The organism is Nitrospirota bacterium (assembly GCA_016219645.1).
GTDB lineage: Bacteria > Nitrospirota > Nitrospiria > Nitrospirales > Nitrospiraceae > Palsa-1315.
The window spans coordinates 112,074-162,240 of sequence record JACRLR010000067.1; the positions used below are offsets into that span (position 1 = coordinate 112,074).

45 protein-coding genes, 1 tRNA gene and 1 other RNA gene (1 of these 47 running past the window's edge) are annotated in these 50,167 nt (G+C 57.6%); 41 read left to right on the plus strand and 6 right to left on the minus strand.

The window, feature by feature from the left end:
* The 33 genes from HZB34_17545 to HZB34_17705 form a co-directional block, all read left to right on the plus strand.
* Positions 1-497 carry the 3' portion of a DsbA family oxidoreductase gene (locus HZB34_17545; protein MBI5317768.1) on the plus strand. The gene continues 157 nt to the left of window position 1, outside the view, so 497 of the gene's 654 nt are visible here — the last part of the coding sequence; its start codon lies off the left edge, out of view; its stop codon occupies positions 495-497.
* 326 nt (positions 498-823) lie between these two features.
* Positions 824-1,258, plus strand: a complete 435-nt coding sequence (locus tag HZB34_17550; GenBank protein ID MBI5317769.1) for a VOC family protein — start codon at positions 824-826, stop codon at positions 1,256-1,258.
* On the plus strand, positions 1,255-1,626 hold the full coding sequence (locus HZB34_17555; GenBank protein ID MBI5317770.1) for an ester cyclase: 372 nt from the start codon (positions 1,255-1,257) through the stop codon (positions 1,624-1,626). Before HZB34_17550 ends, HZB34_17555 begins: the two co-directional genes overlap by 4 nt.
* 33 nt (positions 1,627-1,659) lie before the next feature.
* A complete protein-coding gene (locus HZB34_17560) occupies positions 1,660-2,766 on the plus strand; it encodes an NAD(P)H-dependent oxidoreductase (GenBank protein MBI5317771.1) in 1,107 nt (368 codons plus the stop codon).
* Between the two features lie 30 nt (positions 2,767-2,796).
* Entirely contained in the window at positions 2,797-3,210 is a 414-nt protein-coding gene (locus HZB34_17565) for a hypothetical protein (protein ID MBI5317772.1), read from the plus strand.
* 5 nt (positions 3,211-3,215) lie between these two features.
* Positions 3,216-3,704: a VOC family protein gene (locus HZB34_17570; GenBank protein ID MBI5317773.1), complete on the plus strand. Its 489-nt coding sequence runs from the start codon at positions 3,216-3,218 to the stop codon at positions 3,702-3,704.
* Positions 3,705-3,995: 291 nt separating this feature from the next.
* Positions 3,996-4,523 carry a hypothetical protein gene (locus HZB34_17575; GenBank protein MBI5317774.1) on the plus strand — a complete coding sequence of 176 codons (528 nt, stop codon included), beginning with the start codon at positions 3,996-3,998 and terminating at the stop codon, positions 4,521-4,523.
* Positions 4,524-4,751: 228 nt separating this feature from the next.
* The gene (locus tag HZB34_17580; GenBank protein MBI5317775.1) at positions 4,752-4,988 is read left to right on the plus strand and encodes a CDGSH iron-sulfur domain-containing protein; all 237 of its coding nucleotides are present in this window, start codon (positions 4,752-4,754) and stop codon (positions 4,986-4,988) included.
* A 348-nt stretch (positions 4,989-5,336) separates the two neighbouring features.
* Positions 5,337-7,931 carry a sigma 54-interacting transcriptional regulator gene (locus HZB34_17585; GenBank protein ID MBI5317776.1) on the plus strand — a complete coding sequence of 865 codons (2,595 nt, stop codon included), beginning with the start codon at positions 5,337-5,339 and terminating at the stop codon, positions 7,929-7,931.
* A 255-nt stretch (positions 7,932-8,186) separates the two neighbouring features.
* Positions 8,187-8,513 (plus strand): hypothetical protein, encoded by a 327-nt coding sequence (locus HZB34_17590; protein MBI5317777.1) that lies wholly within the window; start codon positions 8,187-8,189, stop codon positions 8,511-8,513.
* A gap of 297 nt (positions 8,514-8,810) precedes the next feature.
* Complete coding sequence (locus tag HZB34_17595) at positions 8,811-9,398, plus strand: hypothetical protein (GenBank protein ID MBI5317778.1); 588 nt, start codon at positions 8,811-8,813, stop codon at positions 9,396-9,398.
* 89 nt (positions 9,399-9,487) lie between these two features.
* On the plus strand, positions 9,488-10,015 hold the full coding sequence (locus HZB34_17600) for a hypothetical protein (GenBank protein ID MBI5317779.1): 528 nt from the start codon (positions 9,488-9,490) through the stop codon (positions 10,013-10,015).
* Positions 10,016-10,101: 86 nt separating this feature from the next.
* Positions 10,102-10,824: a class I SAM-dependent methyltransferase gene (locus tag HZB34_17605; protein ID MBI5317780.1), complete on the plus strand. Its 723-nt coding sequence runs from the start codon at positions 10,102-10,104 to the stop codon at positions 10,822-10,824.
* Between the two features lie 125 nt (positions 10,825-10,949).
* On the plus strand, positions 10,950-11,978 hold the full coding sequence (locus HZB34_17610) for a TerB family tellurite resistance protein (GenBank protein ID MBI5317781.1): 1,029 nt from the start codon (positions 10,950-10,952) through the stop codon (positions 11,976-11,978).
* A gap of 470 nt (positions 11,979-12,448) precedes the next feature.
* Complete coding sequence (locus HZB34_17615) at positions 12,449-13,072, plus strand: TetR/AcrR family transcriptional regulator (GenBank protein ID MBI5317782.1); 624 nt, start codon at positions 12,449-12,451, stop codon at positions 13,070-13,072.
* Entirely contained in the window at positions 13,069-14,199 is a 1,131-nt protein-coding gene (locus HZB34_17620) for an efflux RND transporter periplasmic adaptor subunit (GenBank protein MBI5317783.1), read from the plus strand. The genes HZB34_17615 and HZB34_17620 overlap by 4 nt, the downstream gene beginning before the upstream one ends.
* A 32-nt stretch (positions 14,200-14,231) precedes the next feature.
* Positions 14,232-17,342, plus strand: a complete 3,111-nt coding sequence (locus tag HZB34_17625) for an efflux RND transporter permease subunit (protein MBI5317784.1) — start codon at positions 14,232-14,234, stop codon at positions 17,340-17,342.
* A 260-nt stretch (positions 17,343-17,602) separates the two neighbouring features.
* Positions 17,603-17,899: an STAS domain-containing protein gene (locus tag HZB34_17630; protein MBI5317785.1), complete on the plus strand. Its 297-nt coding sequence runs from the start codon at positions 17,603-17,605 to the stop codon at positions 17,897-17,899.
* 25 nt (positions 17,900-17,924) lie between these two features.
* Positions 17,925-19,139 carry an efflux RND transporter periplasmic adaptor subunit gene (locus HZB34_17635; GenBank protein MBI5317786.1) on the plus strand — a complete coding sequence of 405 codons (1,215 nt, stop codon included), beginning with the start codon at positions 17,925-17,927 and terminating at the stop codon, positions 19,137-19,139.
* Positions 19,139-22,306, plus strand: coding sequence for a multidrug efflux RND transporter permease subunit (locus HZB34_17640; GenBank protein MBI5317787.1), 3,168 nt, complete (start codon positions 19,139-19,141; stop codon positions 22,304-22,306). Before HZB34_17635 ends, HZB34_17640 begins: the two co-directional genes overlap by 1 nt.
* A 1-nt stretch (position 22,307) precedes the next feature.
* Positions 22,308-23,741, plus strand: a complete 1,434-nt coding sequence (locus tag HZB34_17645) for an efflux transporter outer membrane subunit (GenBank protein ID MBI5317788.1) — start codon at positions 22,308-22,310, stop codon at positions 23,739-23,741.
* A gap of 55 nt (positions 23,742-23,796) precedes the next feature.
* Complete coding sequence (locus HZB34_17650; GenBank protein MBI5317789.1) at positions 23,797-24,897, plus strand: efflux RND transporter periplasmic adaptor subunit; 1,101 nt, start codon at positions 23,797-23,799, stop codon at positions 24,895-24,897.
* A 79-nt stretch (positions 24,898-24,976) separates the two neighbouring features.
* A complete protein-coding gene (locus HZB34_17655) occupies positions 24,977-26,953 on the plus strand; it encodes an ABC transporter ATP-binding protein (GenBank protein MBI5317790.1) in 1,977 nt (658 codons plus the stop codon).
* Positions 26,950-28,104, plus strand: a complete 1,155-nt coding sequence (locus tag HZB34_17660; GenBank protein MBI5317791.1) for an ABC transporter permease — start codon at positions 26,950-26,952, stop codon at positions 28,102-28,104. Before HZB34_17655 ends, HZB34_17660 begins: the two co-directional genes overlap by 4 nt.
* Positions 28,101-29,273 (plus strand): ABC transporter permease, encoded by a 1,173-nt coding sequence (locus HZB34_17665; GenBank protein MBI5317792.1) that lies wholly within the window; start codon positions 28,101-28,103, stop codon positions 29,271-29,273. The genes HZB34_17660 and HZB34_17665 overlap by 4 nt, the downstream gene beginning before the upstream one ends.
* A 55-nt stretch (positions 29,274-29,328) precedes the next feature.
* Positions 29,329-29,928, plus strand: a complete 600-nt coding sequence (locus HZB34_17670; protein MBI5317793.1) for a nitroreductase family protein — start codon at positions 29,329-29,331, stop codon at positions 29,926-29,928.
* 81 nt (positions 29,929-30,009) lie between these two features.
* Positions 30,010-30,741: a glucose 1-dehydrogenase gene (locus tag HZB34_17675; protein ID MBI5317794.1), complete on the plus strand. Its 732-nt coding sequence runs from the start codon at positions 30,010-30,012 to the stop codon at positions 30,739-30,741.
* Between the two features lie 11 nt (positions 30,742-30,752).
* Positions 30,753-31,148: a RidA family protein gene (locus HZB34_17680; GenBank protein ID MBI5317795.1), complete on the plus strand. Its 396-nt coding sequence runs from the start codon at positions 30,753-30,755 to the stop codon at positions 31,146-31,148.
* A gap of 14 nt (positions 31,149-31,162) precedes the next feature.
* A complete protein-coding gene (locus HZB34_17685; GenBank protein ID MBI5317796.1) occupies positions 31,163-31,795 on the plus strand; it encodes a DNA-3-methyladenine glycosylase 2 family protein in 633 nt (210 codons plus the stop codon).
* Positions 31,796-32,141: 346 nt separating this feature from the next.
* The gene (locus HZB34_17690; GenBank protein MBI5317797.1) at positions 32,142-33,023 is read left to right on the plus strand and encodes an MBL fold metallo-hydrolase; all 882 of its coding nucleotides are present in this window, start codon (positions 32,142-32,144) and stop codon (positions 33,021-33,023) included.
* Between the two features lie 2 nt (positions 33,024-33,025).
* Positions 33,026-34,660 carry a hypothetical protein gene (locus tag HZB34_17695; GenBank protein ID MBI5317798.1) on the plus strand — a complete coding sequence of 545 codons (1,635 nt, stop codon included), beginning with the start codon at positions 33,026-33,028 and terminating at the stop codon, positions 34,658-34,660.
* Between the two features lie 380 nt (positions 34,661-35,040).
* Positions 35,041-35,390, plus strand: a transfer-messenger RNA (tmRNA) gene (gene ssrA / locus HZB34_17700).
* A 308-nt stretch (positions 35,391-35,698) separates the two neighbouring features.
* A complete protein-coding gene (locus tag HZB34_17705) occupies positions 35,699-36,634 on the plus strand; it encodes an SUMF1/EgtB/PvdO family nonheme iron enzyme (GenBank protein ID MBI5317799.1) in 936 nt (311 codons plus the stop codon).
* A 207-nt stretch (positions 36,635-36,841) separates the two neighbouring features.
* On the opposite strand, the gene aqpZ is transcribed toward HZB34_17705, so the two are convergent.
* Complete coding sequence (gene aqpZ, locus HZB34_17710; GenBank protein ID MBI5317800.1) at positions 36,842-37,540, minus strand: aquaporin Z; 699 nt, start codon at positions 37,538-37,540, stop codon at positions 36,842-36,844.
* A gap of 184 nt (positions 37,541-37,724) precedes the next feature.
* Between aqpZ and HZB34_17715 the strand changes: the two genes are divergently transcribed.
* From HZB34_17715 to rplT, 8 genes are all read left to right on the plus strand, one after another.
* Positions 37,725-38,315 carry a hypothetical protein gene (locus HZB34_17715; protein MBI5317801.1) on the plus strand — a complete coding sequence of 197 codons (591 nt, stop codon included), beginning with the start codon at positions 37,725-37,727 and terminating at the stop codon, positions 38,313-38,315.
* A gap of 77 nt (positions 38,316-38,392) precedes the next feature.
* A complete protein-coding gene (locus tag HZB34_17720) occupies positions 38,393-38,665 on the plus strand; it encodes an HU family DNA-binding protein (protein MBI5317802.1) in 273 nt (90 codons plus the stop codon).
* A gap of 301 nt (positions 38,666-38,966) precedes the next feature.
* Positions 38,967-39,785: a polyphosphate kinase 2 family protein gene (locus HZB34_17725; GenBank protein ID MBI5317803.1), complete on the plus strand. Its 819-nt coding sequence runs from the start codon at positions 38,967-38,969 to the stop codon at positions 39,783-39,785.
* A 66-nt stretch (positions 39,786-39,851) separates the two neighbouring features.
* A tRNA-Val gene (locus tag HZB34_17730) sits at positions 39,852-39,926 on the plus strand.
* Between the two features lie 81 nt (positions 39,927-40,007).
* Positions 40,008-41,939 (plus strand): threonine--tRNA ligase, encoded by a 1,932-nt coding sequence (gene thrS, locus HZB34_17735; protein MBI5317804.1) that lies wholly within the window; start codon positions 40,008-40,010, stop codon positions 41,937-41,939.
* A gap of 13 nt (positions 41,940-41,952) precedes the next feature.
* Positions 41,953-42,459, plus strand: coding sequence for a translation initiation factor IF-3 (gene infC / locus HZB34_17740; GenBank protein MBI5317805.1), 507 nt, complete (start codon positions 41,953-41,955; stop codon positions 42,457-42,459).
* Positions 42,460-42,497: 38 nt separating this feature from the next.
* Positions 42,498-42,698: a 50S ribosomal protein L35 gene (rpmI, locus tag HZB34_17745; GenBank protein MBI5317806.1), complete on the plus strand. Its 201-nt coding sequence runs from the start codon at positions 42,498-42,500 to the stop codon at positions 42,696-42,698.
* Between the two features lie 43 nt (positions 42,699-42,741).
* The gene (rplT, locus tag HZB34_17750; protein ID MBI5317807.1) at positions 42,742-43,110 is read left to right on the plus strand and encodes a 50S ribosomal protein L20; all 369 of its coding nucleotides are present in this window, start codon (positions 42,742-42,744) and stop codon (positions 43,108-43,110) included.
* Between the two features lie 293 nt (positions 43,111-43,403).
* On the opposite strand, the gene pheT is transcribed toward rplT, so the two are convergent.
* From pheT to HZB34_17775, 5 genes are all read right to left on the minus strand, one after another.
* A complete protein-coding gene (gene pheT, locus HZB34_17755; protein MBI5317808.1) occupies positions 43,404-45,119 on the minus strand; it encodes a phenylalanine--tRNA ligase subunit beta in 1,716 nt (571 codons plus the stop codon).
* A gap of 110 nt (positions 45,120-45,229) precedes the next feature.
* Positions 45,230-46,792 (minus strand): phenylalanine--tRNA ligase subunit alpha, encoded by a 1,563-nt coding sequence (locus tag HZB34_17760; GenBank protein ID MBI5317809.1) that lies wholly within the window; start codon positions 46,790-46,792, stop codon positions 45,230-45,232.
* 12 nt (positions 46,793-46,804) lie between these two features.
* Positions 46,805-47,503, minus strand: a complete 699-nt coding sequence (locus HZB34_17765) for a ribulose-phosphate 3-epimerase (protein ID MBI5317810.1) — start codon at positions 47,501-47,503, stop codon at positions 46,805-46,807.
* 2 nt (positions 47,504-47,505) lie between these two features.
* The gene (gene rsmB, locus HZB34_17770; GenBank protein ID MBI5317811.1) at positions 47,506-48,918 is read right to left on the minus strand and encodes a 16S rRNA (cytosine(967)-C(5))-methyltransferase RsmB; all 1,413 of its coding nucleotides are present in this window, start codon (positions 48,916-48,918) and stop codon (positions 47,506-47,508) included.
* 104 nt (positions 48,919-49,022) lie between these two features.
* Positions 49,023-49,970: a methionyl-tRNA formyltransferase gene (locus HZB34_17775; protein MBI5317812.1), complete on the minus strand. Its 948-nt coding sequence runs from the start codon at positions 49,968-49,970 to the stop codon at positions 49,023-49,025.
* Positions 49,971-50,167: the final 197 nt, after the last annotated feature.

Below are 50,167 nucleotides of genomic sequence, written 5' to 3' on the forward strand. Positions count from 1 at the left end.
CGATGCCGCTCGATGGAATCGATCGGACCGCCTATCTGAAGGCCAAGTTCGGGAGCTTGGAGAATTTTGGGCGGATGAAAGAGCAGCTCCTCGCTGCCGGCGAAGAGGATGAGCTTCCCTTTGCCTTCGACAAGATTCAACGTACACCAAACACCTTTGCAGCCCATCGGCTGGTCTGGTATGCAGCGCAGCAGGGGAAACAGGACCAAGTGGTGGAGGCGCTCTTTTGTGCGTATTTTCTCGAAGGTAAGAACATCGGTGACGTGAAGACCCTTGTGCGCGTCGCTGGCGAAGCCGGATTGGATCGAACAGAAACAGAACATTTTCTGGCAAGCGACAACGGCACGGTTGAGGTCGAGGGTGAAGAAGCAGTGGGTCGTCGGCTGGGTATCCGAGGAGTACCCTACTTTGTCTTCAACGGCCGTATATCAATCTCTGGAGCTCAACCTCCGGATATCATTGTGTCTGCCATTCAGCAGGCGGAGAAAGAAATCTAGCAGGCCATGGAAGAACACAGCCTTAGACAGCACGCTATTTTCTATTGGTGCCGATCTCGACATAGCTGCAGGCTGTTCAAAAAGACCGTCCAGCAAGGCCGCAGGCGGAGCAAGAACCAGAGGCGTACCCTCAGGGGCGCACGGTGCGACGAATAAGGAGCACCATGTCTGTGCGCGCCGCCGAGTCGGTGAGGCGGCCGGGTCCCCGTTGAGGATTCTTGCGAGCTAAGAACGATGCATGGGGAAAAGCGCGTCTTGGCGCGCCGGGGTTGGGCGGGTGAGAAGAGCAGCTTTTTCAACAGCCTGTTAGAAAAGGAAGGAGCATGATGGGAGTCCAAGTCTACGGATGTAATCACATCGTGATCGAAGTGACCGACGCCAAGAAAGCCGTGAAGTTCTATCAGGACGTGTTCGGCCTGAAGATGCTTCGTGGCGGGGAAGGCGCGGCCTGGTGCAAGCTTGGGGAGCATCAATTCATGGCGATTTTTGAAGTCGACAAGCTGCAACCGGACCGCGTGAAACATTTCGGCTTGATGGTCCGTGATGCCGCTCAGATCAAAGAGGTGCGACAGAAACTCACGAAAAAGTACAAACTCACAATGCAGCCCAATTTCCGTTGCGATTTCCGCGACCCCTGGGGAAATCGCATTCAGGTCGGCGATCTCAGCGATGAATCGCTGGTCTGGCTCCTCCCTTATCAGGAAGTGCAGAAAGCCGGGATTACCTTTGCTAACACCGCTCGAAAGGAGAAGAAGTCATGAGCACACTTAATTTGCAACAGCGATTGAATGATTTGTTCGGCTACATTCGTCAAGGCAAAATCATTGAGGCCATGAGTGAGTTCTACGACAAGGATGTGAAGATGCAGGATAATGCCAATCCTCCAACCGTCGGTCAGGCCGCCAATATTGAACGCGAAAAGCAGTTCTTGAGCGGGGTCAAGGAATGGAAAGGGTTCAATGTGACGGCCTCGGCTGTGGGAGACGACGTGACGTTCTACGAATGCAGCCTGGACTTCATCGCCACCAGCGGACAGCCGGTGCATATGGAGCAGGTCGTCGTGGCTAGGTGGAAGAACGGCAAGATCGTGCAGGAGCGGTTTTATTACGACACCGGCGCGAGCAAGTAAGGCATCATGACTTCATCTTAGAAGGAGCCTCTCATGCCGGATACACAATGGACTGACGTCGGAAATGTCGAGGAGCTGAGGGAAAAGCCGGTGCAAGAAGTTCTACTCGGGAAGACGACGATCGCCCTGACGTACAAGGGAGGCTCCTTTGGCGCTATCTCCGGTGTCTGTAATCATGTCGGGGGCCCGTTGGGTGAAGGCACACTCGACGGCGACTATGTCGTCTGTCCCTGGCACTACTGGAAGTTCCATCACAAGACCGGTCGAGGGGAAGCAGGGTACGAACAGGATCAGGTTCCGAGCTATGCCACAAAGATCGAGAACGGACGACTCTATGTCGATCTATCATCAGCCACGAAGCGGAAGAAGCAGTCCCATAAACCCCATCCACTCGCACGTCCGGTGTTGCGTCAGGCAGGTCCGATCCGCGTCGTGGGGATCTCGACGACGGCGATGACCACGGAACATCCACGATATAGTACCTCTGACGCGATGCTGGAAGTTGCCCTTGACCATGCCCGAAGCGCGCTCAAACTAGAGACGCAATGCATCAAGCTCCGCGAGTTGAACTTTCGCACTTGTGAAGGTTTCTATTCGAAATCAGCGCAGGCCTGTACCTGGCCCTGCTCGATCACGCAAATGGGCCCGATCGATCAGCTCGATCGTGTGTACGAGGCCATCGTGCATTGGGCCGATGTGATTCTGATTTCAACCCCGATTCGCTGGGGCAACGCGAGCAGCCTCTATTACAAGATGGTCGAGCGGATGAACTGCATCCAGAATCAGGAGACCATCGCGAACAGACATTTGCTGAAGAATAAGGTCGCCGCGTTTATTGTCATGGGTGGGCAAGATAATGTCCAAGGTGTGGTCGGGCAGCTCATGACCTTTTTCGCGGAAGTCGGTTGCCAGTTCCCGCAGTTTCCATTCATCGCTCATTCGCGAGGCTGGAGCGCAGAGGACATGGAACGGAACGTCAGCGAGGTGCAGAACAGCCGGGAATTGCGTGAAGGGGCACAGGAACTCGTTGCACGAGCCGCAGACATGGCGAAACTCATGGTCGGCGGTCAGATTCCAGAGCATCCACTCGCCCGTGGTGGCCGCAAGGCGCATCAACTCGATAGTGAGCCGACCGGCTAATGGTCGTGTGACCTATGGGGAGATTGGATCATGCCGGAGCGAGGTCACAGGGACGCGCATCTCGATCATCTATTTCAGGCGCTGCTTCGTCTGCACAAAGCCTTGCTGGACGACGAACGGATATCCTATGAGCGTGTGCATGGGCGTATCCCATCCAATGGAGCGTTTTTGCAGCTGGTGCTGGGGGATGCGTGGTTTGCCTGGTTGCGCCCGCTGTCGCAATTGACGGTCAAGCTCGATGAACTGATGGAAGAAGGCGGGGCATCGTCACGTACGAACATCATTGCTCTGCTCACGTCGGCCCGGACGCTGCTGACACCCACTGAAGAGGGAGAGGGGTTTGGTAAGCAGTATTACGATGCGCTGCAACGAGAGCCCGACGTCGTGCTGGCACACGCGGCCGTCACGGCGCTACTCCGGCAGTCGTTGTCCAACAAGGAGTGATTCAGATGAAAGCCCATTACCTCGGACACGTTGTCTTCTATGTGAAGGACCTGGAGCAATCGCTGGCCTTTTATCGTGATCTACTCGGATTTCAGGAAGTCGGGCGGATTTTCAACGGTGCAGCCGCTGCGCTGACGGCCGGGCGCACGCATCATGAGTTGCTGCTGATCCAGGTCGGTGATGCGCCGGGACCTCCACCTGGACAGCGTCGCGGGTTGTACCACATCGGGATCAAGGTGGGAGACAGTCTGGATGAATTGCGCGCGGCGAAGAGAGATCTTGAACGGGCCGGTATCACAATCGCCGGCATGAGCGATCACACGGTGAGCCAAAGCCTCTATCTCCACGACCCTGACGGCAATGAAGTGGAACTGTACGTGGATGCGGATGAGTCAGTGTGGAAGACTAATCCGGCGGCGGTCGTGTCACCGATCAAGCCATTGCGCTTGTCGCAGAAACAGGGCCTGATATGTAACAATTCAAACCATACCTGAGTTCATGTGGAGCAGCGCGAAAGCAGCAGTCGTTCATCGATGAGAAGAGGGAGAAGGGCATCGTGCAGGTGTTAGTCGAATGGAGCAGGGATCTATTGCTGTATACGAATGATGCCCTCAATGAGCACGGTCATGATACTCCGGTCGATAGTTCTGCGCCGGTTGATCTTAGCGCCCTGTGGATGAGGTTGATTTGACTTGGCGGGCCCCACGGATCAACACCTGCATGCGCTTCACTTCACTTGACCCTACGCTGAGGACACACGGTACCATAAATAGAAGGGAGCAATCATGCAATTTAGACAAACCATTATCTCCACAGTTACCCTCCTCGTCATGAGCCTGGGGCTCTTCTGCGGAGCCGAGGCCACAACCATCGACGCAGGCCATGCGACCATGAGTTGGACGGGACAAGGCATTATCGATGATCTGGGCGATGGGGAGAGAGTCTTTAGCGGCAAGATCACCGGAAATATCCTCGTGAAGCATCTTCCCGTAGGCTCGGCACCGGCACAGATCCATAAAGGCAGAATGGATTGCCAGGCGATTCTCCATATCAGCGAGAATCAAGAGGGACCGAAGACGGGCGTCTGCATCATCAGAGCCCATGGCGACAAGGACATCGCATACGTAGAGATCCGATGTGCCGGAGTGAAAGGCGAATGCAAAGGCGAGATGACGTGGGCCTGGGGGAAGGGAGGATTCAAAGATATTACGGGGACGACGCCGTTCGTCTCCACTATCTATATTGAGCAAGGGAAAGCAGGACGGATCCACGGAAGTGCTCATTGGCCGGAGTTGACCTATACACTACCGTAGGGACTCATGCCGCACCACGACGAGACTGGCATCACAATCAAATCGATTGCCCCTGTAGGTCTTGGTGACGGAAACGGAGGAGAAGAAATATAGAGATGCCGTGACTCTCGAAAGAATCGAAGAGTGGCTTGGGGCTGTTATGGAGTAGAGACGAGAGGGTCGAAGAAGCCCATGGCCCGAGCAGTGAAGAGACATATTCGCCCCGAATAACCCACAGGAGGGCCGTTCATGGAGAAGCCACGCATTGCAGCCAAGCAGCCCGAAGTGCTTACGTTGGAAGCGGGAACGTACTATTGGTGTCTATGCGGACGATCGAGGGACCAACCATTCTGTGACGGGTCTCATCAGGGAACCGGGTTCGAGCCGGTCGAGTTTACCGTAGATGAAACGAAAGAAGTGGCCTTGTGCATGTGCAAGCAGACGAAGACACCGCCGTATTGCGACGGGACGCACGAGACTCTTTGAGGATTATCGTCGCTACGTGAGCGAGACACGACTCACGTAGTGATCGATCTCTGTGCATCTCAGGGTAGTGGCAGGATTGCACGAAAAGGCCAGACTTCTTACCCGCCCAACCCCGGCCGCGTTGGAGTGCGACCTTTTCCCAAGCAAGGCCGCAGCGAGTGACAAAAGATGCTCCTTCCAGGCTCGCTCGTTACTCCCTTTCAAGGGGTGGCCTGGCTTGGTCCCCAACTGCGCACGTCGAACGACCACTGCTTCATCGTGGGGGGTCCGTGAGCACGGGGGACCAATCAGGCCACCCCTCTCCCTCCTCTTGAGCCGTGACTGTTTGTTACGCCATACTGCCATCCCATGGATACGCATCCCGCATCCCCCTGTGAGACGCTAGCAGAGCGGTACCAAGCTCTGCTGGAAGTTGCCGAGGCGATTTCCGCACACCGCGATCTCCACGTACTCTTTCGAGACCTCGCACAGCGCCTGCCTCGGGTCGTCCATGTGAATTTTGTCGCCCTGTCTTTGCACGATCCTGTCCGAAACACGATGCGGTTGCACGCCATTCAGGCGAACGTGCCGGCCGATCTCGTGGGCGGCCATGAGGGGCCGGTCGAAGAGAGTCCCGCTGGATTGGTCTGGCAGACGCAGGAATCCGTCATCGTGCCGAATCTTGCCGGAGAACGTCGTTGGCCCAAGGTTGTCGGGCACATGAGCGAGGACGGTGTGAACTCGTTTTGCGTCGTTCCCTTGACGACCGCGGTGCGGCGCCTGGGCGCCATGGGGTTTTTGAGCTTGCAAAAAGAAGCCTATGGTGAAACGGATCTGGAATTTCTCCAACAAGTAGGCAAGCAGGTGGCGGTGGCGGTGGATAATGTCCTCCATCATCAAGACCTGATTCACGATCACGACCGGTTACGGCTTCTACTCGAGGTATCCGAAGCCATCGTGTCGCATCGTGACCTGTCCTCGCTCTTCCGGGATCTCGCGCAACGTCTCCCGACAGTCGCCCCATTCGATTTCATCGGCTTGATTCTTCACGATCCCTCAAAGAATCTGATGAAGGTCCACGTATTGGAAACCGCAGCCGCTCATCGCCTCACAACGAGACTGAATGGGCTGGAGCTTCCGATTGAGGAGTCCTCCAGCGGCTGGGTATGGGCTCACCAGCAACCTTTGGTTATTCCGTCTCTCGCCGAAGAATCTCGATTCTCGATGGGGATGGCGGCGCTCAAGGACATCGGCGTTCAGTCGGTCTGTCTATTCCCGTTGACGACGGCCATGCGGCGTCTCGGCGCGATCGGATTCGGGAGTCTCGAACCCAGGGCATTCGGAGACCAAAACCTGGGATTGCTCGGGCAGGTGGCCAAACAGGTTGCCGTGGCCGTGGACAACGTGCTCCATTTCTCCAGCACGGAAGCCGCGCAGCGGTCTCTGGCTCGAGAGCGAGATCGGCTCAGTTTGGTGCTGGAGATCAACAACGCCGTCGTGTCCCACCTTGAATTGAGAGAGCTCTTGAAAGCGATCTCTGCCTGTCTGGGCCGTGTGATCCCGCACGATTTCGCGTCGTTTTGTCTCTACGATCCCGAGATAAATCAATTGCGGGCTCACGCGCTGGACTTTCCCAGCAATCAAGACTTTGTCGGAGCGAGGGACCCCATTCCATTGGAAGGAACCCCGGAAGGGCTGGCCTTCTCTTCTCAGAAGACGGTTCATGTCAGAAGTCTCAACCTCACGGAGTTTCCTGCGGAGATCATGCAGCGGGCAGAGGCTGAAGGCCTGAAATCTGGATGTGCCGTTCCGCTGATCTTGCACGGACGAGCACTGGGCACGTTGAGCGTCGTCAGTAAGCAGGAGGACGCATTCACAGACGACAATGCCGCATTGCTCGGCAGGATCGGCGCGCAGATCGCGCTCGCCGCTGCCAATTCGATGGCCTATCAGGAAATCTCATCGCTGAAGGACAAGCTGGCAAAGGAAAAACTGTACCTGCAGGAGGAAATCCAGACTGCGTACAACTTCGAGGAAATTGTCGGGGACAGCCGGGCTCTCAAACTGGTTCTCAAAGAAGTCCAGACCGTGGCCGCGACCGATTCGACGGTGCTGATCTTGGGTGATACAGGGAGCGGGAAGGAACTGGTGGCGCGGGCGCTCCACAATCTCAGCAACCGTCGAGAGCGAACGTTCGTCAAGATCAATTGCGCCGCGATTCCAACAGGCCTGCTCGAGAGCGAACTCTTTGGGCATGAAAAGGGCGCATTCACCGGTGCGATTGCCACCAAGATCGGCCGGTTTGAATTAGCCGACCGTGGAACCTTGTTTCTCGACGAGGTGGGGGAAATCCCGCTTGAGTTACAAGTGAAGTTGCTCCGCGTGCTTCAGGAACAGGAGTTCGAACGATTGGGGAGCACCAGGACGATTCGCGTGAATGTTCGCATACTTGCCGCAACCAATCGCGATCTTGGCCACATGGTAGAGGAGCAGAAGTTTCGCAGCGATCTCTATTACAGGCTGAAGGTTTTTCCGATCACGGTGCCTCCCCTGCGTGAGCGCCCGGAAGATATTCCCTTGCTCGTCCGGCACTTTGCTCAGAAATTCGCCCTGCGGATGAAGAAACGCATCGAGACAATCCCGTCGGAAGCCATGAAAGCACTCCAAGCCTATCATTGGCCCGGTAACGTGCGAGAGCTGGAGAACTTCATCGAGCGAGCGGTAATCCTGACCCAAGGATCGGATCTGGTTGTGTCGCTCGCAGAATTGAAGCGGACGCCGGGTCACGCAACAAACTCCGGGGCTACGACACTTGAACAAGCCGAACGCGAACACATTCTCAAGGCCCTTCGCGAGTCGGATTGGATCATCGGTGGTCCTGTCGGGGCTGCTGCCAAGCTTGGGATGAAGCGAACGACTCTCCAATCAAAAATGCAGAAGCTCGGTATCTCTCGCCATCTGTAATTAGCCAAGCCCCTCACCCGGTCCCATGAATGTTCCAGCCTCGTGCCGACCTTTCGGCACCGTGCCGTCGAGTCGGCAGATTACCCTCGGCACTTCTTTTGTTCGCAAGAGATAATCTCGAACGAGATCACGCCATCTCCTCTATTTTTCATCGACATCGACGATTCAGGTCGGGCGGGAGCCTGCTGGAACGCGAGTTGCCATTCAATTTCGCTATGAATGGTGTGAAACCGGCGGATCACCGAGGAGGGATCTATGGGTACGGCGTTGGCGGTGACACAACAGCAATCGATTGAGTTGACCGATCCACGTTGGGCAAGCATCCATAACACCGATCGTTGTCCGCGCTGCAGCGGACTTATGGTCGCCGAATGGTGTCAGGATCTATCGGACCACCGCGCTCAGCGCTGTGTGCAATGTGGCGAGGTCATCGATCCGGTCATTCTGCAGAATCGTCTGCAGTATGGAATGACAATCGGTCCAGCTAAGGGATCAGGGCAGACGCCGCAACTCCCTACGGCGTTTCCCGCTGAGGTAGACAGGCCCTTTTCTACACCCCGGAGGGGTCTGTCTGCTCGGTGAGCCACAGAGGCGGGCGACGGGAAGGGATCAGAAGCACTGTCGGTCGTGATGAGGAGGTTAATATGGGACAGATAATTGCAGGTGTCATCGCCGTACTGGCGCTGGGCTGGTGGGCGCGTGCCTTACGACAGCGCACGGTGCCCGTACCCGTACGCATCGCTCAAAACCGCTCGCGGCAGCGCTCGCGAGAGCGACGCTGAGTGACGCCGCAGGACGTCGCAACACCCAGGGTGCCCTGGCCCTGGGCAGAGGAGAGAGCACCGGCGTAGGGCCCGATCCCACACAGGAGGGTTTGCCATGAAGACACAGAGGACAAGAATCGCTGCGGCGGGACTGCTGCTTGCTGGCGTATTGGCCCACTCCAGCATGGCCGCGGCCCATGGCACCACCAGCGGAGAAGACGACCCCTGTCTCCGCCAGGTCGGCGAGGGGGTGGTGCATTTCAACGCCTATCAACCGCAATACGAGGTGAAAGCACAGTACTGCACCGACATCCCCAAAGCGGGAGAGACCTTCCTGGTTGTGGACCTCGTCGATCCGGCCCTGCGCAGCGAACCGGTGGGGATGCGGATTGTGAAGGGGGGAGGGAACGACGACACAGAAGATCAGCTCGTGGCCGATATTCGCCCGAGCACCCACCCGGACGGCGTACTCCGCAGCGAGGTCCGGCTGGACGAGGGGCTGTATACGGTCACGATTGCATCGGAGAAGCAGAATCTGATGAAGCGCCCGCAGTATCTGTTACGGGTGCAGATGACCGACTATCAGAAGCTAGTGCAGACCCTGGCCGTTCCCTTGTTCGGGATGTTGCTTGTGGCCTGGCTCGGGTACAAGCTCCTCCGCTCGACGTGGCTGCGGAATTGGTGGACCGTCCTTCGGTCGTAGGAAAACAGGGCGGAGTTCTTTATTCACCGGCGCTCGGTTCTCCCTCACACTTGGGATGAATGGCGCCGCATATTAGAAAGGGAGTAGCCATGAGATTCAGACGATCCCTGATCCTGACAGTCACCCTCCTCGTCATGAGCCTGGGGCTCTTCTATGGAGCCGAAGCCACAACCATCGACGCAGGCCATGCGACCGTGAGTTGGACGGGACAAGGCGTCATCGATGATCTGGGGGGTGGTGACAGAATCTTTAGAGGCACGATTACTGGCACTATGCTTGTGAAGCATCTTCCAGTGGGGTCGGCGCCGCCGCAGATCCACAAGGGCAAAATGGATTGTCAGGTGATTCTCCATGTCAGTGAGAATCAAGAGGGACCGAAGACGGGCGTCTGCATCATCAGAGCTCATGAAGACAAGGACCTCGCGTACGTAGAGATACGATGTGTGGGAGTGAAAGGCGAATGCAAAGGCGACATGACGTGGGCCTGGGGAAAGGGAGGATTCAAGGGTATTAAGGGCACGACGCCATTCGTCGCCGGTATTTATATTGAGCAAGGAAAAGCGGGACGGATTCACGGAAGCGCACACTGGCCTGAGTTGACCTATATGCTGCCGTAGAGGTTCAAGCAAAGTCCCCGCTGTCACGTCGCATGTTTCTCGACAGAGATTCACCAACAAGATCAATTCTGAAAGGAGCGCAACCGATGACATCGGCAAATCGTTACGTGACATCCTGGGAGAGTTTTTGGAGTACCTCGACCGGAACGCCTGGCGAAATCTTTTGGGACGCCGACCCCGCTCATGCAGCCCAACAAGATTTGGCGCTGTTCCAAGACTATGCCGACCCACGGCTTCCGTTAATCGATCTGGGGTGTGGCAACGGGACGCAAACGCGCTTTCTTGCGAATCATTTCGCCAGGGTGATAGGCACTGAAATTTCGCCCGCAGCGGTTCAGATTGCCCAAACGAAACAAGCGGCCCCCAATGCTTCATACCGAGTTCTTGATGTGCTGTGTCCCGATGATGCCCAGGCTCTCCATGAGGAAATTGGCGATGCGAATGTCTACATGCGCGCGGTACTGCACCAGTTGTCGCCGTCAGACCACGCGACGGCGATACAGAGTATCGAGCGGCTGCTTGGGGCAAAAGGCATTCTGTATCTGATCGAGCTGTCGTCAGCGGTTGAGCCTTTCTTTGCCCAGCTGATTCAGCAATATGGACTGCCTCCCGGCCTTGCGCGAGTCTTCCAGCATCAGATTACGCCCGGAATGTTGCATGAAAATAACCTAGAATCACTGTTCCCAACGGATCAATTTATGCAGCTTGAAACCGGCCAGAGTCATATTCGCACCGTGCACACCCTCCCAACGGGCGAAGTGGTAAAGGTCCCAGCCTTCTACGCCGTGTTTCGGCAGCTGCAGAGCTAAGCTCCATTGCGGCCAACTGAGAGTCGATTGTTAACGATCGAAGCCAAGCCGATTGGGGCCGGACATTGTCGCGTAGCTCACTTTGGGCGTAGAGTTGAAAAACAATAGTGCTCAGGGAGGTTTCGATGGAACTGAAGATACCGAGTCCAGAGCAAGCCTATTGGGGATTGCGGGCGATGAAGACCGTCGCACTGGCGGATGGGATGCTCGATGATTCGGAGCGGCATATGATGGAAGCGGTTCAGCGGGTCTTCGGCACCACCCATGAGATCGAACAGCTTGCTCCAATCACGCCGGCAGAACTGGCCCGGGCGTTTCCCGATCCTCAGCTCAGGCAGCAGCTTGTGCAGGGGCTCATTGTGATGTCCCTCATTGACGGGAAAGCCAATGCCCAGGAAACGGATCTGGTCGAACAATTCGCGCAGGCGCTGGAGGTGAGCGCTCCCGAGGTGAAGGACCTGCGGCATGTCCTGAAGGGAGAGATCTTGCAGTTGCGCCTCGATCTCGTGCGTCGATTCTGGCTGAGGCCCAAGGTCAATGAGATCTGGAACACAGAAGGCATCCGGGGCCTCTACACATTCATGCGCGGGATGATCGGCGCGCATGAAGATTCGGCGCTCGCGGCCCGCTACCAGGCGTTGGAGCATTATCCATCTGGATCTTTGGGGCGTGCGTATTGGGAGTACTGTCGCAAGAACGGGTTCGCTCTACCGGGGGAAAAGGGTGGAGCGCCAGAACAAATTTTGTTTCACGATTGCGCGCACATCCTATCCGGTTATGGAACGGCTCCGGAGGAAGAAGTTCAAGTGGCCTGTTTCAGCGCCGGTTTCCAGCGGCGTGACCCGTGGCTTTTCGTCTTCTTCGTCCTACTGCAATTTCACGTGGGCATTCGTATGACGCCGATCACTGAGGCCAGAACGGGATTCTTCGACCCGACGAAGGCGCTGATCGCGATTCGACGGGGAGCTGCGATGAACGTGGATCTGAACAATGGCTGGGATTACTGGCCTGTGATGGGAGAGCAGGTCGAAGAACTTCGAAGGCGGTACAACATCCTTCCAGTGGAAACTTTTTATCCGGCGAATTTTTCGAATACACCAGAGAGACCACGGCTGCAATGCGAGGGGCTCCACAAACAGACGTGCAAGGACTAAAAAGCGAGATCTATCTCACGAATCACTCCCAGCAGTCCTGACGGCGCCGACCTACCGTCATCTGCCGAGATGTCGGCAGTCATGAAGTCGGCACAGCGCCGTTTCGATCCTCCTGAAACTACACTCTCCGCTCACTAATCCATTCGCTTTCAATCACTTACGATAGCAACGTCGAATCGTCGTCTGTTAGGAACAGTCTATGCCATGTACGGGTGGGCAGGCGATGGGAACATGAACACGTAGCCGTGTCCGACTCAGTACGCCGTGGCGCCACCGCACTCGACCGGACGACCGGCGCCGGTTGCGCAACAGGCGCTCAGGAACTGAAGTGGAATGGAATCGTTGGCCGGCCGGGGTGGGGTATGAACATGGCGCTCAGTCCATCGAATAAATCGACTGCATATGCCGGAGGCCATGAACCGACCGACCGGACGGTTGACACCAGACCGACCGGACGGTATTCTTCATCCATGAAACAAACAACGTCGAAGCTACAAGACATGCTTCTCGACGCGACCGAAGCCGTGGTCGCCCGACAAGGCATTGCAAGCCTGACGCTCGACGCCGTCGCCGCCGAAGCGCGCATGAGCAAAGGCGGCCTGCTGCATTACTTCCCGTCGAAGGACCGGCTCGTCGAAGCGCTGGTCATCCGCACCGCCGAAGGTTGGCGATCCTGCTACACCGAAGCCTATGAGCGCTCACCAGAAGGGCCCGGGCGCATGGCGCGCGCGCTTTTAGACCACTGTCTTTCCGACGCCAAGTGCTGGACGGAGGAACTGCGGCGCAGTTCCTCCGCGGTGTTCGCGGCGCTTGCTCAGAACCCCGCGTTGATCGAGCCCATGCGCGCGGTCTACGCCGACCTCCATCTGCGCATCGCCAAGGATGGCTTGCCGTCGGGTGTCGCCGAAGCGGTTGCCGCTGCGATCGATGGACTCTGGCTCGACTGGGTGTTGGGAATCGTTCCACTCGAACAAGACCGCGTTGTTCGAGTGCGCCGCGCACTCGAGGACATGCTTGCCCACGCGACACCGGCTCGCCGTTCGCCCAGGGTCAAGGGTGCTTCGATGAAGCGTTCGGGAGGGCGTCGCGCATGAATCGTCGGAGTTGGATCGGATCTTTTCTACTGCTCGTCGCGGTCGTCTCGGTGGGCGTAGGCCTGGCGGCCTGGAAGTATACGGCCATACAGGCAGCCGTGGCAGCGTCCGCAAACCAACCGGAGCCGATGGAGTCGGTGACCGTCGCTTTCGCGAAGGAAATTGAGCACCGCCACACTGCCACGTCCATCGGGACTATTCTGGCACTGCGCTCGATCACCTTGCGTAACGAGCTCCCCGGTACTGTCCGTTATGTCAGTCTCACGCCCGGACAAATCGTCGACACCGGCATGGTGCTCGTCGCACTCGATGTGTCCGTCGAGGAAGCTGAGCTGAAAGCACAGGAAGCCCAGGCCGCCCTCGCGCGAACGGTGCTTGACCGCAGAAAGAACTTGAGTCATGACCGTGCCACGACCCAGGAGGAAGTGGATCGCGCGCGCGCGGACCTCGATATCTCGCTGGCTCAGATCGCGCGCACCAAGGCGATCATTGCCCGCAAGACCATTCGGGCGCCGTTCCACGCGCGAGTAGGCATGGCAGACCTGCACCTTGGCCAGTATCTGAACGAGGGCACCGAACTCACGACGCTGCAGGGTATCGACGACGCCGTGCATGTGGACTTCACCGTCGCGCAACAGGTTGCCGCCGGCCTGCGGGAAGGCGACAGCGTCGAGGTATCCGCCGCCGGCCAATCGTCTCCGATCTCAGCCAGAATCGTCGCGGTGGACGCGCGTATCGATCCCACGACACGCAACGCCGCGGTACGCGCGAGAATTGAGGGCGCGGCCAACGCGCCGTCTCCCGGCGCTTCGGTGCGTGTTCGGGTGCCGGTCGGCTCGCTACGAAAGGCGGTCGCCATTCCGGCGAGCGCCCTGCGGAAGGGTCCTGGCGGCGATCAAGTGTTCGTGATCGAATCGGACAAGAACGGCAAGACGCGTGCGCACGTGCGGCCGGTCGAGAGCGGCGCGATGCTCGGCGACGAGGTCGTGATCCACGCCGGGCTGTCCGCCGGCGAACAAGTGGCTGTCTCGGGGTCCTTCAAACTGCGAGAAGCCGCGCTGGTCACGATTGCCGGCAGCCCAGAGGATAAGAGCGGATCGGGTCAGATGGTCGTCGGCGAACGCTGAGAGAGCCGGAACGATAGGAGAAGGACATCCGCATGCGCTCGTTCACCGACATTTTCATCAAGCATCCGGTCCTGGCGGTCGTCGTGAATCTCGTGATCCTGCTCGCGGGGTGGCGGGCGTTGACGGCCCTGCCGTTGCAGCAATATCCAAAGATCGAAAGCTCGTCCGTGATCATCACGACGGTCTACTACGGCGCCAGCGCCGAAACCGTCCGCGGTTTTCTCAGCACGCCGATTGAGCGGGTCGTCTCCGCGATCGGCGGGGTCGACTATGTGGAGTCGACCAGTCGCGCCGGCGTCAGCACCGTTACGGTGCACTTGAAGCTGAACCACAACAGCACGGCGGCTCTGGCCGAGGTCACCGCGCGGCTCCAACAGGTACGATCCGAGCTGCCGGCGGAAGCCGAACCGCCTGCGATCGAAGTGCAACGCGCCGATCGCCCCTACGCGTCCTTCTATCTCAGCTTTGCCTCTACGGAACGCAGCGTGCCGGCCGTCACGGATTGGTTGTTGCGCACGCTGCAGCCTCAACTCTCGACGTTGCCCGGTGTCCAGCGGGTTACCTTCGAGGGCGGCCGCCAGGTTGCCATGCGAATCTGGATCGACCCCGATCGGCTCGCCGCGCTCAACCTCTCGCCCGGAGACGTGCAGGCAGCCCTCAAGCGCAACAACTTCCTGGCGGCCGTCGGTCGAACGAAAGGCAACCTGGTGCAGGTCAACTTGTTGGCGAATACCGACCTGCGCTCCGCCGTGGAGTTCGAAAACCTGATCGTCGCCGACCGGGGGGGCGCGATCGTGCGGCTGAAAGACGTGGCCCAGGTCGAGCATGGAGCCGAAGAAGCCGACATGATCGCGAAGTACAACGGGAAAGAAGGTGTCTACCTCGGGATCTGGGCGCTGATCGGCTCGAACGAGATCGATGTCGCGCACCGGCTGCGCGATGAGATGGACCGTATCCGGCCGACGTTGCCGAAGGACATCGACATGCAGCTGGTCTGGGACGGCACGATGTTCATGCGAAATGCGCTGACAGAGATCAGCAAGACATTATCGGAGACGATCCTGATCGTGGCGCTGGTCGTGTTTCTCTTCATGGGCTCGGTGCGCACCGCGCTGGTGCCGCTCGTCGCGATGCCGGTGTCGCTGGTCGGCGCGGCGACGTTCATGTTCGCGTTCGGCTTCAGCCTCAATCTCTTGACGCTGCTCGCGATCGTGTTGTCGGTCGGGCTGGTCGTGGACGACGCGATCGTCGTCGTGGAGAACGTCGAGCGGCATGTGCGCCTGGGTAAGTCCCGGATCGAGGCGGCGCTGGCCGGTGCGCGCGAGCTGATCGGTCCGATCATCGCCATGACGATCACGTTAGCCGCAGTCTATACACCGATCGGTTTCCAGGGCGGCTTGACCGGCTCGCTGTTCCTGGAGTTCGCGATGACGCTTGCCGTGGCGGTGGTCCTGTCGGGGATCGTGGCGGTGACGCTGTCGCCGGTCATGAGCTCGCGATTCGTGCATCCGCAGGGCAAGGAAGGCCGTATGACCGCCTTCGTCAACAGAAGGTTTGAAGAGGTGCGCCGTGTCTACGCCTGGCTCCTCGACAGGGCGCTGGAGATGCGCTGGGCAGTCGTGGCGGCGTCACTGCTCATCATGGTTTCGGTGTGGCCGTTGTACATGTTTTCGCGGCAAGAACTCGCTCCCGTTGAGGATCAAAGCCATATCAGCTTGTTTTTCGAAGCGTCGCCGGACTCCACAGTGGCCGCCACGAACCGCGAGCATTTGCAGGTGGTCAAGACCATCACGTCCTTTCCCGAGACGGAATTCACATGGTCGCTGACGGCGGCATGGGGCGGATTTGGAGGCTTGGTTGCGAAGGACTGGCACGGACGGGCACGCTCGACCGAGGAGATGTACGGCGAGGTGTTCGGCGCGGTGTCGCAGGTCCCGGGGCTTCGTGTGTTCCCGCGCTTGGATCCGCCGCTGCCCACTCCAGGCCAGTATGACGTCGAACTCGTGTTGCAGAACGATGCACCGCCCGAGCAGATGCTCGAAACGGTCGGCGCCGTGCTCGGCGCCGGTTGGCAAAGCGGCAAGTTCTTGTATGTGGACACCGATCTCAAGATCGATCTCCCTGAGGCGCGTGTGGTGCTTGATCGTGAGCGTCTTGCCGACTTGGGGCTCGACCTGGCGGGGGTCGGCCGCGAACTCGGAACACTCCTCGGAGGCGCGTATGTCAACCGGTTCAACTATTTCGACCGCAGCTACAAAGTCATTCCTCAGATCGGCGATAAAGACCGCGCGACGGTCGATCCGCTCCTCGATCTCAAGATCAAGACTCCGGGCGGCCAGCTTGTGCCGGTCTCGACGTTCACGCACATCGAAACGAGCACTGCGCCACGCACGCTGAACCGCTTCCAGCAGCGCAACGCGGTACGAATCTTCGGCGGAGTCAGGCCGGGTGTCACGAAGGAAGAAGGGCTGCGCGTTCTCGAAACCGCAGCCGCAGCCGCAAGCGGATCCGGCGTCGCCATCGACTACGCGGGCGAGTCACGACAGATCCGTCACGAGGGATCTGCGCTCGTCGTCACACTCGGGTTCGCGGTCGTGCTCATTTATCTGGTGCTTGCGGCGCAGTTCCAGAGCTTTCGGGACCCGTTGATCGTGCTGGTCGGCTCGGTCCCGCTCGCGATTTCCGGCGCGCTGATATTCAGCTTCCTGGACCTGACCACGATCAACATCTACTCCCAGGTCGGGCTGATCACGCTGGTCGGACTGATCGCGAAGAACGGCATCCTCATCGTTGAATTCGCAAACACGCTGCAGGCCCGCGGTCTCTCGAAGGCCGCCGCGTTGCGCGAGGCGTCGTTGACGCGGCTGCGACCGGTGCTGATGACTTCGGCTGCCACTGTCTTCGGGCACCTCCCTCTGGTGCTGGCTTCGGGACCGGGCGCCGCTGCCCGCAACAGCATCGGCATGGTACTGGTCACCGGCATGACCGTGGGCACGGTATTCACGCTCTTCGTCGTGCCGGTGTTCTATTCGCTGATCGCCGCGCGGCACCAGCCGAGCCCATCGTATGAGGATCATGAGCGAAACGAGCTGCTGACGGAAGTGAACGGTCGGTCGCTTGAGCAGACAGTTTCTGCTGGTTGAACGGCTGACGGTGAATGCCTTCGCGAATGCCGGCCTGCATGTAGAAAGAAGTCCTGGCAATCCACTCGGTGGTCCGTTCTTTCATCTCCTGCCGATGGTTCGGCGAGTGCCGGAATATCGGCAGAACACCATCGTCAGTGAGCCCTGCCCACGATATGACATCGAAATATTTCATGAAACAACAATGTGTTATGTAGGCTTATTTGCTCTTGACCACGGGAATGCTCCTTGCCATTCCATACGGGCGAGGTAGAGAATCCATGCTGAAAATTACGACGCTCACGAATGCAGAATCGATTGTCCTCAGGCTTGAGGGACGTTTGGCGGGACCTTGGGTGCAAGAGCTGGAACGGTGCTGGGACTCTGTCGTCGGCTCGACAACGAACCACCCTCTGACTGTAGACCTCTCAGCTGTGACCTATGTTGACTCAGATGGAAAGGATCTGCTGAAGAAGATCCACAAGCAGGGAGCCAGCCTCGTCGCTTCCGGATGTCTGACACGCTGTATCGTGAATGAGATTGTGCATGTGGCTCAAAGAGGTGAACGTGGGAAGTAACCGGATGATTACCGAAGGACGACGGATGTCAAACATCACGGCACAAAATCGAGCACAGAGACTCACGTTCGGTCTGCTTGGTGTGCTGCTCGTTCTTGGCCTTACGGGATTACCCGGCTGCAAGCAGGAGGCGGCTTCTACGCCGGTGCCTCCTATCCCGGAGGTGCCGGTGGTCACGGTGTCGTCCGGCACGATGCCGGATGAACCGGAGTTCATCGGTCAGACCGAAGCGTCGCGACCCGTCGAAATCCGCTCCCAGGTGACGGGTATCCTTAAAGAGAGGTTTTTTGCCGAGGGACGCGATGTGAAGCGAGGCGACCGGCTGTATCAAATCGATCCGATTCCATTCAAAGCGGCGATGAGCAGCGCTAATGCGAGAGTGGCGCAGGCAGAGGCGAGGCTAGTGCAAGCCAAGCAAAATTCTGCTCGCGTGAAACCGCTGCTGGCGGAACAGGCCGTCAGCAAAAAAGATGTGGACGATGCGGTGGCGGAGGAAATGGCCGCCAAGGCGGCACTGGAGGGAGCCAAGGGCGATCAGGTGAAGGCCAAGTTCGATCTCGACAATTCGCTTATTACTGCGCCTATCAGTGGTCGGATCGAGCGGAGTCGGCTCTACGAAGGGCGCCTCATCTCTGCGCAGACCGATCTGTTGACGACAATCCACCAGTTAGACCCCATGTATGTGAACGCGAGCGCTCCGGAAACGTTTGTCCTCAAGCGCTTCCGGGACCGTGCGACTCAACGGATCCAAGGCGCGACACTCTATGAACTGCGAGGTGTCATTACATTTGCGGACGGCAGCACCTATGCGCATGAAGGCAAGTTTGATTTGCTCGAAGTCGGTGTCCGCTCGGCCACCGGCACCAGAGACTTTCGCGTGATCTTCCCTAATCCGGACAACGTCCTGTTCCCAGGGCAGTTCGTGAAGGTCCGCATTTTGGGCGCCGTGAGAACCGGCGTGATCCTGGTCCCCCAGAGCGCCGTTCAGCAGGGACCCAAGGGCCCCATCGTCTTTGTCGTCGGGACTGACAACAAGGTGGAAATCCGCCCTGTTCTGGCCACATCCTGGCGTGGCAGTCAGTGGTCCATCGAAGATGGACTACGTGAGGGAGAGCGGGTGATCATCGCGGGATTTCACATGATCGCACCGGGCGTGCCGGTGAAAGCCGTTCCGTACAATCAATCCGACCCAGCCGCTTCCGGCCAGCCGGCAGATGTAAAGCCGGAGCAGGGGAAATGATCCCGCACTTTTTTATCGATCGGCCAATCTTCGCTTCGGTCCTGTCCGTCGTGATTGTCGTGCTTGGGTTGGTCTCCTTACTAGGCTTGCCTATCGCCCAGTTTCCGGAAATCACGCCCCCCGTCATCCAGATCGACGCGGACTATCCGGGCGCGAGCGCGGAAGTGATTGCGGATTCGGTCGCGCGTCCCATCGAAGTGCAGCTTCCCGGCATCGACAACCTTCTCTACTACGATTCCACCAGTACCAATGACGGGCACATGACCATCAAACTCACGTTCGAAATTGGGACGAACGTGGACATTGCTCAGGTACAGACCCAAAACCGCCAGAAACTGGCGGAGCCCCAGTTACCGCCCGAAGTTGTCCGTCAAGGCATTTCAGTCAAGAAAGTGTCGCCGGACCTGCTCGCGGTCGTCGCGCTCAGTTCCAGCGACCCCACGAAAGATACGGTCTTTGTCTCCAACTACGCGCTCCTCAATGTCATCGATAATCTCAAGCGAATACGTGGCGTCGGAGACGCAGTGGTCTTCGGCGGGCAGAATTACTCGATGCGCCTGATTCTGGACCCGACCAGGATGGCGCAACTCAGCCTCACGCCCACCGACATTGCCAATGTTGTCCGCGAACAAAATCGGGATTTTCCGGCCGGGACGATCGGGCGGGAACCGGCGCCGAAAGGTACCGAACTGACGATCCCGGTGATCACACAAGGCCGTCTCACGGACGTGAAGGACTTCGAGGAGATGATCGTCCGGGCACTCCCAGACGGATCGATGATCCGCTTGAAAGATGTCGCGAAGATCGAGCTGGGCGCTCAATCCTATAGTCTGGAAGGCCGGTGGAACGGCAAACCCAATGTGTTTCTCTTGACCTTCCTGTCGCCGGGTGCGAATGCCCTCGACACGGTGAAGCGAGTCCGGAAGGAAATGGAAGCGGTATCGAAGAGTTTCCCACCGGGGGTCTCCTACGATATCCCGTACGACACGACCAAATTTATCGAAGTGTCCATCAAAGAGGTGGTCAAAACTCTGGCGCAAGCGATGGTGCTGGTCATCCTCGTCGTGTATCTGTTCCTCCAAAGTTGGCGCGCGACGCTGATTCCTGGCGTAGCTGTGCCGGTCTCCCTCATCGGTACCTTTGCCGGCATGCAGGCGCTCGGCTTTTCGATCAACACCCTCACGCTCTTCGGGATGGTCCTTGCCATCGGGATGGTGGTCGACGACGCAATTGTTGTGGTGGAGAACGTCGAGCGCCACATCAGAGAGGGACTCTCGCCGAAGGATGCAGCCAAGAAGGCGATGGATGAGGTCAGTGGACCGGTGATCGCGATCGTACTTGTACTCTGCGCCGTCTTCGTGCCGGTGGGTTTCTTGGGCGGCATCACGGGCGAGCTCTACAAACAATTTGCCATCACCATCGCCATCTCCGTCATTATCTCCGGGATCACCGCCCTCACGCTCAGCCCTGCCCTCTGCTCCCTGGTGCTGAAGCCGGGCCACAGCCAGCGCAGAGGTTTTTTCGCGGTCTTCAATCAACTCTTCGGTTGGACGCAGTCTCGCTATACAGCCGTCGTGGGGACGCTCCTCAACCGCTCAGTCCTATCCCTGGTGCTTTTTGGCATCGTCGGCCTCTCCGCCGCCGGGCTGTTTAGAACAATTCCCCTCAGCTTCTTGCCGGAAGAAGATCAGGGTTACTTCATCACGATCGTCCAGCTGCCGGACGGGGCGTCTAAGCAACGGACCGATGCGGTGCTGAGCAAGATTGAAAATTACTTTCTTTCAGTTCCCGCAATTCATTCGACCGATGCATTAGCCGGCCAGAACTTCGTCTTCGGCACCAGAGGACCGAACTCGGCGACGATGTTTCTGCCCTTGCATCACTGGGACGAACGAAAGGGGCCGCAGAACCATGTGAAGGCCCTGATCGGCGCCGCGTATGGAGAGTTCGCCAAAATTCCGGAGGCGCTGATTTTGGCCTTTAACGCCCCGTCGATCCGGGGACTCGGCGCCACGGGGGGATTTTCCCTCCAGCTTCAAGATCCCAGCAGCGGGGACTTCAATAAGTTTGCCGGTGTGACCCAGGAGTTTCTCACCAAAGCGAGACAGCATCCGGCGATCGGAGCGGTCGGCTCCAGTTTTCGCGTGAGCGCCCCACGAATCTTTGCCCGTGTGGACCGGGAACGGGCCAAATCGCTGGGCGTGCCGATCTCCGAAGTGTTCGACACGCTGCAGGCCTATTTCGGCAATCTCTACATCAATGATTTCCTCAAATTCGGCCGTGTCTATCGGGTGCAGACCGAAGCCGAGGCACAGTTTCGATCTTCGCCTGAGGACGTTGCCAAGATCTACGTGCGCGCCGTGACTGGACAGAAATCCACCATGATTCCGCTCGATACAGTGGTGACGACGGAATTCACAAGTGGACCGGATCCGGTCACCCATTTCAACGGCTATAACACGGCCCTGGTCTTGGGGGCAGCGGCTCCGGGATACAGTTCCGGGCAGGTGCTCGATGCGCTGGATCAGGTCGCCAAGGAAGTGTTGGTTCCTCAAGGATATGGGATCGACTGGAGCGGGATCTCTTACCAGGAACGCATGGTCGGGCGGCAATCGCTTATCGCCTTTACCTTCGGCTTGCTGATGGTGTTTCTTGTGCTGGCCGCGCAGTATGAGAGTTGGGCCGTGCCTTTTGCCGTGCTTCTCGCCGTGCCTTTTGGTATTTTCGGAGCCTTGTCCGCCGTGTGGGTGATGGGGATGAGCAACGACATCTACTTTCAAATCGGATTGATCACGCTGATCGGACTCTCCGCCAAAAACGCCATTCTGATCGTCGAGTTCGCGAACAAACGCTATGAAGCCGGATACTCCCTGGTCGATGCCGCGATGGAAGCCGCCAAGATTCGATACCGGCCGATCGTGATGACCTCGATGGCCTTTATTCTGGGGGTCGTGCCATTAGTGCTCGCCACCGGCGCGGGCGCAGCCAGTCGTAATTCCATCGGCACCGGCGTGTTCGGGGGCATGTTGGCTGCCACGTTCCTTGCCATAAACTTCGTGCCGTTCTTTTTTGTGCTGGTGCGGAAACTCAGTCGGCGTGGTGCCGGTCAAGCGGGTTCTCGTCCCGGGACAAGCTCAATGCCGTTAGGGATAGAAGGAGGAGAGTGATATGCGCAGCCTCGTCCTCGCAGTCTTTTCGATGCTCCTACTCGCGTGCGCGATGGGTCCCGACTATTCACGTCCCGACATTTCCACCTCAGATTCCTTTCGCATGGCTGAAGAGCCGAAAGATCTGCCTTCTCTGGCGAATATGCCGTGGTGGGAACTCTACCAGGACGAAGAACTCCAGCGGATGATCCGTATTGCACTCGAAGAGAACAAAGATCTCAAACGAGCGGTCGCCAGTATCGACGAATTCCAGGCCCGCCTGTATACGGCTCGCATGGACTTTGCCCCTCAATTCAGCGCGACGGGTAATCTTCCCGTCGCTCGCCTGGGCGGCGTGACCTTCCCCGGTTTTCCCAGCCCCTTTGCCCACTATGTGCAAGGATCTCTGTCCTGGGAGATGGATATCTGGGGGCGGATCCGCAGGGCGAATGAGGCGAGCTTGGCAGAACTCTTGGCCCGGGAGGAGACTCGGCGAGCCGTCACGCTGCAAATCGTGGGAGGCGTGGCGCAGTCGTATTTCGATCTTCGGCAATTCGACATGCAGTTGGAGATCGCCAAGCGCACCTTGCTGGCATGGGAGGAGTCGGTGAGAATCGGTCAAGCACGGCTTCGGCAGGGACTGATCAACAAGCTGGACGTTGACCAATTTGAAGCGGAGCGGGAGAATGCCGCCGCTCGTATTGCGGAGCTGAAGCGTCATATGATTCAGAAAGAAAATGAACTCAGCGTGCTGCTGGGGAGGAATCCCAGTCAAATTGCCAGGGGGCGATCACTCACCGAACAAATGATGCCGCCTGTAGTGCCCGCCGGTCTTCCCTCAGAACTGCTCCAACGCCGTCCAGATGTTGTGGCGGCGGAGCAACAATTGGTTGCAGCCACAGCCAGGATCGGGGTGGCGAAAGCCGAACGGTTTCCCAGACTGTCGCTCACAGGTATCCTCGGCGTGGCGAGTCCGCACCTGACGGACTTTGTGTCGCCGGAAACCAGTTTCGGAGTCCTTGCCCCGGTACTGACCGGCCCCTTGTTGAATGCCCAAACGTTAGGGTTTCAACAGCAGGCCGTCGAAGCCCAAGCCAAACAGGCTCTGGCCCAGTACGAACAAACGATCCTCGTCGCGTTCAGGGAGGTTGAAGACGCATTGGTGGGGGTCAGCACGGCCCGTGAGCAGGCGTCCGCCCAGGGAAGGCAGGTCAGTGCCTTGCGGTCGGCCTTGCATCTTGCCAATTTGCGGTACAAAGGCGGCTTAGCGAACTATTTGGATGTCCTCCTTGCACAGCGGAGCCTTTTTGTGACGGAATTGGCACTTGCCGATACCAATAGGCTTCATCTGGTCTCGATCGTGCAACTCTACAAGGCGCTAGGTGGTGGCTGGTCTCCCACCCACGATTCTGTCGCTGGGCCCATATCCCCAAGAGCGGAACAATCCAGCAAGTGAAGACGAGCCAATGATCTGAGTCCTTCGGCTACTCACAAGTCTGTCCATCCAACATATGTCCAGAAAGACCGTCTTGATCGTCGCGCTGGTCCTTATTGTAGTTGCCGCCGGCATCTATGCCGTGCAGCGATTCGTTGTCTCGCACGGCCTGCCCGATGGATTGATTCAGGCGAACGGCCGGATCGAAGGAGACCACATCGCGATCGCGAGTAAGTTCGCGGGGCGGGTTCAGGAATTGCTCGCCCGAGAAGGTGACACCGTCCACGCCGGCCAGGTTCTTGTCCGTTTGGATGATGTGCAGACTCGGACTCGTGTCGATCAGGCTCGCCGTGGGTTCGAGGCGCTTGAATCCCAGGTCCAAGCCGCTCACGCTTCCCTGGCGGTGTTGAACCTTGAGGTTCCGCTGGCCATCGAGACCGCCGATGCAGGCATCTCAAGCGCTCGTGCTGCCGTCGACCAGGCCAGGGCTGTGGAGGACGAGGCGCGCCGTGACGTGGAACGGATGCGGCCGCTCATCGCTGAACAGGCGGTCTCGCGGCAGCAGGTTGACCAAGCCGAGGCCCGATGGAACGTGGCCAAGAGCGAGATCACTACCGCCCGATCGAGACTCACGCAGGCCGTCAAGGAGCTAGCGCAGACGGAGCTGGGCTGGAAACGTATCCGAACCAAGGAAAACGAGGTGGCAACGTGGGAGCGCCAGCGGGATCAAGCCGAGGCGGCCTTGGCCGAGGCTGAGAGTATCCTGGCCGATCTGACCATTGTTGCGCCGACGAGTGGCACGATCACGACCCGTATGGTGGATAAAGGAGAAGTGGTGGTGGCCGGCGCTCCTTTGTTTGAGTTGATGGATCTCGATCGGCTGTATCTCAAAGTGTATATTCCGGAAATCGAGATAGGGAAAGTTCGCCTGGACTTGCCGGCCCGCGTCTACACCGACGCCTTTCCCGATCAGCCTTTCGATGCGACGGTGGGCTACATTGCCTCCAAAGCCGAGTTCACTCCAAAAGAAGTACAGACAAGGGACGAGCGGGTGAAACTGATCTACGCGGTGAAGCTCTATTTGGCTGCAAACCCGGATCATCGGCTCACGCCGGGTCTTCCTGCTGATGCGGTCATCCGATGGCATGAGGGTGTGGCGTGGATGAAGCCGAAATAGTGGTAAGCAAGCTGTCAGCACTCAGCTGCGAGTCAGTTCAGAAGTTCAGAGCAGAAAGCTTATAGGCATCAGGTGCCTAATGGATAAAGCAGCCATAACGCAGGAATCTCCAATTGTTCGAGTGTCCAGCTTCGTCAAGCGCTACAAGAAGCATGTGGCGGTGCAAGGCGTTGATCTGGAGATCCAGCGAGGAGAGATGTACGGCCTGATCGGTCCTGATGGCGCGGGAAAGAGCAGCCTGATGAAAGCGATCGCAGGAGTGTTGTCGTATGAAGGGGGAACGGTCGAGGTCTTCGGGACGACCGTCGATTCCGAGTGGTCGGCGGAGCAGATTAAATCCAAGATTGGGTTTTTGCCTCAAGGGTTGGGGCTGAATCTCTATCCGGCTCTTTCGGTTGAAGAGAACATCGACTTCTTCGCTCGCCTGCGCCTCGTTCCTGAGAAGGACCTGGCCGAGCGCAAGGTCCGGTTGCTGGCGATGACGAGGCTGGATCGCTTCCGTGACCGACCGATGAGGAACCTCTCCGGCGGGATGAAGCAGAAGTTGGGGTTGATCTGCACGCTGATTCATGAGCCGGCGCTGACGATTCTGGATGAACCGACCACCGGAGTGGACCCTGTCTCTCGTCGGGACTTTTGGGCCATTCTGGCTGAATTGCAGCAGGAGCGAGGCATGACGGTTCTGGTCTCCACTGCATACATGGATGAGGCATCTCGATTCCATCGGTTGTCCTTCTTGTCTGAAGGACGGGTGCTTGCATCCGGTACGCCGGCCAGCGTGCAGGGACTCGTCCCGGGAACAATGGTCACGTGTCAAGCCTCTCCGCAAATCGAAGCCGTGATCCGCTTAAAGAAAGATTTCTCTCAGGTGGAAACGCTTGGTCTACTGGTGCATGTGATGACAGAAGAGCAAGACCATTCAGCAGCGGTGCGACGAGTGGAAGAGAGTCTTGGTGACATACAGGCAAAGCAAGTCCGGGCCGATGATCCTGAACTGGAGGACGTATACGTCGCGCTCCTGCTTCGGCAGGGAAGAGTGAAGGACACCATCGGCCCGCTGGCGCCTTCGCCAGAACTTCATCGGAATGATGGGCTGGCCATCGAAGCGCGCGGGCTCATTCGCGAGTTTGGCACGTTCCGCGCAGTTGATCAGGTGAGCTTTCAGGTGAAACAAGGAGAGATTTTCGGGCTGCTTGGTGCCAACGGGGCGGGCAAGACGACTGTGATCAAGATACTGAACGGGATCATGCCGCCCAGTGGGGGAGCAGGGTGGGTGGCGGGGGTAGATATGAAGACCGCTGGCGGAGCGATCAAGGAACGGATCGGCTACATGTCCCAAGCCTTTTCGCTGTATTTGGATCTGACGGTGGAGGAAAACATCCGCCTCTTTGCCGGAATCTATGGTTTGGACAAACGAAAAACGAAGGAGCGGCTTGAGTGGATCATCCACATGGCGGGGCTCGCAGGCTACGAGTCCAATCTCACCAGCGGCCTCCCGATGGGTGTGCGGCAGCGTTTGGCGCTCGGCTGCGCGCTTGTCCATCAGCCACGTGTGTTGTTTCTCGATGAGCCGACATCCGGCGTTGACCCAATCGGCCGCCGCCACTTCTGGGACATCCTCTCCCGATTGGCACGAGAAGAAGGCGTCGCGATTCTCATCACCACCCATTACATGAGTGAGGCAGAACATTGTGACCACCTTGCGTTGATGTATGCGGGCCGGATCGTGGCGGAGGGGTCTCCAAACGAGATGAAAGGCGAAGTCGAAAGGGAGGGAGGGCATCTTCTCGAAGTGGCAACGGATCAACCGGGGCTCGCACTCCGGCGATTGAAGCAGTCGGGATTCGCCGGCGCGGCGCTCTTTGGAACGAAGATCCACCTGCTCTCGACCGACCTCGTGCAGGACGAAGCACGGATTCGCGCGGCCCTGTTGACAGAGGGCCTGCATGTCCAAAGCGTAACCGCCCGTCCCCTCAGCCTCGAGGATGTGTTCGTTCATCGCGTCATGGCGCTGGAGCGGCAGGAACGTCAGACGACTACAGGAGCGGAAGCATGAATCTCCGGCGTATCGCAGCCGTGGCCTCCAAGGAGTGGCGCGAGATCATCCGCGACCGGATGTTTCTGCTCCTTGCTTTCTTAATGCCGGTGGCCTGGATGATCGTATTCGGCTATGGCCTCGCCCTGGACGTGGAAAACATTTCATTCGTGGTGGTGGATCGAGACCACACTTCACTCAGCCGGGAGTACCTACACCGCTTTGTGAAGTCGCGCTATTTCACCTTTCACGGAGAACTTGCCAGTGAGAGAGAAGCCGATGTCTGGTTGCAAAGCGGGAAGGCGCAGGCCGTGATCATCGTGCCGGAGAAGTTCCAGGAGCGTCTGCTATCGGAGCAGCCGGCCGACGTCCAGACGCTCATCGACGGAACGTTCCCTCTTCGCGCGGACATCACCAAGGGTTACGTCATCGCCATCAACAGCGCCTTCAGCCAAGAGCGGCTCGTCGACTACTTCTCCCGCCTGAGCGGGATTTCCCATGCACAGGCCGAGGCTCGGGTACGGCCCATGACGTTGGAGGTGCGCTATCTCTACAACGAAGAGGTTCGGAGCACCTGGTCCATGGTGCCGGCGCTCGTGATGTTTACCTTGATGCTCTCGTCTCCCTTACTGACCGCGCTGGGGATCGTCCGGGAGAAAGAGACCGGCTCCATCTACAACATTTACAGCTCAACGGTGACTCGGATCGAATTTCTCGCCGGCAAGCTGTTTCCCTATGTGCTGATTTCCTGGGTGAACGCCATGATCCTGTGGGTTATGGCCACCCTGTGGTTCGGCGTGCCGTTTAAAGGCAACCTGCTGTTCTTTCTCGCAGCCTCGCTGGTGTTCGTGCTGAGCAGCACCGGCATCGGCCTGCTCGTGTCGCTGCTGGTCCGTACCCAGATAGCGGCCCTCCTCATTACAATGATCGTGAGCATCCTGCCGACTATCCTGTACTCCGGCCTGATCGTTCCCGTCTCTTCCCTGAGTCCCGGCTCGCAGATTCAGGCCCACCTGTTCCCGGGCATGTACTACACCAACATCGTCCGCGGAGCGTTTCTGAAAGGGGTGGGTCCCGAGGTGTTATGGGTGGACGTGCTAGCCCTGGCCCTGTACGCCGCCGTCTTGCGAATCGTCGGGTACCGGCTCTTTACGAAGCGGCCACGATCATGAAATCTGTGCTGGGGCCCAGTTCACAACGTGCGGTTATCTGGTGGCGTCGTTTGGTAGTCATGACCCGAAAGGAGATGCTCCAATTGTTTCGGGACGTGCCGATCGTGTTGTTCCTCGTCTACTCCTTCACGCTGGCGGTTTACATCACAGGGAACGGCCTCCGGTCACAACTGCACAACGCGAGTCTGGCGGTCTATGACGCCGACCACACCCTCTCGTCGCGTGAACTCATCCACAGGTTCCAAGCACCCTTCTTTCGCCTGGAAGGGGAAATTGCCGATCCTCAAGAAGGTCTTCGCCTGCTGGACCGGGGCAAAGCGATGGCGATCTTAGAGATCCCGCCACGGTTCCACGAACAGCTCATGGCGGGAGAGCCCACGGCGGTGCAACTGCTCGTGGACACGACCAATTCGCCGCAAGGCCTGTCCGCCGCCAGTTACGCCGCGCGGATCGTCGCGCGGTTCGGACAGGAGACTGCGCTGGCGAGAGTCGGGAGTTCAGAGGAGTCGTCACAGAACTTGCCGGTGATCGAGAATGACCATCGGGTCTGGTACAACCCGGACCAGAATGAGGCTTGGTTTGAGTCCATTTCACATCTCCTCCGCCAGATTACGATCTTTGCGATTCTACTTCCTGCGGCAGCCCTGGTTCGGGAGAAAGAGCGGGGCACGGTGGAGCAACTATTGGTCTCACCATTGACGCCGTTGCAGATCATGTTGCCCAAGGTACTGTCGATGACGGTAGTGATTCTCTGCGCCACGGCGGTCGGCCTGTTCGGGATCATGCAGCCGGTGTTCGGGGTGCCGATCAAAGGAAGCATCGTGTTGTTTTTCAGCCTCACGGCCCTGTTCGTCTTCACCACTGCCGGCATGGGATTGGCTGCCGCGACGCTGGCGAGGAATCAAGCGCAAGTGGGTATGATGACCCTGTTCGTGGTCGCTCCGATGTTGCTGCTGTCAGGCCTCATGGCGCCAATGGAGGCCCTGCCGGAATGGGTCCGTCACCTCATGGTGCTGTCGCCTCTGCGCTATTTCGTCGAGATCACGCACGGCATTTTGCTCAAAGGTGCGGGCCTGAAGATTCTCTGGGGCTCCGTGCTTGCGATGGTGGTGCTTGGCGCAGCGTTGTTCGGCTTTGGCATGTGGCGATTCCGTCGACAGTTCGAGTGAAGCAACGGAAGAGATGATTTGACGTAAACTCTGATTGAAGTCGAAAGGATGAACAATGGAAAAACCCGCCCAGACGCAATTTCCCATTCACGAGCTGTTGAAAAAGCGATGGAGTCCGCGCGCGTTCGACGAACGGCCGGTGGAAGCAGATACGCTTCTGAGCCTTTTCGAAGCGGCACGGTGGGCCCCTTCATCGAATAACGGGCAGCCCTGGCGATTCCTGGTGGCCATGAAGGAGAATAAGGCTGAGTACGACCGGTTGTTCAACTGCCTGGTCGAAGCCAATCAGAAATGGGCCTATCGTGCACCGGTGCTGCTGCTCTCTGTGGCAAAACTGCAGTTCGAAGATGGCTCGCCGAATCGCCATGCGCTCCATGATACGGGCATGGCGGCGGAGAATCTCGTGATCCAGGCCACAGCGTTCGGGCTTGCCGCCCATCAGATGGCGGGTTTCCGAATCGATCAGGCGCGAAGGGACTGTCAGATTCCAGAGGGTTATGACCCGGTGGCCATAATTGCCATTGGGTATCCAGGCGATCCTGCTTTGTTACCAGACCGCCTGCGCGCAAGGGAAGCTCAGCCAAGAGTCCGCAAGCCCCTGACAGAATTGCTGTACTCGGCAATCTGGGAGCAACCGTCGACCATTTTTCGTTAAGGGGTGAGTTGCGGCGTACCTCCATCGGTGATGATGAGGAGATAGGACGACAGTCATCTATAAAAACGTAAAGGAGCCATTATGGCGTCACTCAATGGAAAGGTCGCGATCGTCACAGGGTCGTCGAGTGGAATCGGACAGGCAATTGCAGAGCGATTGGCTCAAGACGGGGCGATCGTGGTGGTGAATTACGGAACAAGCGCAGAGAAAGCTCAGCAAGTAGTCACAGGCATTAAAGCCAAGGGTGGGAAGGCCGTCGCCGTCCAATCCGATATGAGCCAGGTCGTAGAGGCCCGCCGTCTAGTAATCGAAACGGTGAAGCAATTCGGCCGACTCGACATCCTCGTCAACAATGCCGGGCGGTTTATGCCCAAGCCTCTTATGGAGACCACAGAGGAAGACTTCGACCAGCTCATCGCCTTGAATGCCAGGGGCCCTTACTTCGCGATGCAGGAAGCGGCTTATGTGCTCAAAGAGGGCGGCCGTATCGTGAACATTTCGACCGACGGAACCCATTTGAGTTTTCCCGGTGCGACGGCCTATCTTGGCAGCAAAGGCGCATTAGAGCAGTACACAAAAGGGCTGGCGCAGGAACTCGCTCCACGAGGCATCACCGTCAACACGGTCTCGCCAGGCTTTACTGAGACGGGCATGATGACAGAGCAGTTCCGTCAGATCGGCATTCAGATGTCGCCGTTGAAGCGGCTCGGTCTCCCCAAAGATATTGCCGATGTGGTGGCATTCGTCGTCAGTGAAGAGGCGCGGTGGTTGACGGGCCAGAATATTCATGCCGGTGGCGGCATTGTGATGTAGGGAGGGAACAGATGGGACGGCAGAATATTTCCACTGGTGGTCCGTGGGAGAGCAAGCTTGGGTACTCTCGAGCAGTACGAGTCGGAACCTCAGTACAGGTATCCGGCTCGACGGCGATGACGCCCTCCGGCTTGGTGGGCAAGGGAGATCCCTATGCACAGACGATTCAAACGTTGAAGACGATTGAATCGGCGCTCCAGCAGGCGGGAGCCTCGCTTGCCGATGTGGTCAGAACGCGTATGTATCTGGTAAACATTGATCAATGGCAGGACGTCGGCCGGGCCCATGGTGAAGTGTTCGGCTCGATCAGGCCCGCGACGACGATGGTGGAGGTCAAACGGCTGATTGATCCGGACATGTTGGTCGAAATCGAGGCCGATGCGATCTTGACCCAAGATAAACCTTAGGCCCGGGTTCTCGGATGGATCGACAGACAGTAGAGACCAGGTATCTGTCAAAGACAGACCCGGTCATGAAGCGTGTGATTCGGGACATCGGGCCCTTTCGTTTGACGCCGCGAACGCGCCGGTCGCCGTTTGAATCGTTGGCACGGGCGATTGCCTATCAACAGCTGCACGAACATGCGGCGGAGAGTATACTCCGCCGGTTCGTAGCTTTGTGTCCGATGCGCCGGTTTCCTCGACCGGACGATCTGCTTGCGATGGACCAGCAGGCGATTCGCAGTGCGGGCTTCTCACAAGCCAAGGTTGCAGCACTTCGCGATCTGGCTGCCAAAACATTGGACGGTACCGTGCCGGCGGGAGTGATCATTCGAGCGCTCGATGACGAAACGATCATCGAACGGCTCATCGCGGTCCGTGGGATTGGCCGTTGGACGGTCGAAATGCTCCTGATTTTCCAACTGGGACGACCGGACGTCCTTCCGGTTGATGATTTCGGTGTGCGCAAAGGGTTCCGCATCGCCTATGGCCGGCGTTCGCTACCGATGCCGAAAGAGGTGCGACGATATGGTGAGCGATGGAGGCCTTACCGCACCGCCGCAGCCTGGTATCTCTGGCGGATAGCCGATCGTGCGAAGGAACCAGGATGCTGAAAAGGACCGCCAGCAGGGAGAGGGGTGGCCTGGTTGGTCCCCCGTGCTCACGGAACCCCCACGATGAAGCAGTGGTCGTTCGACGTGCGCAGTTGGGGACCAAGCCAGGTCACCCCTTGAAAGAAGGTAACGAGCGAGCTTGGGAGGATTGTCTTTGATCACTCGCTGCGGTCTTGCTTGGGAAAAGGCGCGTCTATGGGTGAAGAGTCTGTCTTGGCAGACTCAGGGTGGGAGGGTGGAATAACCGCCAGGGCTGGGTCGGTGAGAAGTCTGGCCTTTTTGAGCATCCTGCGGGCTCAGACTGAGTTTTTCCGCATCCTGTAGGCTCGACTTTAGAGGTTGTACAATGGCTGACGAGCAAAAACGGCTCGACTCCAATGTCGCAGGGAATTTTTTTGTCGATGCGACCTGCATCAATTGCGATACGTGTCGCCAGCTCGCGCCGGCGAGCTTTGAGGAAGTCGGTAGTTTTTCCGCGGTCACCAAACAACCGACCGATCATGGACCTGTTCAACAGGCCTATCAAGCGCTCCTGGCCTGCCCGGTCGGTGCAATCGGGGCCGAGCAGAGCGACAAGGTGCGAGTGCAGGACGCTATGGCGAGCTTTCCGCTCCATCTGGAGGGCGGTGTCTCGTACTGTGGCTTCAACTCAGAAAAATCGTTTGGCGCGAATAGCTTCTTCATCGAACATCCGGACGGCAACTGGCTGATCGATTCACCACGCTACCTCAAACATCTCGTCGAGGCCTTCGAACAGAAGGGTGGCATCGCGTACATCTTTCTCACCCATAAAGACGATGTAGCCGATGCAGAAAGGTATGCTGCACACTTCGGCGCGAAACGGATCATTCATCGAGCGGACCTCGAAGGGGCTCCTGATTCAGAATGGGTTATTGAGGGGGCCGACAGCAAAGAGGTCATGCCGCAGTTTCGGATCATTCCCGTGCCGGGCCATACCCCGGGAAGCATGGCCCTTCTCTACAAGAATACCTTCCTCTTCACGGGCGATCACCTCTGGTGGGACTCTGTGCAGAAGAGATTGGGTGCTCCGACCAGGCTGGTTTGGAGGAGACATGTCCTCGTAGATTCCATCCAGAAACTTCTCGACCACCCTTTCGAATGGGTGCTGGCCGGGCATGGTGGCCGGACGCGCCTGCCGGCTGAGGAGATGCGCGCGCACCTCAGGGCGCTGGTCGAACGTCGCCAGCCCGGCAACGTCATCTCATAGCGATGTTCACGCATCTGGCTCAGTGGATCGACAGCAATATTCTTTCCCTGGGCCGTGAAATGCGGCTCTCCTATCTGCCGCCGCTCATGGTCTACATGGCCTATGGCATCTCCGGCCTGACTGGGATTGTCGGCACCTTCTTCGTGAAAGACTACTTAGGCCTCTCCGCGTCATTCCTCGCGGCGCTGGGATTCTGGGCCGGTATTCCTTGGGCGCTCAAGATGCCGATCGGACATCTCGTCGATCTTTTGTGGCGCTGGAAAGGTTGGCTTGTAGGCCTCGGAGCCGGGCTCTTGGCGGCCAGTCTCGGTATCATGGCGGCCTTGATCGGGAGTCGCGAAGCGATGACTTCCTTCCTGCCTGCGGAGGTCTGGTATGTGATCAGCACCTTGCTTGGGCCGATCGGCTACGTGGTGCAAGATGCAGTCGCGGATGCGATGACGGTTGAGGCAGTTCCTCGCGTCGACGATCGTGGGCAGCCGTTCGACCAGCCGACCCTCAAGCTCATGCACACCACGATGCAGACACTCGGTCGTGTGGCGATCGTCGGTGGCGGCATCATTGTGGCGTTGATCAACGTATATGTTTTCACAGGGGTAGATGGACTTCCGCAGGCAGAGGTCGTGTGGCTCTACCAAAAGGTGTATCTCATGGCGTTGGTCATTCCATTCATATCAGTTCTCGGTGTCGGGCTGGCCTGGATACTCCGCCTGAAACACAAGAGCCGACTGCTTCAACAAGGGTTTCCCGCTGGGCAAGCAGGGCAGATGGTCACTGCGCGTGATGAAACACAGGAGACGACGAAGCCCAATTGGTGGATTCTAGGCGGAAGTCTTGGCTTTGTCCTGTTCACACTGACCGTCGGATTCGGCGGCTTCTCGTATAGCGCAGAAATTGTCTTTGTCGGCTCCATGGCCATCGTCCTGTTCTTGATGGCTCGACTGGTGCGAGAGCTGGAGCCGGACAAGCGATTCACGCTGGTCGGGACAGCGGTCGTGGTCTTTATTTTCCGGGCGATTCCTGGGACCGGGCCGGGGACGACCTGGTGGATGATCGACCAGCTCAAATTCGATCAGCAGTTCCTCTCCGTCCTCTCGCTGATCGGCAGCACGCTTACCTTGGTTGGCATGTTCGTCTTTCGGCGCTTCATGGCAGAGCGGTCGATTGCCTATGTCGTGGGGTTCCTGACGGTGATCGGAACCATTCTGACCCTTCCGATCGTGAGCATGTTCTATGGTCTGCACGAATGGACGGCGAGCATTACTGGAGGGGTTGTCGATGCACGGTTCATTGCGCTGGTTGATACGGCGTTAGAATCGCCGCTCGGTCAGATCTCGATGATTCCCATGCTCGCCTGGATTGCGAACAGCGCTCCTGCGAACTTGAAAGCCACCTTCTTTGCCGTGATGGCGTCATTTACGAATCTGGCCTTGTCGTTGAGCCAGCTTGGCACCAAATACCTGAACGAAATCTATGTCGTGGCTCGGGAAGTCCGTGATCAGGCCTCCGGCGTCATTCAAACGCCAGCCGACTATAGTCACCTCGGCTCGCTGTTGATCGCTCAGTTGCTCCTGGGCCTGGCGCTCCCCTTCGCGGCGATTGTGTTTGCCAAAGTGACCCGCTTCAAGAGCGCATGACGGTTCTGCTGCAATCGTAGATCCGCTGCTGCGACAAGCCTGGTCACTGCAAGCGTGGTAATGGTGAATGGTTTGAATTGACGGCAAAAGATATCAAAGCCTTCAAACGCCGCAAGTTCATGTAACTTTGCTATGACCTGTCAATTCTAACCCCTCCCTAGCATCTCCTTGACCTGTGCGGTATCATGAGCATCTAAGAAAGTGCGTACGGCTTATTAGATGATGGTTGGTAACCAAAGCTGGAACCTGCAGGATGATCAAAATGGGTTCCAGCAAGGCCCGAGCGACTGAGCACCCGAGGCGTACAGTTTTACGTACGTCGCAGGGCGCGAAGAAGCGAGAACGCCGCTGGAGACCATTTTCATCATCCTGACAAGAAAGGGGGCGACCGGTATCGACGGGGATACTGAGGTCAGCGGTGCATGTCGAGCTCTCGGGGTCTCGTAAATCCTCCGGGAAAATGTAACTGCCAATCAAGAACTGGCACTCGCAGCTTAATTAACTGCGACGTTCCTCCACCTGAGGCCCGCGGGGGTGGTCGGAGCGCGATACAGCGGGCTGGTCCAAAGCCGGTGCTCAGCGGCTGAGGATGAGACAATACTGGGCTAGCGGCCAGTCTAAGCCAGCCGATGGGCGTGGGTGGCCGCGAAATTAAAACGATCGGCTACACATGTAGATCCGTTGTACTGAAGGTCTTCGGACCCGGGTTCAACTCCCGGCGCCTCCACCAACCAGCCCCTCGGCCATCTGACCGGGGGGTCTTATGTCCGGCTGGACGATCGCATCGACACAAACGTAGATGCGGTTTGGCCTCTGGAATCTCAACCGGACACTCCCCCATGTCGGCGTAACATGCCTGCTACTTGCTGGGGCAGGTTGCTTTCAGCGGTCGGCGCCAGCCGATGTCTCGGTGGGGGGTGGCCTCCATTGCTCTGGCGGTCGCACTCGATGCTGGATTTGTCTTCATGATTTTGGGTACTCTATCGGATTAAAATAGACGATCAACCTGCGCTGAAGTGGCCGAATGGAGGATCGCACATGAGGTTGTGGGCGCGACTGATGGCTCCTGCGGCGCTAATCAGCCTGTTATCGGTCGTCTGGATCACCAACGGCCTCGCACAGCCTGATGACACGTTCCTGGTCAAGCCAAAACCGGTTCTAACACCGGCCAAACCGCACAGGGCCTCAAATGAGGGGAAGCCGTTGGAGAAACGACATCCGGGAACCAATCACAAGTCCTCCACTGCTCCGTCGCTTCCGGCCGAGATCGTCGGACATGATGGAGCCTCCATGGTCCTGATTCCTTCCGGGGAATTCACCATGGGGAGCGATAAGGGCGATGACGACGAGCAGCCGGTTCATCGCGTGTTCCTCGACAGCTATTACATCGATAAATTTGAGGTGACCAACGGAAGGTTTGCCAAGTTCGTCGAGGCGATTCACAGTGAACCCCCTTGGGGGTTCGGAGACCGAGAGACCCCGGTCGTCCAAGCCGATCAGCCGGTACGTTGGGTCAACTGGATGGAAGCGATCGGCTATTGCCTCTGGGTGGGGAAACGGTTACCGACCGAAGCCGAATGGGAAAAAGCTGCGCGGGGGACCGACGGAAGAATCTATCCTTGGGGCAACGATCTCCCGACACCGGCACAGGCAGTGTTCGGTTTGAATGAAGGTGCTGAGACGGTCTCGCCCATCGGCCATCGTGAGAAGGGGCAAAGCCCCTACGGTGTCCAGGACCTGGCAGGCAATCTCTACGAATGGACGATCGATTGGTACGACGAGGAATACTACAAGAAGATTCCCGCGATCAATCCGCACGGTCCGGCTGAGGGCACGACGAAAGTTCAGCGGGGCGGATCCTATACCAATACCCCCTACCGACTACGCTCGACCTTCCGCACCAAAGGTGATCCGGCAGAACATGAACCCAACGTCGGTTTCCGCTGCGCCCAGGATGTGCCCTCCCTGCCGTAAACGTGCCGCAAGCCAGAGTCGCGCGGCGCCGTTGAACCGGCCCACTTAGCAGGCTGTTCAGAAAGGCCGTCCAGCAAGGCCGCAGCAAGCAAAGAGGCGAAGCGTACTCTTTAGTAGTACGTTGAGCCTCTGAGCGCGGCGACCTGCCTGCGCGAAGCGCTTCGGCGGAGGCAGGGAACGCCGCTGGCGGACTTTGTCAACAGCCAGCTAGGGTTTCTTCGGATTGCCGGCCATAAGGGGATAGACCAGCCCACCTAATGCGCCTCCGAGAATAGGGGCGACCCAAAAGAGCCAGAGTTGCTGCAGAGCCCACGCGTCCGCAAAGACGGCGCTGCCGGCGCTGCGTGCGGGGTTCAGGGACAGATTCGTGACCGGGATACCGGCCCAATTGATGAGTGCTACCGCCAGCCCGATTGTCAGGGGTGCAAAGCCCTGCGGTGCCCTGCTGTCCGTCGAGCCCAGGATGATGAGAAGGAAGAAAAAGGCAAATACCGTCTCAGCGCAGAAGCCGGCCAGCAGCGAATAGCCGGCCGGAGAGTGGTCGCCGTAGCCATTGGAGGCAAAGCCTCCGGGCACAAAGCCCTCCCGCCCTGTGCAAATGAGATAGAGAAGACCACCGCCGAGGATCGCACCGATCACTTGTGCGGCAATGTAGCCAGGAACCTCGTGCGCGGGGAACCGCTTACTGAGCATCAGGCCCACGGTGACGGCGGGATTGATATGGCAGCCTGAGATATGGCCAAAGGCGTAGACCGCCGTCACTACGGCTACCCCGAAGGCGAACGCGATCCCAAAGACCCCAATGCCGAGCTGTGGGATTGAGGCGCTCAAGACCGCGCTCCCGCAGCCTATGAACACCAACCAGAACGTGCCGACCGCTTCTGCCGTTAGTCGTCTTCCCATCAGTGCCTCCACGCAAGAGGTTTGCTGCCCGCACTATGCCCGTGGGAGCGAAAAAGCGCAAGCGGCGAAATGCCCACATCCTGTTCCCTGTGCCCGTAAGAGGCTGGCCAGACATTTTCCTCATTGACATCAAATTGGCCCTGGGCAATAATCCGCACCTCTTCTTTCCTTTTCTTCTGGAACGTTCATGTCGCCTACGTCATCTGGTTTCAGTATGTTGGTGCTCAGCGGTGATCCGGAGATCCAGAGCCAGTTCAAACAGGCCTTCAAAGATGTGTCTGTGACTGTGGCGAAAGATATGTCCGCGCTGTCGAAGGACATGATGCGTCGATCGTTTGATGCGGTGATCGTCGAGTTGAAACCGGGCTCATCCGATAGAACCAGCACCAATCCTCCCAACATCGATCTGTCACATACCATGGTCATCACCGGTTCTCGAACCGTACTGAAGCGAGCCTCCAGGTTCATGCACATGATGGTCCGGCAGAATTCAGCTCGACCGAACGGGAAAGACGCTCTGTCGCTTGAGGACTATCTTGAATGGAAGATGGGAGATTTTGTGAAGGGGATGCGACATGGTTCAGGACGCAACCTGCATCCGATGTTGATCACCGCCATTGAACGTCCCTTGATCACCAGAGCTCTTCAGGAGACCAAGGGCAATCAGATTCAGGCAGCAGAACTGCTGGGTTTAAATCGCAATACTCTCAGGAAGAAGATCCATGATTTGCATATTCCCGTGAAACGGAGTCGGACTGTGAAGATACGGGAGGCCTGACTCATGTCATGTGGTGGGGTACAGCGAGCGTGGTAACAAAGAGTTGAGTAGTTTAACCCAATAACAGGAGGGGCATGATGACGAAAGAAGAGTTGATTGCAAAGATGGCGGCATCGGCTGGTATTACCAAGGTTGCAGCAGGCACTGCGTTGCAGGCTTTCACCGGAGCCGTGACCACCTCCCTGAAAAAGGGACAACGCGTTTCATTGGTGAATTTTGGAACCTTTACGGTTGCCAGGCGAAAAGCCAGGATCGGACGGAACCCTAGAACCGGTGAGGCGCTTCGGATCCCTGCAGCCAAAGTCCCCAAGTTCTCGGCAGGGAAGATCTTGAAGTCAGCCGTCAGGTAACATCGCACGATCGTCAGATCGTATGTCCGGCAAGCAAAAGAGAGGGTAGTGCACGTGACCTCATGGGTGCGCTCCTTCTCTTTTGTGCTTTGGTTATGACGTCTCATTGACCGGCTCGCAGGATTGAGCCGCAACAAAGCTCGTCGTTTGTGAAATGCAAGACCCGGCTGGTCTCTCTTGTCTGTCTGCTCTGTCTAGTTATCCGATTCTCCAAACCAGATAGACCAGATAGACCGAAAAGACCAGACAGACCCATCTCCGCCCTGCTCTGTATCTGAGTGAGAGAAGAAAGCAGGTTCTCATGAAACAGTATCGTGTGAAGATAGGCCGCAAGTTATCTCTGAAGCAGCACGACCCAGACGGTACCGGCAACTACAAGAAAGACGACGACGGCAGAGCATCTGCAAAGGCCGAGACGGATAAGCACATTGCCACAATCAGTCAGCTGCAAGAGCGTCTCTATGCCAACAGCGCACGGGCGTTATTGATCGTCCTTCAAGGCATGGATACCAGCGGGAAAGATGGCACGATCCGCAGTGTGATGTCCGGCGTGAATCCTCAGGGCTGTAAGGTTGTGTCGTTCAAGGCGCCTTCCTCCCAAGAACTGGCCCATGACTTTCTCTGGCGCGTACATAGAGAAGTCCCGGCGAAAGGGCAGATAGGGGTGTTCAACCGGTCGCATTATGAGGATGTGCTGATCACTCGCGTGCATGGTTGGGTATCAGACGAGGTGGTGGAGCGTCGGTTCGAGCAGATCAAGGAGTTTGAGGAACTGCTTACGGAAAATGGGACGACTATTCTCAAATTTTTTCTCCACATCTCGAAGAAGGAACAGAAGGAGCGCTTGGAGGAACGCGTGCGCGATCCAGAAAAACGCTGGAAATTTAACGAAGGGGATCTTGAAGAACGGAGACTGTGGAACAGGTACATGGTTGCGTTCGAAGATATGATGGCTGCCACAAGCACCGCTCATGCTCCCTGGTATATCGTGCCTGCTAACCGGAAATGGTATCGAAACCTTGTGGTCGCCGGTCGAGTCGTAGAGGCGATGGAGGACATGAAACTGAAAACACCGCCGCCCTCCCCAGGAGTCAACTTCGATACGTTGAAGATTGTCTAGGAGCCTGGACGAGCCGTTTCTTGACACATTGGGCAGGGCTATATTAGCATGCGCCTCCGAACCGGTAGGCGCGTAGCTCAGGGGGAGAGCGCTACCTTGACACGGTAGAGGTCGACGGTTCAAGACCGTCCGCGCCTACCATCCAGGTGAGGGTGTTCGTTTGCCTCTTGGAGGCGGGGGGGACTATTGTTGTTTTTGGCGCTTGATGAAATCAAATAGGGCATGAAAATTACGCTTAGAGATGGCAGCAGTCGTGAGATTCCAGCCGGCCAGACCGTTGGGTCTGCTCTGTCAGCTCTGGGCCTGGTCTCTAAGCCGGACATTCTTGCGGCAAAGGTGAATGGCCAAACCGTAGATCTCTCAAGCATTTTGACGGAAGATGCTGAAATTATTCCATTGCAATTCGACAGTCTAGAGGGCCGTGAGGTCTACCGCCATAGCAGCACTCATATTATGGCGCAGGCCGTCAAAGAGGTCTTTCCCACGGCGCAATTGACGATTGGCCCAGCTCTAGAAGAGGGGTTCTTTTACGATTTCGCGTTTGAGCGTCCCTTTACCCCGGAGGATCTCGAAAAAATTGAAGCGCGAGCGAAAGAAATCATCAAGCGCGCTCTCCCTGTGAAGCGGACAGAATTGTCGAAGCAAGAAGCGGTGCGGTTTTTTCAAGAGCGGGGGGAATCCTATAAGGTCGAGTTGATTCAGGGACTGGCGGATGAGCAGACCATCTCAGTCTATAGCCAAGGGGAATTCACCGATCTCTGCCGAGGCCCCCATCTGCCGACGACAGGCCATGTCGGGGCATTCAAGCTTCTGAACACGGCCGGAGCTTACTGGCGCGGTGACGAACGCAATCCGATGCTGCAGCGGATCTATGGGACATCTTTTCCCACTCAAGCGGAACTCGATGCACATCTCGCGCGGTTAGAAGAGATTAAGCGACGAGACCATCGAAAGGTCGGTAAAGAGCTCGATTTGATTTCGATCCAGGATGAAATCGGTCCAGGGCTCGTGCTCTGGCATCCAAAGGGCGCGACAATCCGGCTGTTGATCGAAAATTTTTGGCGCGATCAGCATATTCGAAATGGGTACGAACTGGTGTACTCCCCCCACGTTGCCCGGTTAGATCTCTGGAAAACCAGCGGCCACGTCGACTATTACCGCGACAACATGTTCGCACCCATGAAGGTCGAAAATAGCGAGTACCAGCTCAAGCCGATGAATTGCCCGTTCCACATCATGATCTACAAGTCGCATCTACGGAGTTACCGAGACCTCCCCATCCGCTATGGCGAATTGGGGACCGTCTATCGGTACGAACGGACAGGCGTCCTCCACGGTCTGCTGCGGGTTCGCGGCTTTACACAGGATGACGCCCACCTGTTCTGTCGGCCCGATCAGATTGAAAGCGAAGTCAGCCAGGTCTTAGATTTCACGTTCTTTATCCTGGGAACCTTCGGGTTCGCCGAATTTGAAGTGTACCTCTCGACGAAGCCGGAAAAGTCCGTCGGCTCGGAAGAGCGGTGGGCGCAAGCCACAAGCGCGCTTGAAGCAGCGCTGAAGGGACGAGGAGTCGCCTACCAGATCGATCCGGGGGAAGGCGTATTCTATGGACCGAAGATCGACATAAAAATCAAAGATGCCCTGGGGCGATCCTGGCAATGTTCAACGATTCAAGTCGATTTCAATAATCCCGAACGGTTCGAATTAGGCTACATTGGGGAAGACGGAAAAGTTCATCAACCGATCATGATCCATCGAGCCTTGATGGGATCGATTGAACGGTTTTTCGGCATTTTGATTGAGCATTTCGGCGGCGCCTTCCCAACCTGGCTTGCCCCGGTTCAGGCGATGGTCATGTCGATCACGGACAATCAGCGGCCCTACGTTGCAGAAGTTGTGACTCAACTCAAGGCTGCGGGATTCCGTGCCGAGGCTGACCTTCGGAATGAAAAAATCGGGCTCAAAATTCGAGAAGCGGAAAAGGCGAAGATCCCATTTATGTTCGTAGTCGGCGACCGGGAAGTGCAGAACGGAACTCTGGCCATACGGGGCCGGAGCGGAGCAAACCTCGGCAGCATGACTATTGCGGGAGCGCTCGATCTGCTCCGTGCGGACCTCAAGCCGACAGAGCGGCAACGGACAATGACACAATAGAAAGAGGTGGCCTATCGTCCCCAAATTACGAGTTAACCGGGAAATCAGGGTGCGCGAAGTCCGAGTGATTGGTCCGGATAGTGAACAGCTGGGCATTCTCCTCACGGCGGATGCATTCAAACAGGCACAGGAAAATGGCTATGACCTCGTCGAGGTTGCCCCGACGTCGGTGCCTCCCGTGTGCCGCATTATGGACTACGGGAAGTACAAGTTTGAGCTGAGCAAGAAGGAACACCAGAACCGGCGCCATCAAAAGTCGACGCAGGTGAAGGAAATTAAGTTGCGCCCCCGGACAGATAAGCATGACTTGGAGATCAAGATTCGACAGATTAAGGGCTTTCTGGCCGATGGGAACAAGACAAAAGTTCTCTTGACCTATCGCGGTCGTGAAATGGCAAACCAGGAGATGGGCCGAACACTCATGAATACGGTTATCGCAGAGTTGGCAGAGGTAGGCACGATCGAGTACGCCCCACGCATGGAAGGGCGGAGCTTGATCATGATCGTTGCGCCAAAGTAAGACAAGCGGCCCGCTATGAACCAAAGGAATCACTGATCATGAAAAGAAAAATGAAAACCCATAGTGGCGCCAAAAAACGGTTTTCCAGGACCGGCTCTGGAAAGTTGGTCAGGCGAAAGGCGGGAAGGCGCCATATCCTCACCAGCAAGACACAGGATCGGAAGCGTCGGTTGAGCGGCACAGTTCTTGTGGACAAGACCAAGATCCAGGCGCTGGATCGTTTATTGCCCTACAAATAAATTAGACTGGGTGAATCGCGTTAACTTAAAGGAGTACTGACTCATGCCTCGCGCAAAAGGTGGCCCCAAAACAAGACATCGGAGAAAGAAGCGGCTGAAACTGGCCAAAGGACAGTATGGAGGGAAGAGCCGGCTTTTCCGCACCGCGACAGAATCCGTCGATAAAGGTCAGGCATACGCCTATACGGGACGGAAAAATCGGAAACGGGATTTCCGTGCGCTGTGGATTGCGCGCATCAATGCGGCAGTTCGGGCGCATGGACTGACCTATGGCCGGTTTATCAATGCCCTGAAGAAGGCCAATATCCTCTTGGACAGGAAGGTCCTGTCGGATATGGCAATTAAGGATGCCACGGGGTTTGAGCAACTGGTCGGACTCGCCAAGCAGCAACTTGCTCCCGCCAGGGCGTAAGTGAAGCTACTCGCGATATTCCCTTCGAAAGAGTGGCTGGGATAGGGCTTAGCAGGATGCTCAAAAAGTCCAGACTTCTCACCCACCCAACCCTGACGCGCCGAGACGCGTCAGGGCCCAGGCAAGGCCGCAGCGAGCACATAACGATAGCTCTAGCTTGCTCGTTACCTCCTTCAAGGGGTGGCCTGGCTTGGTCCCCCACTGCGCACGTCGAACGACCACTGTTTCATCGTGGGGGTTCCGTGAGCACGGGGGACCAACCAGGCCATCCCGTCCCCTGCTGGCGGACTTTTTCAGCGTCCTGCTAGTTCTGTCAGGTCGATTTCAAACGCAACAGCCGGAACCGCGATCTGCCATCGTTCCAGAACTTCTGGGTGCAGTTCCCCAATCACACCGACTTGTATCCCGCCAGATACGATGCCACCGACTCGTCCAGCGAGAAATGAAGGATGCTGGATCGGTTCCAGGCTGTAAGCTTGGTTCACATAGTAGAACAACGTGTCCAGACAGGAGTGGGCCTCAGAAAAATGCGCATCGGCGTGGGCGATCATCCCGCCGAGCAGTGTCACAGTGCGCGACCCAACAGACTGTGTAGGATCCGGACGTGCCACTTCACCTGCTTCGAACAGTCGATGGGGATAAAACGCCCTATTCGATGCGGTTTCTACCCGAAGCAACGAAGGAAGCATCCATTGTCGAAGTGCTGAGAAGGTCTGCGACATCACATTGTCCACCTCGACAAGTTTTCCCCACTCGGTTCCTTCCAGTCGCATCGCATCACGGAGATCCTGGGGCGAGCCGAGAATATTGGAAATGATTTCCTGGAAGCCCATGCCGACCATGAGCGCCCTGATACGGTCGGAGAATTCCTCAATACGTGACAATCCACCGACCGTGAACTGCGAGGGCATCACCGGCAGGAAGTCACTGTACCCGCGGCTGATCGCGACATCTTCGACGATGTCCATCGCGTGCATCAGATCCTGCCGATAGAACGGAGGCGTCACTTTCACCGCTTTACCACTGGTCGTCACCTGATATCCATAGGCCGTGAGGGACTTCGCGACGTCGTGCGCGCCGAGTTCCTGCCCAAGGGCCTGTTCGATTGTGCTGACGGGAAGTTTCCGTGACTTACCGAGATCTTGCGGAGTGATGACCGCCTTGCCCAGAGCTGTCTTATAGGGATACCGTACTTCGATCGGCTCGATCACAGCGCCACGATCCGCAAGATTGGCCGCAAAGATATTGAGAGTCAGGACGACCATCGAGAGGTCGGTGCCGGTCACTTCGACGAAGAGAGCGTCGTCTCCAACCAGCACTTCTCCGACTTCCCGACTATTGATGATCGGAGGAAAGGAGAGGGCCTGATTCTTCGCATCGCGCAGATAGGGCAGGCGATTCTGTCCCGCGAGAATCCCGCCGAACTCCAGACCCTTGGGATGGACGAGCAGCATCTCCCCCAGCGTCATCACCGTGTCCATGCCCAACGGGGTAAAGGTGGCCTCGTCCGGCTTCACCAAATCATAGGCGACAGGAAATTCGATTGCCGCGAGTCGATAGAGTCCGATTGATACGGTCCTGCGTTTACGACCGAACATTTCGGCGAGTTTTTCTTGTGTCTGTATCAGCTGAGTGAGGCCCTCCTGGGTCACACGGTAGCCCGTCGCAGTACAAGCGGCTATATAGGGCCTGATCCCCTCCAGACCGGGGGCCACATCCAACCGCTTTGCCGGTTTCGGCGGTGCCTTCAGAAAACTGTACTTCACGAGGGAACCCTGCCGCTTCAGCCGAAGCTGTCGAGCGATCCCTTCGCAGCACCAGAGATCGGGGCGATTACTGTCTTGCAGCTCAATGCGCAGTTCGCCGGTGTCGGGATTCTGCCCCTTCAACTCACCCTTCACGAGCATCAACGATTCTTCGAGTTGCTCCATGGTGAGCAATTGGCAAGCTTCGCCCGGCCCTGTGAGCAATCCCTCGAGATCCTGTTTGAAAATAGTAATGGTGGGCATATGGGATAACTCCGGTCTGTCTGGTTTGTTTTGTTTATTTGGTTCATCTGGTTAGTCTCGTTCAACCAAAAAAACCAGACAAACCAAATAAACTAAATAAACCAGACCGGCTAGACGGCCCCCCTGGTGGAGCGTATCAGATCCAGATTGTCGGTGAATAACTCTCGAATATCGTGAATGCCGAGCGCCACCATCGCCATGCGATCGAGCCCCAATCCCCATGCAATCACTGGAACGCTCACGCCCAGTGGAATGGTGACCTCAGACCGTAGCAGCCCGGCTCCTCCCAGCTCCATCCATCCGAGCTTCGGGTGGCGCACGTGCAGCTCGACCGAGGGTTCGGTAAAAGGAAAGTAGGCCGGAAGAAATTTGACTTCTTTGGCCTGCGCGACTTCACGGGCAAAGAGATTCAGCAGGCCGAGCAACGTGCGAAAGTTGATGTCTTCGCCGAGCACGATCCCTTCTATCTGGAAGAAATCAGTCGCGTGAGTCGCATCCACCTGATCGTAGCGAAAACACCGGGCGATGGAAAAATACTTTCCCGGCACATCCGGTTGAGCCGCCAACGTATGGGCCGAGACGGCAGTTCCCTGGCTCCGCAAGACCAGCCGGCACGCGCGCTCCGCGTTGAACAGATAGTTCCAGCCGGTTGAACCGGTTTCACCGCCACGCTGGTGCGCTTGTGCGACCCTGGACAAGAACGGCTCCTCAATCGAAGAGGCATGAGTCGGTTCCTTGACAAAGTAGACGTCGTGGATGTCGCGTGCCGGATGGAACTGCGGCATGAAGAGGGCGTCCATGTTCCAGAACTCGGTTTCCACGAGAGAGCCCCGCATTTCCTGAAATCCCATGCTCACGAGTTTGGTCTTGACGGTATCGAGGAACTCGCGATAGGGATGCCTTTTGCCCGGAGCAATGCGCGGCGCGCGGAGACTGATCGTGTACTTACGGAAACGCTTCGTCCGCCAGCTCCCGTCTTTCAGCAATTCGGGCGTGAGCTGGGAGACTTCCGCTGCAGTCCCTTGCCGGGAGAGCTGCTGGGCGGCTTCTATGCCGGCATCGGACAGCTTGAACGATCTGGTCACCCGATCATCGATACGGAAGGGTTCCCGCGCGTTCCCCCGCTTGACGGAGTGGTCTTGAATGACCTGCTGTTGTGCCGTGGGAAATGCCTGCAGATCTCGCGGCGCTCCACGGAGCTGCTGCAGCAGTCCCCGCATCGCTTCCGCCGTCTGGCTCGGCCGGCCGGTCGCTTCGACACAGCCGCCTTGAATGATCAGGAGCGCGCCCTCTTTCTTGAGGCGTCCGATCGCACCGCTCACATCCTCCGGTTCAAGTCCTTCCCGGGATTGAATGTCTTGAATGGTCAGCCGCTTGCCTGTTTTAGCCGCATCGCGAGCCGCAGACAGCACCCGCTCGATCGGCGAGTACTTTTCAAAGTAGAGTTCGCCGATTTTGGTGAGCGAGACATTCGGTGTCACGGTCTCGGTATCGACGGTGAGTAATGATTTGGCGAGTAACCATTCGATTGCCATGCTCAACTGCGAAGGTTCCAACCCGGTGGACTGCGACAACTGTTCCGTTCGAAGCACCGCGTCGGGCTTCGCCACAAAGGTCGAAAGTACTTTGACTTCCAGGGGGTGCAGGCTATCGATGAGGGAAGAAATATCCACCCGAGAGGCCTATCAGTGAGCGGAGACGCGCTTCGGCGTCCTGGAGGAATGTTGGCCGGCTGCGCGCATGGCCGCGATCGTCTCGGCATAGTTCTGACTGGAGAAGATGGCTGACCCTGCAACCAGGACATCAGCTCCTGCAGCTAACACTTGAGCCACGTTGTCGATCTTCAGGCCTCCGTCCACTTCGAGCAATGCGTGACTTTCAGCCCGATCGATCATGGCACGAGCCGAAGAAATCTTCGGGAGACAGGAGGCGATAAACTGTTGACCTCCGAAGCCGGGATTGACCGACATGATCAGGACCATATCGACCTCGGGGAGAATTTCCATGATTGTATTGAGCGAGGTGGCAGGATTCAGGGTCACCCCGGCCTTGACGCCTCGCTCCTTGATCGATTGTACTGTGCGATGGAGATGTGGACAGGCTTCCACGTGAACCGTGAGATAATCGGCTCCCGCCTCGGCGAAATCCGCAATAAAGGCATCGGCGTTCGTGATCATGAGGTGGACGTCGAGGGGTAACTTGGTGACTTTTCTGAGCGCCGCCACGATCGGCGGTCCGATGGTCAAATTCGGGACGAAATGCCCGTCCATGACATCAATGTGCAGGAAGTCGGCCCCCGCACGTTCCACTGCCGCCACTTCGTCGGCCAGTCTGGCAAAGTCAGCAGCTAAGATCGAAGGCGCAATGAGAGTGGAGCGTGCCATCATCAGACCTTCCTCAGCCGCGCTGCGTAAAAGCCGTCCATCGAGTACCGGTTTCCCATTGTTGAGAGGGCGCCTCGTTCAGTGACGAACCCCTGCGCCGCGGGCAATAACCATGAGACGACGGATTCGCACTGGAACTCCTCATGGGCACGGCAGAATCGCTCGATGACGTCTTCGTTTTCTTCCGGTTCCGTCGAGCAGGTACTATAGACCAGCACCCCGCCGGGCCGCAAGCATGGGGCAACCGCTTTGAGGATTTGACATTGGAGCGATTGATGTCGTGGGAGGACCTGCTCGCCCTTCCGCCACTTCGCTTCCGGATGTCGCCGCAATACACCGAGCCCGCTGCAAGGCGCATCCACCAATATTCGATCCACAAATGGTTCACCGACTCTAGCCTTCGTCGCGGGAATCCATTCATGTCGCTGTCGAATATCGCCGAGAATCGGCACGACAATCCGAACTCCGAGTCGATGACAATTGCTTCGCAGCAGATCCAGACGGGCTCCTTTTCGGTCAACGGCGTAGATGATCCCCTTGTTCTGCATCAGATCGGCCAGATGGGTCGATTTTCCTCCCGGCGCCGCGCAGGCATCGAGGACGATGTCACCGGGCTGAGGATCGAGAAGAGGGGGAATCAGCTGTGCTGCTTCGTCTTCAACATAAAAAGCCCCTTCCTGAAATCCCGGGAGAGAGGGCACAGGGGCTCCCTCTTCAATCACGATACCGAACGGACTTACGCTGGTCGGCTTGGCCGCAATACCGGCCCGTGTAAATTTTTCAAGGAGTACGCCCCTGGTCGTGATCAGCTGATTCACTCGAAGTGTCATCGGAGGCGCAAGGCTGACTCCTTCGCAGGCTGCTTCCGCAGTCACCAGGCCCAGACGTTCCACCCATCGGCGACTGAGCCAGTCTGGAATTGAGTACCGCACAGCAAGGGCGTGATCGGGATGATGATCCATGCTCGGCCAGGGCTGAGGCGTATGGCGCAAGAGCCCGCGCAAGACCGCATTGACAAAGCTGCTCCAGTCCCGCCCAACTGTGCCAGCAAAGATTCTGGCCAGGTTGACCGATTCGTTGACTGCAGCAGACTGGGGGATACGATCGAGGAAGAGGAGTTGATAGGCGCCAAGCCGGAGCAGCATCTGTACGACAACAGGAAGGCGGGGAAGTGGCTTATCCAGAACCGGCTCAAGTCGCCAGTCGATGGTCGCAAGCCGCCGCAAGACACCATAGGTGAGCTCCATCGTGAGAGCCCGTTCCCTACTGTCGAATGAGCATCGCGCAAGGACACGATCCAACAGAACATCGACCCCCTCCTCACTCTTAACCGACTCCACCAGCAACGAAAGGGCGACCGTACGGGCTGATGGTGCGGTCTGGGTAATGAATGGGGATCGAGCACCAGAAGCCATAGAAGACGAACCTGGTCTGTCTGGTCTGTTCGGTCTGTCTGGTTTGTTTGGTTGCATGAGAGTAATCAGAAGGACCAGACAGACGAGAGAGACTAGACAGACCTTTAGACGAGAGCTGTTCCCCCTAGCTGCATTCCAGTGGCAACGGGATGGCCTGACAAGTATTGAGATACGGCCATGCGACGACTATTAGCCGGCTGCAACTCCATCACGGCAAGGACTCCTTCCCCAGTGGAGACGTGAATCGCTTCGGTTGTCACGGCGATGATCGTACCAGGAGGTCTTGTCACAGGCCCTGGAAGCGCTCGCGCATGCCAGATCACCCAACGGTCACCTCCCGCTACGGTTGTATAGGCTCCGGGCCAGGGAGAGAGGCCGCGGACCCGGTTGGCCAGAGCCGTCGCCGGCAAAGCCCAATCAATCACACCATCTTCCTTTTTCAGCAGCGGCGCCAGGGTTGCGCGTGAAGGATCTTGCGGTCGTGGCACGAGGGTACCGGCCTTGACTCGGACAATCGTTTCGACCAGCAGTCTGCCTCCAAGCTCAGCCAGTCGGGGCGAGAGGGTGCCGGCGGTATCGTCTGGCGTAATGGGGATGGCCTCTTGGAGTAACATCGCGCCGGTATCCATTCCCTCATCCATGAGCATGGTCGTAATACCTGTTTCCGTTTCGCCGTTGATGATGGCCCACTGGATCGGACCAGCCCCGCGATACTTGGGAAGAAGGGAGCCATGCACATTGACACAGCCGAGTGGGGGAAGCGAGAGGATAGCCGGAGGCAGGATACGTCCGAACGCTGCGACCGCAATCAGGTCCGGTTTCCACCCGGCGAGAGTCTGGAGGAATTCAGGATCCTTCATCTTCAGCGGCTGGAGCAGAGGAATCTTCGCTCCTTGGGCCAGCAGTTTTACCGGAGACGGCGTGAGGACCTGCCCGCGCCCTTTCGGACGATCCGGTTGCGTGACGATACCAACAACGGAATCGTCCGATTTCAACAGGGCATCAAGAGAGGTCGCCGCAAAATCCGGAGTGCCCATGAAGACAATTCGCATACTATCGCTTTAGCATTGCAGGTGGGCGAATGCAACTCGGAGCCACGGGCGTTGGCTGTAATCCCAAAATGATAATGTCCGCTTTCGCCAAGATAGAAATGTCCTCTTCACTGATAGACTGCCCGCCCTCACAAGGAGGGCCGGATGGTCAGAGAGGACAGGGTCATCATGAGTGTGAAGGAACTCAGGCGGATGGC

Coding starts and splice junctions, on each gene's coding strand:
- HZB34_17550 (MBI5317769.1), top strand. CDS start 824: ATGGGAGTCCAAGTCTACGGATGTAATCACATCGTGATCGAAGTGACC.
- HZB34_17555 (MBI5317770.1), top strand. CDS start 1,255: ATGAGCACACTTAATTTGCAACAGCGATTGAATGATTTGTTCGGCTAC.
- HZB34_17560 (MBI5317771.1), top strand. CDS start 1,660: ATGCCGGATACACAATGGACTGACGTCGGAAATGTCGAGGAGCTGAGG.
- HZB34_17565 (MBI5317772.1), top strand. CDS start 2,797: ATGCCGGAGCGAGGTCACAGGGACGCGCATCTCGATCATCTATTTCAG.
- HZB34_17570 (MBI5317773.1), top strand. CDS start 3,216: ATGAAAGCCCATTACCTCGGACACGTTGTCTTCTATGTGAAGGACCTG.
- HZB34_17575 (MBI5317774.1), top strand. CDS start 3,996: ATGCAATTTAGACAAACCATTATCTCCACAGTTACCCTCCTCGTCATG.
- HZB34_17580 (MBI5317775.1), top strand. CDS start 4,752: ATGGAGAAGCCACGCATTGCAGCCAAGCAGCCCGAAGTGCTTACGTTG.
- HZB34_17585 (MBI5317776.1), top strand. CDS start 5,337: ATGGATACGCATCCCGCATCCCCCTGTGAGACGCTAGCAGAGCGGTAC.
- HZB34_17590 (MBI5317777.1), top strand. CDS start 8,187: ATGGGTACGGCGTTGGCGGTGACACAACAGCAATCGATTGAGTTGACC.
- HZB34_17595 (MBI5317778.1), top strand. CDS start 8,811: ATGAAGACACAGAGGACAAGAATCGCTGCGGCGGGACTGCTGCTTGCT.
- HZB34_17600 (MBI5317779.1), top strand. CDS start 9,488: ATGAGATTCAGACGATCCCTGATCCTGACAGTCACCCTCCTCGTCATG.
- HZB34_17605 (MBI5317780.1), top strand. CDS start 10,102: ATGACATCGGCAAATCGTTACGTGACATCCTGGGAGAGTTTTTGGAGT.
- HZB34_17610 (MBI5317781.1), top strand. CDS start 10,950: ATGGAACTGAAGATACCGAGTCCAGAGCAAGCCTATTGGGGATTGCGG.
- HZB34_17615 (MBI5317782.1), top strand. CDS start 12,449: ATGAAACAAACAACGTCGAAGCTACAAGACATGCTTCTCGACGCGACC.
- HZB34_17620 (MBI5317783.1), top strand. CDS start 13,069: ATGAATCGTCGGAGTTGGATCGGATCTTTTCTACTGCTCGTCGCGGTC.
- HZB34_17625 (MBI5317784.1), top strand. CDS start 14,232: ATGCGCTCGTTCACCGACATTTTCATCAAGCATCCGGTCCTGGCGGTC.
- HZB34_17630 (MBI5317785.1), top strand. CDS start 17,603: ATGCTGAAAATTACGACGCTCACGAATGCAGAATCGATTGTCCTCAGG.
- HZB34_17635 (MBI5317786.1), top strand. CDS start 17,925: ATGTCAAACATCACGGCACAAAATCGAGCACAGAGACTCACGTTCGGT.
- HZB34_17645 (MBI5317788.1), top strand. CDS start 22,308: ATGCGCAGCCTCGTCCTCGCAGTCTTTTCGATGCTCCTACTCGCGTGC.
- HZB34_17650 (MBI5317789.1), top strand. CDS start 23,797: ATGTCCAGAAAGACCGTCTTGATCGTCGCGCTGGTCCTTATTGTAGTT.
- HZB34_17655 (MBI5317790.1), top strand. CDS start 24,977: ATGGATAAAGCAGCCATAACGCAGGAATCTCCAATTGTTCGAGTGTCC.
- HZB34_17660 (MBI5317791.1), top strand. CDS start 26,950: ATGAATCTCCGGCGTATCGCAGCCGTGGCCTCCAAGGAGTGGCGCGAG.
- HZB34_17665 (MBI5317792.1), top strand. CDS start 28,101: ATGAAATCTGTGCTGGGGCCCAGTTCACAACGTGCGGTTATCTGGTGG.
- HZB34_17670 (MBI5317793.1), top strand. CDS start 29,329: ATGGAAAAACCCGCCCAGACGCAATTTCCCATTCACGAGCTGTTGAAA.
- HZB34_17675 (MBI5317794.1), top strand. CDS start 30,010: ATGGCGTCACTCAATGGAAAGGTCGCGATCGTCACAGGGTCGTCGAGT.
- HZB34_17680 (MBI5317795.1), top strand. CDS start 30,753: ATGGGACGGCAGAATATTTCCACTGGTGGTCCGTGGGAGAGCAAGCTT.
- HZB34_17685 (MBI5317796.1), top strand. CDS start 31,163: ATGGATCGACAGACAGTAGAGACCAGGTATCTGTCAAAGACAGACCCG.
- HZB34_17690 (MBI5317797.1), top strand. CDS start 32,142: ATGGCTGACGAGCAAAAACGGCTCGACTCCAATGTCGCAGGGAATTTT.
- HZB34_17695 (MBI5317798.1), top strand. CDS start 33,026: ATGTTCACGCATCTGGCTCAGTGGATCGACAGCAATATTCTTTCCCTG.
- HZB34_17705 (MBI5317799.1), top strand. CDS start 35,699: ATGAGGTTGTGGGCGCGACTGATGGCTCCTGCGGCGCTAATCAGCCTG.
- HZB34_17715 (MBI5317801.1), top strand. CDS start 37,725: ATGTCGCCTACGTCATCTGGTTTCAGTATGTTGGTGCTCAGCGGTGAT.
- HZB34_17720 (MBI5317802.1), top strand. CDS start 38,393: ATGACGAAAGAAGAGTTGATTGCAAAGATGGCGGCATCGGCTGGTATT.
- HZB34_17725 (MBI5317803.1), top strand. CDS start 38,967: ATGAAACAGTATCGTGTGAAGATAGGCCGCAAGTTATCTCTGAAGCAG.
- thrS (MBI5317804.1), top strand. CDS start 40,008: ATGAAAATTACGCTTAGAGATGGCAGCAGTCGTGAGATTCCAGCCGGC.
- rpmI (MBI5317806.1), top strand. CDS start 42,498: ATGAAAAGAAAAATGAAAACCCATAGTGGCGCCAAAAAACGGTTTTCC.
- rplT (MBI5317807.1), top strand. CDS start 42,742: ATGCCTCGCGCAAAAGGTGGCCCCAAAACAAGACATCGGAGAAAGAAG.
- pheT (MBI5317808.1), bottom strand. CDS start 45,119: ATGCCCACCATTACTATTTTCAAACAGGATCTCGAGGGATTGCTCACA.
- HZB34_17765 (MBI5317810.1), bottom strand. CDS start 47,503: ATGGCACGCTCCACTCTCATTGCGCCTTCGATCTTAGCTGCTGACTTT.
- rsmB (MBI5317811.1), bottom strand. CDS start 48,918: ATGGCTTCTGGTGCTCGATCCCCATTCATTACCCAGACCGCACCATCA.
- HZB34_17775 (MBI5317812.1), bottom strand. CDS start 49,970: ATGCGAATTGTCTTCATGGGCACTCCGGATTTTGCGGCGACCTCTCTT.